Annotated in this window: 50 protein-coding genes (2 of these 50 running past the window's edge); 24 read left to right on the top strand and 26 right to left on the bottom strand. The window is 70.8% G+C overall.

The annotated features are described in order from the left end of the window. The 5 genes from OV208_RS03585 to OV208_RS03565 all read left to right on the top strand — a co-directional run. On the top strand, positions 1-349 hold the end of the coding sequence (locus tag OV208_RS03585; RefSeq protein ID WP_267572381.1) for a serine/threonine protein kinase. It extends 1,565 nt beyond the left edge of the window; the window shows 349 of its 1,914 coding nt (coding positions 1,566-1,914); the start codon falls outside the window, past its left edge; its stop codon occupies positions 347-349. 143 nt (positions 350-492) lie between these two features. Then, a complete protein-coding gene (locus OV208_RS03580; protein WP_267572380.1) occupies positions 493-1,653 on the top strand; it encodes a protein kinase domain-containing protein in 1,161 nt (386 codons plus the stop codon). Between the two features lie 37 nt (positions 1,654-1,690). Next, positions 1,691-2,260, top strand: coding sequence for a head protein (locus OV208_RS03575; protein WP_267572379.1), 570 nt, complete (start codon positions 1,691-1,693; stop codon positions 2,258-2,260). A 167-nt stretch (positions 2,261-2,427) separates the two neighbouring features. Beyond that, positions 2,428-3,045 carry a hypothetical protein gene (locus OV208_RS03570; protein WP_267572378.1) on the top strand — a complete coding sequence of 206 codons (618 nt, stop codon included), beginning with the start codon at positions 2,428-2,430 and terminating at the stop codon, positions 3,043-3,045. Next, on the top strand, positions 3,042-3,611 hold the full coding sequence (locus OV208_RS03565; RefSeq protein ID WP_120543006.1) for a head protein: 570 nt from the start codon (positions 3,042-3,044) through the stop codon (positions 3,609-3,611). Before OV208_RS03570 ends, OV208_RS03565 begins: the two co-directional genes overlap by 4 nt. Before the next feature lie 6 nt (positions 3,612-3,617). Here OV208_RS03565 and OV208_RS03560 read toward each other — a convergent pair whose 3' ends face one another. Next, positions 3,618-4,622, bottom strand: coding sequence for a glucose 1-dehydrogenase (locus OV208_RS03560; protein WP_267572377.1), 1,005 nt, complete (start codon positions 4,620-4,622; stop codon positions 3,618-3,620). A gap of 214 nt (positions 4,623-4,836) precedes the next feature. Beyond that, positions 4,837-6,789, bottom strand: a complete 1,953-nt coding sequence (locus OV208_RS03555; protein ID WP_267572376.1) for an ATP-binding protein — start codon at positions 6,787-6,789, stop codon at positions 4,837-4,839. A 182-nt stretch (positions 6,790-6,971) separates the two neighbouring features. Here OV208_RS03555 and OV208_RS03550 point away from each other — a divergent pair, with 182 nt between their 5' ends. After that, positions 6,972-7,346: a response regulator gene (locus OV208_RS03550; protein ID WP_267572375.1), complete on the top strand. Its 375-nt coding sequence runs from the start codon at positions 6,972-6,974 to the stop codon at positions 7,344-7,346. A gap of 21 nt (positions 7,347-7,367) precedes the next feature. On the opposite strand, the gene OV208_RS03545 is transcribed toward OV208_RS03550, so the two are convergent. Together OV208_RS03545 and OV208_RS03540 are read right to left on the bottom strand one after the other, a co-directional pair. Continuing rightward, entirely contained in the window at positions 7,368-7,748 is a 381-nt protein-coding gene (locus OV208_RS03545) for a response regulator (RefSeq protein WP_267572374.1), read from the bottom strand. Positions 7,749-7,873: 125 nt separating this feature from the next. Continuing rightward, complete coding sequence (locus OV208_RS03540; RefSeq protein ID WP_267572373.1) at positions 7,874-9,460, bottom strand: response regulator; 1,587 nt, start codon at positions 9,458-9,460, stop codon at positions 7,874-7,876. A 163-nt stretch (positions 9,461-9,623) separates the two neighbouring features. On the opposite strand from OV208_RS03540, the gene OV208_RS03535 reads away from it, so the two are divergent. From OV208_RS03535 to cheB (OV208_RS03505), 7 genes are read left to right on the top strand one after another with little or no spacing between them, the layout of a single operon-like run. After that, the gene (locus OV208_RS03535; RefSeq protein WP_267572372.1) at positions 9,624-10,016 is read left to right on the top strand and encodes a response regulator; all 393 of its coding nucleotides are present in this window, start codon (positions 9,624-9,626) and stop codon (positions 10,014-10,016) included. Next, positions 10,013-12,139, top strand: coding sequence for a chemotaxis protein CheA (locus OV208_RS03530; protein ID WP_267572371.1), 2,127 nt, complete (start codon positions 10,013-10,015; stop codon positions 12,137-12,139). Before OV208_RS03535 ends, OV208_RS03530 begins: the two co-directional genes overlap by 4 nt. Next, complete coding sequence (locus OV208_RS03525) at positions 12,136-12,582, top strand: chemotaxis protein CheW (protein WP_267572370.1); 447 nt, start codon at positions 12,136-12,138, stop codon at positions 12,580-12,582. The genes OV208_RS03530 and OV208_RS03525 overlap by 4 nt, the downstream gene beginning before the upstream one ends. Further along, positions 12,563-15,109, top strand: coding sequence for a methyl-accepting chemotaxis protein (locus OV208_RS03520; RefSeq protein WP_267572369.1), 2,547 nt, complete (start codon positions 12,563-12,565; stop codon positions 15,107-15,109). The genes OV208_RS03525 and OV208_RS03520 overlap by 20 nt, the downstream gene beginning before the upstream one ends. Continuing rightward, the gene (locus OV208_RS03515; RefSeq protein WP_267572368.1) at positions 15,106-17,478 is read left to right on the top strand and encodes a HEAT repeat domain-containing protein; all 2,373 of its coding nucleotides are present in this window, start codon (positions 15,106-15,108) and stop codon (positions 17,476-17,478) included. Before OV208_RS03520 ends, OV208_RS03515 begins: the two co-directional genes overlap by 4 nt. A gap of 13 nt (positions 17,479-17,491) precedes the next feature. Then, positions 17,492-18,313: a CheR family methyltransferase gene (locus OV208_RS03510; protein WP_267572367.1), complete on the top strand. Its 822-nt coding sequence runs from the start codon at positions 17,492-17,494 to the stop codon at positions 18,311-18,313. Next, positions 18,310-19,356 (top strand): chemotaxis-specific protein-glutamate methyltransferase CheB, encoded by a 1,047-nt coding sequence (gene cheB, locus OV208_RS03505; RefSeq protein WP_267572366.1) that lies wholly within the window; start codon positions 18,310-18,312, stop codon positions 19,354-19,356. Before OV208_RS03510 ends, cheB (OV208_RS03505) begins: the two co-directional genes overlap by 4 nt. A gap of 9 nt (positions 19,357-19,365) precedes the next feature. Here the strand turns inward: cheB (OV208_RS03505) and OV208_RS03500 are convergent, their stop codons facing one another. The 6 genes from OV208_RS03500 to OV208_RS03475 form a co-directional block, all read right to left on the bottom strand. Continuing rightward, positions 19,366-20,880 carry a PAS domain-containing sensor histidine kinase gene (locus tag OV208_RS03500; RefSeq protein ID WP_267572365.1) on the bottom strand — a complete coding sequence of 505 codons (1,515 nt, stop codon included), beginning with the start codon at positions 20,878-20,880 and terminating at the stop codon, positions 19,366-19,368. 423 nt (positions 20,881-21,303) lie between these two features. Beyond that, entirely contained in the window at positions 21,304-22,086 is a 783-nt protein-coding gene (locus OV208_RS03495) for a hypothetical protein (RefSeq protein ID WP_267572364.1), read from the bottom strand. A gap of 162 nt (positions 22,087-22,248) precedes the next feature. Further along, a complete protein-coding gene (locus OV208_RS03490; protein ID WP_267572363.1) occupies positions 22,249-22,710 on the bottom strand; it encodes a response regulator in 462 nt (153 codons plus the stop codon). A gap of 57 nt (positions 22,711-22,767) precedes the next feature. Then, positions 22,768-24,159 (bottom strand): sigma-54-dependent transcriptional regulator, encoded by a 1,392-nt coding sequence (locus OV208_RS03485; protein ID WP_267572362.1) that lies wholly within the window; start codon positions 24,157-24,159, stop codon positions 22,768-22,770. Beyond that, on the bottom strand, positions 24,141-25,619 hold the full coding sequence (locus tag OV208_RS03480) for a sensor histidine kinase (RefSeq protein ID WP_267572808.1): 1,479 nt from the start codon (positions 25,617-25,619) through the stop codon (positions 24,141-24,143). Before OV208_RS03480 ends, OV208_RS03485 begins: the two co-directional genes overlap by 19 nt. A gap of 99 nt (positions 25,620-25,718) precedes the next feature. Continuing rightward, positions 25,719-25,928 carry a hypothetical protein gene (locus OV208_RS03475; protein ID WP_267572361.1) on the bottom strand — a complete coding sequence of 70 codons (210 nt, stop codon included), beginning with the start codon at positions 25,926-25,928 and terminating at the stop codon, positions 25,719-25,721. Positions 25,929-26,182: 254 nt separating this feature from the next. On the opposite strand from OV208_RS03475, the gene OV208_RS03470 reads away from it, so the two are divergent. After that, positions 26,183-26,590, top strand: a complete 408-nt coding sequence (locus OV208_RS03470) for a response regulator (protein WP_267572360.1) — start codon at positions 26,183-26,185, stop codon at positions 26,588-26,590. On the opposite strand, the gene OV208_RS03465 is transcribed toward OV208_RS03470, so the two are convergent. The 3 genes from OV208_RS03465 to OV208_RS03455 all read right to left on the bottom strand — a co-directional run bounded on the left by OV208_RS03465 (position 26,591) and on the right by OV208_RS03455 (position 30,550). After that, positions 26,591-27,922, bottom strand: coding sequence for a dicarboxylate/amino acid:cation symporter (locus OV208_RS03465; protein WP_267572359.1), 1,332 nt, complete (start codon positions 27,920-27,922; stop codon positions 26,591-26,593). 8 nt (positions 27,923-27,930) lie between these two features. Further along, positions 27,931-29,712: a monovalent cation:proton antiporter-2 (CPA2) family protein gene (locus tag OV208_RS03460; RefSeq protein WP_267572358.1), complete on the bottom strand. Its 1,782-nt coding sequence runs from the start codon at positions 29,710-29,712 to the stop codon at positions 27,931-27,933. A 70-nt stretch (positions 29,713-29,782) separates the two neighbouring features. Continuing rightward, entirely contained in the window at positions 29,783-30,550 is a 768-nt protein-coding gene (locus tag OV208_RS03455) for an SDR family oxidoreductase (RefSeq protein WP_267572357.1), read from the bottom strand. A 126-nt stretch (positions 30,551-30,676) separates the two neighbouring features. Here OV208_RS03455 and OV208_RS03450 point away from each other — a divergent pair, with 126 nt between their 5' ends. Continuing rightward, a complete protein-coding gene (locus tag OV208_RS03450; RefSeq protein WP_267572356.1) occupies positions 30,677-31,603 on the top strand; it encodes a LysR family transcriptional regulator in 927 nt (308 codons plus the stop codon). 5 nt (positions 31,604-31,608) lie between these two features. Here the strand turns inward: OV208_RS03450 and OV208_RS03445 are convergent, their stop codons facing one another. The 7 genes from OV208_RS03445 to OV208_RS03415 all read right to left on the bottom strand — a co-directional run bounded on the left by OV208_RS03445 (position 31,609) and on the right by OV208_RS03415 (position 41,181). Continuing rightward, positions 31,609-33,339, bottom strand: a complete 1,731-nt coding sequence (locus tag OV208_RS03445) for an ATP-binding protein (RefSeq protein WP_267572355.1) — start codon at positions 33,337-33,339, stop codon at positions 31,609-31,611. A 118-nt stretch (positions 33,340-33,457) separates the two neighbouring features. After that, positions 33,458-34,522, bottom strand: coding sequence for a chemotaxis-specific protein-glutamate methyltransferase CheB (cheB, locus tag OV208_RS03440; protein WP_267572354.1), 1,065 nt, complete (start codon positions 34,520-34,522; stop codon positions 33,458-33,460). After that, positions 34,519-36,696 carry a hybrid sensor histidine kinase/response regulator gene (locus tag OV208_RS03435; protein WP_267572353.1) on the bottom strand — a complete coding sequence of 726 codons (2,178 nt, stop codon included), beginning with the start codon at positions 36,694-36,696 and terminating at the stop codon, positions 34,519-34,521. Before OV208_RS03435 ends, cheB (OV208_RS03440) begins: the two co-directional genes overlap by 4 nt. 3 nt (positions 36,697-36,699) lie before the next feature. Further along, a complete protein-coding gene (locus OV208_RS03430; RefSeq protein WP_267572352.1) occupies positions 36,700-38,343 on the bottom strand; it encodes a methyl-accepting chemotaxis protein in 1,644 nt (547 codons plus the stop codon). Next, positions 38,340-38,954: a chemotaxis protein CheW gene (locus OV208_RS03425; RefSeq protein WP_267572351.1), complete on the bottom strand. Its 615-nt coding sequence runs from the start codon at positions 38,952-38,954 to the stop codon at positions 38,340-38,342. The genes OV208_RS03430 and OV208_RS03425 overlap by 4 nt, the downstream gene beginning before the upstream one ends. Beyond that, entirely contained in the window at positions 38,954-40,699 is a 1,746-nt protein-coding gene (locus OV208_RS03420; protein ID WP_267572350.1) for a CheR family methyltransferase, read from the bottom strand. The genes OV208_RS03425 and OV208_RS03420 overlap by 1 nt, the downstream gene beginning before the upstream one ends. Beyond that, positions 40,696-41,181, bottom strand: coding sequence for a chemotaxis protein CheW (locus OV208_RS03415; RefSeq protein ID WP_267572349.1), 486 nt, complete (start codon positions 41,179-41,181; stop codon positions 40,696-40,698). The genes OV208_RS03420 and OV208_RS03415 overlap by 4 nt, the downstream gene beginning before the upstream one ends. Before the next feature lie 212 nt (positions 41,182-41,393). On the opposite strand from OV208_RS03415, the gene OV208_RS03410 reads away from it, so the two are divergent. After that, positions 41,394-42,977 carry a phytoene desaturase family protein gene (locus OV208_RS03410; RefSeq protein ID WP_267572807.1) on the top strand — a complete coding sequence of 528 codons (1,584 nt, stop codon included), beginning with the start codon at positions 41,394-41,396 and terminating at the stop codon, positions 42,975-42,977. Between the two features lie 33 nt (positions 42,978-43,010). Here the strand turns inward: OV208_RS03410 and OV208_RS03405 are convergent, their stop codons facing one another. After that, positions 43,011-43,376, bottom strand: coding sequence for a VOC family protein (locus OV208_RS03405; RefSeq protein ID WP_267572348.1), 366 nt, complete (start codon positions 43,374-43,376; stop codon positions 43,011-43,013). A gap of 174 nt (positions 43,377-43,550) precedes the next feature. Next, positions 43,551-45,338 carry a methyl-accepting chemotaxis protein gene (locus OV208_RS03400; protein ID WP_267572347.1) on the bottom strand — a complete coding sequence of 596 codons (1,788 nt, stop codon included), beginning with the start codon at positions 45,336-45,338 and terminating at the stop codon, positions 43,551-43,553. 311 nt (positions 45,339-45,649) lie between these two features. Here OV208_RS03400 and OV208_RS03395 point away from each other — a divergent pair, with 311 nt between their 5' ends. Beyond that, positions 45,650-45,859 carry a CsbD family protein gene (locus tag OV208_RS03395; protein ID WP_267572346.1) on the top strand — a complete coding sequence of 70 codons (210 nt, stop codon included), beginning with the start codon at positions 45,650-45,652 and terminating at the stop codon, positions 45,857-45,859. Between the two features lie 93 nt (positions 45,860-45,952). On the opposite strand, the gene OV208_RS03390 is transcribed toward OV208_RS03395, so the two are convergent. After that, a complete protein-coding gene (locus OV208_RS03390; protein ID WP_167508789.1) occupies positions 45,953-46,114 on the bottom strand; it encodes a hypothetical protein in 162 nt (53 codons plus the stop codon). A gap of 478 nt (positions 46,115-46,592) precedes the next feature. Here OV208_RS03390 and OV208_RS03385 point away from each other — a divergent pair, with 478 nt between their 5' ends. Together OV208_RS03385 and OV208_RS03380 are read left to right on the top strand one after the other, a co-directional pair. After that, a complete protein-coding gene (locus tag OV208_RS03385) occupies positions 46,593-47,573 on the top strand; it encodes a universal stress protein (protein WP_267572345.1) in 981 nt (326 codons plus the stop codon). 117 nt (positions 47,574-47,690) lie between these two features. Next, positions 47,691-49,553 carry an ABC transporter ATP-binding protein gene (locus tag OV208_RS03380; protein ID WP_267572344.1) on the top strand — a complete coding sequence of 621 codons (1,863 nt, stop codon included), beginning with the start codon at positions 47,691-47,693 and terminating at the stop codon, positions 49,551-49,553. 13 nt (positions 49,554-49,566) lie between these two features. Here OV208_RS03380 and OV208_RS03375 read toward each other — a convergent pair whose 3' ends face one another. After that, positions 49,567-49,932 carry a thioredoxin family protein gene (locus OV208_RS03375; protein ID WP_267572343.1) on the bottom strand — a complete coding sequence of 122 codons (366 nt, stop codon included), beginning with the start codon at positions 49,930-49,932 and terminating at the stop codon, positions 49,567-49,569. 261 nt (positions 49,933-50,193) lie between these two features. Here OV208_RS03375 and OV208_RS03370 point away from each other — a divergent pair, with 261 nt between their 5' ends. Further along, the gene (locus tag OV208_RS03370) at positions 50,194-51,378 is read left to right on the top strand and encodes an SMI1/KNR4 family protein (RefSeq protein ID WP_267572342.1); all 1,185 of its coding nucleotides are present in this window, start codon (positions 50,194-50,196) and stop codon (positions 51,376-51,378) included. Between the two features lie 109 nt (positions 51,379-51,487). Here the strand turns inward: OV208_RS03370 and OV208_RS03365 are convergent, their stop codons facing one another. Further along, on the bottom strand, positions 51,488-51,766 hold the full coding sequence (locus OV208_RS03365; RefSeq protein WP_120545553.1) for a hypothetical protein: 279 nt from the start codon (positions 51,764-51,766) through the stop codon (positions 51,488-51,490). 113 nt (positions 51,767-51,879) lie between these two features. Continuing rightward, a complete protein-coding gene (locus OV208_RS03360) occupies positions 51,880-52,527 on the bottom strand; it encodes a SanA/YdcF family protein (RefSeq protein ID WP_267572341.1) in 648 nt (215 codons plus the stop codon). Positions 52,528-52,814: 287 nt separating this feature from the next. On the opposite strand from OV208_RS03360, the gene atpG reads away from it, so the two are divergent. The 4 genes from atpG to OV208_RS03340 form a co-directional block, all read left to right on the top strand. Next, a complete protein-coding gene (gene atpG / locus OV208_RS03355) occupies positions 52,815-53,702 on the top strand; it encodes an ATP synthase F1 subunit gamma (RefSeq protein ID WP_267572340.1) in 888 nt (295 codons plus the stop codon). Positions 53,703-54,010: 308 nt separating this feature from the next. Continuing rightward, on the top strand, positions 54,011-55,456 hold the full coding sequence (atpD, locus tag OV208_RS03350) for a F0F1 ATP synthase subunit beta (RefSeq protein ID WP_267572339.1): 1,446 nt from the start codon (positions 54,011-54,013) through the stop codon (positions 55,454-55,456). A gap of 20 nt (positions 55,457-55,476) precedes the next feature. Beyond that, positions 55,477-56,025 carry a hypothetical protein gene (locus OV208_RS03345; protein ID WP_267572338.1) on the top strand — a complete coding sequence of 183 codons (549 nt, stop codon included), beginning with the start codon at positions 55,477-55,479 and terminating at the stop codon, positions 56,023-56,025. Between the two features lie 21 nt (positions 56,026-56,046). Further along, positions 56,047-56,111, top strand: the 5' end (the start) of a protein-coding gene (locus tag OV208_RS03340; protein ID WP_267572337.1) for a F0F1 ATP synthase subunit epsilon. It continues 340 nt past the right edge of the window; the window shows 65 of its 405 coding nt (coding positions 1-65); it begins with the start codon at positions 56,047-56,049; its stop codon lies beyond the right edge, outside the window.

The raw sequence follows: 56,111 nt of genomic DNA, 5'->3' as shown, positions 1-56,111 counted from the left end.
GCGCAAGCTTGAAATGTATGAGGGCGGCGGTGCCGGTATCCTCACGGACATCCATCAACCAGGCGACAGCTCGGAAGAGCTCGTCGTCCGCGATGGCCCCATCGTCAGCCTCACCGTCCAAAGCTTCGGGGACCTGCCCACGGGAACCCGTCTGTACGGGCAGCTCTGGACGGGCGGGGGGAGGGTGACCGGTCGCTACACCCGGGCGGAGCTGCCGGACCGGCGCGTCGTCCCGGTCTGCCTCGTCTATGGCAACCGCGATGGCGGAGAGTGGCTTCCGGGATCCAAGGCCGGCGCGGTCAGGATGCCCAAGACCTGGGCCTACACCATGGTGCATGCCTTCCCGTGAATCATGCTTCTGGAGATTCCGGGTTTTGAAATTATTCTAATGTTACTCCTTGGGTTCTCCCCTTCCAGGTGACTTGGAAGGTAGTTTGTCCTTGTTCTCCCCGGATGCCTGCGTCCGCGTGGATGACAAGGAGCCTGCACGGCATGAGTCCTTCCAGGACGGTGAATCCTCCTCCCGAAGTGCTGTTCAAGACGGGCTCCAAGGCCTTCGAGCTGACGCAGGTGCTGCGGCGAAGCAGTCACGGGGAGCAGCAGTTCATGGCCCTGCGACGGCAGCCCGGGCGTGAACCCGTGCCGGTGTTCATCCAGGGGCTGTCCCTGGGTGGGCGGACGGTGTCGCGACTGAGGGACCCCCGGGCTCGGATGCAGGAGATGGTCACGCTCGCGCGGCTCCTCCAGCATCCGCGCATCGCCCGGCTGAACGGCGTCCATGAATCGGCGGGCGTCCTGTACGTGGAATGGGAGCACGTCCCGGGTTACACGTTGGGCGACGTGTCGCTGCTGCCGCTGGTGTATGTGCATGCGTACTCCGAAGCCTTCCTGCTGCACGTGGGGCTCCAGTTGGCCTCGCTGCTCGCGTTCCTGCACGGGCAAGCGGATGAGCGCGGTCTGCCATTGGGTTTCGTGCACCGCGACCTGCATCCCCAGGGCATCCGGTTCGGGCCGGACGGACAACTGGCGTTGACGCACCTGGGGGATGCCTTCTCACGGCTGCCGGGCCGGGTGCCCTCCAGCATCACGCGTCCGCATGGACAGGCCTTCTATGGCGCTCCGGAGGTGTTGTTCGGCGAGGCCGCGGATGCGCGTTCGGACCTGTTCTCGCTGGGGCTCATCCTGCTGGAGCTGGCGACGAGCCTGCACCTGTACAGCCTGCCCCGTGTCCTCATGGGAGACCTGGATGCGCGACTGACGGACGCGGATGGGCAGCGGGTGCTCCAGGGGATGATGGTGGCGGAGCAGGCGGGGCGGTTCACGAGCGAATACATCCACATCGTCACGCACGCCGCCGCGTACCGGCCCGAGGACATCGAGTCGCTGATGCTCCGACTGTCACCCGCCCTGCGCGCCATCCTCCACCGCCTGCTCAAGCGCGACCGTGCGGAGCGCTACGCGACGGCGGAGGAGGTGGAGGCGGACCTGCGTGCCCGGGCCACGGAGCTGGGTGGGCAGTACGGCGGCGCGGAGGCAGCGGAGGAGTTCCAGAAGGCGCTCGCGGGCACGGCGCCGCTGATGAATGCGTTCCAGACGGACGTGGGGGCCTTCCCGCGTGGAAGTGTGCTGTACCTGCCGACGCCAGCATTTTGAACGACGACGCTGTGCCGATCGTGATGGGAGTCGTGCAATGAAAGGAGACAATATCTCCCTTGAAACACGGGAGTTGTTGGGGAAGCTTTGGACGGAATCTTCGTCCGAGGATGACAAGATGCGATTGGAGGTGGCGATGGATGCGCTCCAGTTCATCTACGACATGGGCCAATCCCAGCTCTTCCGGGTGTATCACCAAGCGATCGAGGAACAAGAGCCTCCGTTCGTGTTCTCTTCCTTCGATACCCGCGCGGAAGCGGATGCATGGCTGATGGCGCAGAATCCGGTTCCCGATCGGGCGGCCGTGTTGGTCGCAGGTGAATACTTCAAGGTGATGGACTTGCCGGAGTTGGGCAAGGGCACGCGCAGGCTGCTCTCCAGCCCGATCCTCAAGTTCTACCTGCAAGACATGTGGGAAAAGGCCAAGGCTCCGGTGGCCTCGTTCTCCACGCGCGAGGAAGCGGAGACCTGGCTCCGGGAGCAGCCCGAGCCTCCCCGTCAGGTCGCCATCCTGATCGACGGCAAGCCCTACCTCGCGGCCTGGCATCACCGGATCCAGCTCAGGACCCTCTACCCGCTCACCGCACCCGAAGCCGCTCCCACGTAGGCGCCCTCAGTTCCACGCCAGCCGCGCGACCTCCCTGATGCCCGTGCGGCAGTTGAATGCGTTCCAGACAGACGTAGGCCCTCCCCCGTGGGAGTGGGCCGCACCTGCTGACGCCGGTGGTGTGAAACGCCGTCGCACGTCATCCGATTGTGCTACGGGCTCCCGCCATGAAGAGGCTGTGGCTGGTCCTGATGGGAGTGCTGCTGTCCTCGTGTGGGGCGGGGCGACAGAAGATCTCACTCGGAGCTGAAGAGCTCCGGTCCCTTGTGCTCTTCATCCAGGAGCAGCCGGATGGGACAAGGGTCCACTCCTGGCGGTCCGTGGACGAGGTGGAGTTGGTCCGCTATCTGCTGAAGCCTGGAGCCGGAGGCGGCCGACGAATTGTGCTCACGGCGGCGGGAAGCCGGGACTGCGACGCGGAGAACCGGGAGTGTGTCCGGGCGTGCATGGCGCGGCCCGTGGCTCGGGGCTACGGTCACGTCACCACCTCAGACAGGGGGAAGGGGGGCAAGCAGTCACATTGTGAGGGGCTGTGCAACCAGCCTTATATGGACTGCTCAGAACTCCAGGAGCGGAAGCCAAGGCAGTTCTCGGCGGTCGACGCGGCGGTGGACTGGTTGGAGCGCAATCAGAGAGGCATCCTGGTCGGGAGCGTGGTTGTCATCGCGGGAGTTGCGTTCGTCGTTGTCTCCGCCGGGGCCGGGCTGATCATCCTCGCGCCCGCGGCGCTTCTGGCGAGCGGAGACAGCAATGTGGCGCCTGTGGTGATGGGAGCCATGCCATGAAGCAGGACGATATGCCCCTTGAAGCGCGGGAGTTGTTAGGGCGGCTCTGGTCGGAATCTCAATCCCAGGATGACAAGTTGCGACTGGAGGTGGCGATCGACGCGCTCCATTTCATCTATGCCATGGGGCTATCCCAGCCATTCCGGGCGTATCGCCAGAGCGTCGATGAGCACGAGCCCCCGCTCGTGTTCGCTTCCTTCGATACCCGAGCGGAAGCGGATGCGTGGTTGATGGCGCAGACCTCGGTTCCCGACCGAGCGTCCGTGTTGGTCGCGGGCGACTACTTCTCCGTGAGGGACCTGCCAGAGTTGGGCAAGGGCACGCGCAGGCTGCTCTCCAGCCCGATCCTCGAGTTCTACCTGCAAGACATGTGGGAAAAGGCCAAGACGCCGGTGGCCTCGTTCTCCACGCGCGAGGAGGCGGAAACCTGGCTCCAGGAGCAGCCCGAACCTCCCCGTCAGGTCGCCATCCTGATCGACGGCAAGCCCTACCTCGCGGCCTGGCATCACCGGATCCAGCTCAGGACCCTCTACCCGCTCACCGCACCCGAAGCCGCTCCCACGTAGGCGCCGTCAGTTCCAGGCCAGCCGCACGACCTCCTTGATGCCCGTGCGGTGCAGCAGCAGCCCCGGCGCTTCGTCGATGCTCCGGTGCGCGGTGATGAGCCTCCTCACGCTCTCCGGGAACAACGACATGCACTGCCCCAGCAGGCGCAGCGCCAGGGCGTAAGCGCTGCGGCTCGCGTTCACCGTGCCGAACACCAACTGGTTCTCCAACACGATGTCGCGCATCAGCTGATCCGCCGGGAGCTTCGTGGGCGCGCCCAGGGGCGGAATGCCGGTGAAGATGAAGAGCCCGTTCGGCCCCAACGCCTCCAGCGCCGTGAACGCCAGCTGCGCGTTGCCCACTGCCTCGTAGAACAGGTCGATGTTGCCCAGCTTCCTGCCCAGGTCCTCCGGCGCCGTTTCCTCCCCGGAGACGTAGCCCGCGCCGAACGAGCGCACCAGGTCCGCCCGGTCGCTGTCCTGGCCCTCCCTCGAATACACATACGTTTCGAAGTTGTGCGCCACCATCGTCATCGCGCCCAACAGGCCCACCGGCCCCGCGCCCAATATCACCGCCCGCTGCCGCGACGGCTCCCACGGCAGCCGCTGCTGCAATGTCTTCACCTGCTGCACCGCCTTCGCCGCGATGGTCAGAGGCTCCGTCAGCACCGCCACCTCCGCCAGGTCCGGCGGCACCACGGTGAGGTTCGACTCCTCCTCCACCGTCATCTCCGTGAGGAAGCCGTGCGTCTGCTTGATGCCGCGCTCCCGGAAGTCCCCCGTGACGCAGAAGTCCTGTCGCCCCGCGCGGCATGCCAGACATTCCGCGTGCAGGCACGGCCGGCGCACCGACGGAATCACCAGGTCCCCCGGCCGCAGCTTCGTCACCCCCGGCCCCACCGCCGCCACCTCGCCCAGGGCCTCATGGCCGATGACCAGAGGGTCCTCCCCCGGCGGCGGGTCTCCGTACTGGAAGGACGCGATCTCCCGGTCCGTGCCGCAGATGCCCACCTCCCGCATCCGCAGCAGCACCTCCGTGTGGGCTCACACCTGGATGGGCGGGTTGTCTGGCCAGTGCACCATCCCGTCGCGCACCGGCACCGTCACGTCCACCCAGGACGGGCTGGCTGTGGTGTCTTCCAGCGTCGAATGCGTGGGCATGCTCCAAGCGTAGGCACGCGGTCCGCGCTGAAGGCGCGGCCAGCGACGGCGTGCTCCACCGGCTGCCCCGGTCTCCAGGGCTGCCCTATCCCCTGGTCGCCTGCCTCGCCCCGTCGCGCGGCAGCTTCACCGTGAAGGTCGTCCCCGCCTCCTTCATGGACATCACGTCGATGGTGCCGCCGTGCGCCTGCACGATGTGCTGCACGATGTAGAGCCCCAGCCCCACGCTGCGCGTCGTCAGGTCCATGCCCGGCACCCCCCGCTGCATCGGCTGGAAGAGGCGGCGCAGCAGGTCGGGGGGAATCGGGTCGCCCGCGTTGTGCACCTCCAGGAGGACCTCCCGCTCCGTGCCCTGGACGCGCACCGTCACCGGCGTGCTTTCCGGCGAATACTTCAGTGCGTTGCCCAGCAGGTTGGTGAGCACCTGCGCCATGCGGTCCGGATCCCAGCAGCCCCACGCCTCGTGGCCCGGCATGGAGGTCTGGAGGACGCGCTCGGGGAAGTTCATCTGCACCTCCTCCATCACCTGCCGCACCACCGTGGCCAGGTCCAGGTCCAGGTCCTGGCACTGCACGGGAATCCCTCCGCCCAGGCGCGCCTGGGTGAAGTCGAGCAGGTCGCGGATCATCCGCAACGCCCGCTCCGCGGAGGCCTGGACGCGCGCCGTCTGGGCCTCCTGGAGGAACTGCTCGCGACCGGCCTCCGTCTTCCTCCGGGCGGTGATGTCCTGCATGGCGCCCACCATCCGCATGCCCCGGCCCTGCGCGTCGCGCGTGATGACGCCCGTGTCCAGCACCCGCACGGGGTCGCCCTGGCGGGTGAGGAAGCGGTACTCGTCCTGCCAGCGGGACTGCGTGCCCTGGATGGCCGCGTGGATGCCGTGCTTCACGCGCTCGCGGTCCTCGGGGTGGATGCGGCCCACCCACCAGTCCGCGGTGGGTCCCGTCTCCTCCGGCGTGAAGCCGAGCAGGTCCTGCACGCCTCCGCTCCAGGTCACCTCCTGCGTGGTCAGGTCCCAATCCCAGACGGAATCGGAGGCCGCCTGGGTCGCCAGCCGGTAGCGCGTCTCCGACCTCGCCAGCTGCGCGTGGGTCTCGTGGAGCTTTCCCTTTCCCTTTCCCATGAGCAGGGCGCGGTCGAGGATGCTGGAGAGGTAGTCCACCAGCGTCTCCAGGAAGCGCTTGGTCTGGGGCGTCACCGGCCGGGCCTGCGCGAAGCCCACGCAGAGCACGCCCATCAGCTTGCCGTGGGGCCACAGCCGCAGGCCCAGCAGCGTGCTCCAGCCTTCGTTGCCCAGCCCCTCGCGTTCGGAGTCCGGCAGGCCGTGCGCCTGGGTCAGCACCAGCGGCTCCTCCGAGCGGGTCACCCTGCCCAGGAAGGAGGGCCCCCGCGCATCCACCCGGCGGCGCCTCGCGTGCGGGACGTCCCGCCCCGAGTTCGCGACGGCCACCATCACCGTGCTTCCCGGCTCCATCAGGAACAGCTCCGCGCCAGCGGCCTCCAGCGCTCGGATGACGGTGTCGACGAGCGGCTGGAGCCGGGCCTGCGCGTCCTCGTGCGCCTCCAGCGCCTGGGGCGCGAGCGCGTCCAACTGGCGCAGGAAGCGCTTCTCCCGCTGGCGGTCCTCCAGCGAGTAGCCGGAGAAGAGGACCACCACGTGGTCCATGGCGTCCTCCAGTTGCTGGAAGAGGCACTGGAGGTCGGAGGCGGCGGGCTTGTGCTCGGGCCCCACGTCGTCCCAGAGCCGGGGGATGAGCCGGCCCATGAGCGTGTACTCATCCGTCGCGTCCTCCTGCGTGGCGCCCACCCGCAGGCGCAGGTTGATGTGGACCTCCTCCAGGCGCTTGCGCGTCTCCAGGCGCTCCGGCGTGGGGCCGTGCCGGCAGATGAGCGCCACCATGCGCAGGTACTCCGGCAGCGTGGTGATGATCTCCGACGCCTTCAGGCCCTGGCTGCTCTCCCGGCCGCGCGTCTCCTCGACGAAGCGCCGCACCAGGACTTCCAGGTTCGCTTCGATGAGGTCGGCGATGAGGTTCATGGCTCAAGGGGACGGGTAGGGCTGCCGCCCCCGGGTGCAACGCCGGGACGTCTGTTTTCCCGGAAGATGAAACGTCTGGCCGGCAGCGGAGGGGCGCGCGGGAGGGCTTGCGCGAGACGGAAGGGATACACAACGCGGCGTCATTGCTGGCGATGCCGGTGCGACCTGCGTAGGCTGTCCAGGTGTTGAGAACGACGCCCCGCTCCACCATCCTCATCGTCGACGACGAACCGGACCTGCGCGAAGTGGTGGCGGAGCTGCTGGAGATGGAGGACTACGCGGTGGTGCAGGCGGCCAACGGGCAACTGGCCCTGGACGCGCTCGCCCACGTGCCCCGCCCGTGTCTGGTGCTGCTGGACCTGATGATGCCGGTGATGGACGGACACGAGTTCCTCCACCGCGTGCGCGACGACGCCCGCTACCAGGACCTGCCGGTGCTGATGCTCACCGCGCACCCGACGGCCAAGGCGCCTCCGGGCACGGTGGGCCTCTTGCGAAAGCCCGTGGACATCACGGAGCTGCTCGCGCTGGTGGCCCGGCACTGCCAGTCCGCCTGACGGCTCGCGCGGGCCGCCCGCTCACGCCGCGGGAGCTGCGTGCACGGCGATGGCGTCCAGCAGCTCTTCCAGCCGCACCGGTTTGCCCAACCGTCCGGAGACCCCGTGCGGCAGCGGCAGCGTGGGGTGCGCCGTCAGCACCAGCACCCGCGTCAGCGCCAGCGCGCCCGTGCGGCGCAGGTGTTCGATGAAGGCGTGCCCGTCCATCACCGGCATCACCAGGTCCAGCAGGATGAGGCCCGGGATGCGCTCCTGGCGCGCCAGCACGTTCAGCGCGTCCTGGCCATTCACCGCCGGGAGCACCCGGTAGCCTTCCGACTCCAGGATCTCCTTCAGCGCCTCGCGGACGTCCCGGTTGTTTTCGACGAGCAGCAGGGTGGTGGAGTGTTGCGTGGTGGACACGCGTCCACGGTAGGGCAGGGGACCGGGAAATTCCAACCCGCGTGGCAGGTCGGGCGGGGTGGGGGCGGGCAGGCGCGTGACGCCAGAAGGCCTCCAGGCCCCGGTGCCGGAGCAGCTTCGGAGCTTCAGGGGGCGCGCGGCAGGGTCATGGTGAAGACCGTCCGCTCCGGGCCCGACTCCACGACCAGGGTCCCCCGGTGGCTGCGGACGATCTGGTCGGAGATGAAGAGGCCCAGGCCCAGGCCGGAGGGCACGTGGGCGCCCGTCTGCGCGCGCTGGAAGGGGTGGAAGAGGATGCTCAGCTCCTCTTTGGGGATGGGGTTGCCCCGGTTGCTCACCCGCGCGACGGCCAGCTCCGGTCCGCCCTGGAGGGACAGCTCCACGGTGGACTCCGGCGGGCTGTACTGGAGGGCGTTGCCCAGGAGGTTGCTCAGGACCTGCGCCAGCCGGTCCGCGTCCCACCGGCCGCCCAGCGGTCCGGTGGACTCCACCCGCACGGTGCGGTTCGGGTGCACCAGCTCCAACTCCTCCACCACCTGGCGCACCACCAGCCCCAGGTCCGTCGCCCCCGGCGTCAGGGGGATGCCGCCGCCCAGCCGGCTGCGGGTGAAGTCCAGCAGTTCGGTGATCATCCGCGTCATCCGGTCCGTGCTGCTGATGATGCGCCCCACGGTGCGCACCAGCGCGGGAGGTACCTGTTCGCTGGCGATGAGGAAGCTGGCTGCCATGCGGATGGCATTGAGGGGGTTGCGCAGGTCGTGACCGACGATGCCCAGGAAGCGCTCGCGGAACTCCGCCGCCGCTCTCAGCTCCCCTTCGGACTGCTTGTGCCGGGTGACATCCACCACCACGGACCCCACGCCCAGCACCTCGCCCCCGGGCGTGCGCACCGGGTGGAAGCCCACCATCAGGTGCATGTCGCCGTCGGCCGCGTCGGGCCCCGCCCGCTTCAGTGACACGGACAGCTCCTCCGCGGGCTCTCCCGTCTCCAGCACGCGGCGGATGACGGGCTCCAACTGAGGCGCCAGGGAGGGCAGGACCTCCGCGAAGGTCCTCCCCGCGTGGGAATCCAGGGGCAGCCCGTCCAGCTTCGCCATCCGCGCGTTGACGTGCACGAACCTCAGCTCCCGGTCCAGCAGCGACAGGCCCACCGGCGAGGAGGTGAGCAGCGAGTCCAGTTGCGCGAGTGCCTCCGCCTTCTCGCGGTCCGCGCGCCGCACGGCGTCCACCATCCGCTTGCCGCGCACCAGCGCGTTCACCCGTGCGCGCACCTCCTCCGTGCGGAAGGGCTTGGCCACGTAGTCGTTGGCGCCCGCGCGCAGGCCCTGCACCAGGTCCTCCGGCCGGCCGTGCGCGGTGAGCATCAACACCGGCAGGGCCTCCGTTTCGGACTGGCCGCGCAGGAACTGGCAGACCTCCGGACCGGACATCCCCGGCATCTCCCAGTCCAGCACCACCACGTCCGGGGCCCGCCCGGAGTGCAGGCGTTCGAGCATCGCGGCGCCATCCGGGAAGGTCTCCACCTGGAAGCCCGTGCCCAGCGCGCTCTTGATGAAGCGCGCCTCGCTGGCGCTGTCGTCCACCACCCAGACGCACGGTGTGGGCTCTCCTGCCGTGGAGGTGTCTCCAGGGGGCAGGGGGAAGAAGGCGTCGGGGGGCGGCGGTGGTGGGGGCATGGTGCGGAAGTCGATCCGGGCGGGGAGGGCGGGCATGGGGGCTGGATGGTGTACGCGCGCCGCGTGCTGTCGCCGGGGCTTCGTGACATACCGGCGCGCGGGTGCGTGGAGAAGCCAACGCTCGGCCCGCGCGCGATGACTCATTTCTTTCAGCAGTCCGGAATCGATCTAGCTTGGTCGGTCGTTTCCAGAGGACGCCATGCCCGAGGTACTCGTCGTCGATGACAGCAAGGTGATGCGCGAGATGGTGGTCGCCTGCCTGCGCCCCTATCCCGACAGCCGCTTCACGCAGGCGTCCAGCGGGCTGGAGGCCATCGAGCAGTTGTCGCTCAAGGCCTACGACCTGCTCGTGCTGGACCTCAACATGCCGGACATCGGCGGCATCGAGGTGGTGGAGTTCGTGCGGGGGCAGGATCAACTTCGCGCGCTGCCCATCATCATCGTCACGACCCGCGGGGACGAAGCCTCGCGCGAGCGTGCACTGGGTGCTGGCGCCAGCCTCTTCATGACCAAGCCCTTCACCCCGGACTCCCTCCAGGGCGCGGCCCGGTCCCTGCTGGAGAAGGCTTCGGACGAGGCGCCGCGCGGGTGACGACACCCGGGGAGTTCGCGGAGTTCCTCCCCGCCTACCTGGCGGAGGTGGACGAGCTGCTGGCCTCCGCGCAGCGCGACCTGCTCGCCGTGGAGGAGGCCGTCCGCCGGGGTGCCGCCCAGCCGCGCGCCGTGCGGGAGCTGTTTCGCGCCCTGCACACCATCAAGGGCCTGTCCGCCATGGTGGACGTGGAGCCCATCGTCTCCGTGGCGCACTGGATGGAGGCGTCCCTGCGGGTGGCGGATCAGGCGGGCGGCCGCCTGCCTGAATCCAGCGTGGAGCCCCTGGTGGAGGGCCTGCGCGCCATCGAACAGCGCGTGCGGCAGTTGGGCGCCGGAAAGCCGGCCTCGCCCGCGCCCGCGAACCTGCTGGAGCGGCTGGAGGCGCTGGGGCCCCAGATGCTGGAGGCAGCGCCCCGGGGGCCGAGGGCCGTCGTGCTGGACGCGGAGGCCGCGTTCGCTTCCAGGCTGGCGCCCTCGGAGCGTGAACAACTGGAGGGCGGGCTCGCGGGAGGCCAGCGCGCGGTGCGGCTGGACTTCGTGCCTTCCTCCGAGCGAGCCGCGAAGGGCCTCAACATCAACACCGTGCGCGAGCGCGTGGCGAAGCACGGCGACATCGTGAAGGTGCTGCCCCTGTCCGGCGCCGCGGCGGGCGGAGCGTCGCTGGCGTTCGCGCTGCTGCTGCTCACCCACTCGGAGGACGCGGCGCTGCTGGAGGCCGTGGGCGGCGCTCCCGCCACGGTGCGCTCGCTGGCGGTGGCCGCGCCCCTGGCGCCCCCGGCGGCTGGCCCGGCTTCGTCGACCCCGGCGGCCGGACCGTCCCCAGCGCTGCTCCCCCCGGTGTCCGGAGTCCCCGGCGCGCTTGGAGTCCCCGGTCCCGAGGACGAGCTGGACGAGCCGGAGGTGCGCCGGGGCGGCGGCCTGCTGCGCGTGGAGGTGTCGCGACTGGACGAGGCCATGGAGTGGCTGGCGGCGCTCGTGGTCAACCGCTCCCGGCTGACGCGCGCGGTGGCGGCGCTCACGGCGGCGGGGGCGCCCACGCGCGAACTGGCGGCCATCCTCCAGGAGAACGGCCGGCAGCTGCGCGACCTGCGCTCGGCCATCCTGCGGCTGCGCATGGTGCGCGTGGGGGACGTGCTGGAGCGGCTGCCCCTCTTGGTGCGCGGGCTGCGGCGCACCACCGGCAAGGCGGTGCGGCTGGAGCTGGACGTGGGCGACGCGGAGCTGGACAAGGCCGTGGCGGACCGGCTGATGCCCGCGCTGGTGCACCTGGTGCGCAACGCGGTGGACCACGCGCTGGAGCTGCCCGACGAGCGGCTTTCCGCGGGCAAGCCCCCGGAAGGGCTGGTGCGCCTGGGTTGTCATGCGCGCTCCAGCGGTCAGTTGGAGATCACCCTGCGCGACGACGGCCGGGGCGTGGATGCGAGGGCGGTGGCGAAGGCCGCGAACGCGCCCGTGCCGGAGTCGGTGGACGGCCTGCTGGACCTGCTGTGCCGGCCCGGGCTGTCCACGCGCCAGGAGGCCACGAGCACCAGTGGCCGGGGCATGGGGATGGACATCGTGCGGCGCATCGTCGTGGAGCAACTGGGCGGCGAGCTGCGCATGGAGACGCGCAAGAGCGCGGGCACCACCTTCACCCTGCGCGTGCCGCTCACGGTGACGCTGGTGGACGCCATCGTCTTTGAATGCGCGGGCCTCAAGTACGCGGTGGCGGTGGGCACGGTGGAGGAGCTCATCGACGTGGACGCGCTGAAGGTGGTGCGGCCCGCGGGCGCGGACGGCCTGGGGCTGGTGGAGCGGCGCGGCGCGGCCGTGCCGCTGGTGTCACTGGAGCGCCTGCTGGAGCGGACGGCGCCAGGGGACGCGGACGGCGTTCGGGGCACCAAGGCGCTCATCGTGCGGCAGCGCGGGGAGCCGGTGGCGTTCGCGGTGGACCGGCTCCTGGGACAGCAGGAGATCGTCCTGCGCCCGCTGGAGGATCCGCTGGTGCGCGTGGCGGGCGTGGCGGGCGCCACGGACCTGGGCGACGGAAAGCCTACGCTGGTGCTGGACCTGGGCGCGCTCGGCGCGGCGCGCGTGGGCCGCCGGATGGGCGCCGCGCGCTCGGGAGGGTGGGCGTCATGACCGTGCTGCACGTGTTGTTCAAGGTGGACGGGACGGAGTACGCGATGCCCGCGGCGGACGTGGTGCAGATGGAGTCCTTCACCGGCGCCACGCCAGTGCCAGGGGCTCCCGCGCACGTGGCGGGGCTGGTGCAGGTTCGGGGCCGGGTCATCCCGGTGGTGGACGCGCGGGCCCGCTTCGGGCTGCCGCCGAGCACGCCCACCCTGGATTCAAGGGTGGTGGTGGGGCAGTTGGGCGAGCGCACGGTGGGGCTGCTCGTGGACAGCGCGCGCGAAGTCCTGAAGTTGGACCCGCGCACCATCCAGCCGCCTCCGCCCATGGTGGTGGAGCGCGCGAAGGGTTTCGTGAAGGCCGTGGCGCAGGTGGGCCCGCGGCTGGTGATGCTCATCGATTTTCCCCGGGTGATGGGGGAGGAGACCGCGGATGTCGACGGACAACGGTAGCAGCAGCGCCCCCCGGGTGGAGGATGCGCGCGCGGTGGCGGAGCGCACCGCGCTCAAGGTGGAGGAGAGCGCGGGCCTGGTGCAGTCCACGGAGCTGCTCGCGGCGCGGCTGGCCTCCGCGGGCAACGAACAGGCGGCGTCGGGCGAACAGGTGCGCATCGCCATCGAATCCGTGGCCGCGCAGGTGGAGCAGACGAGCGCCGCGGTGCAGTCGCTGGTGCGCAGCCAGCGCGCGATGAGCGAATCCGCCCGGGGCGTGCAGCAGGAGGCGGAGGCCACCGCGGGCGCGATGCAGGAGGTGACCGCGTCGGTGGCCAGCGTGCGCAAGGACGCCGTGCTGCTCGCCGCGTCGTCGGATGCGACGGCCTCCACCGTGGAGGAGGTGGCGCGTTCGGTGAAGGGCGTGAGCGCCAACGCGGAGGAGCTGGCCGCCTCCAGCGAGGAGCTGCTCGCGAGCGTGCAGGAGATGAACGCCACCGTGGAGGACCTGGTGGCGCGCAACCAGACGAGCGCCGCCACCACGGAAGAGGTGGCCGCCACCATCGAGGAGATGTCCAAGGGCATCAGCCGGCTGTCCACGGACACGCAGGGCGTGGGCGAGCGCATGGCGCAGGTGTCCGGCGCCGTGGTGTCGCTGGGCAGGACGCTCCACGAGGTGTCGCGCGACGCGGCCTCCATGGCCTCCAGCGTGGAGGAGACGGCCTCCACCACCGAACAGGTGGCGCGCAGCGTGCGCGGCGTGGCCGACCACGCACGCACCCTGGAAGCGCACACCTCCGCCACCGCGTCCACCGTGGAGGAGGTGGCCGCCAGCGTGGAGGAGGTCGCCGCCACCGCGGAGAAGAACGCGGCCGTGGTGGACACCAACGCGGCCACCATCGAACAGCTTGCGCGCTCCGCGCAGGCGGTGGCCCGCGCCGCGGACAGCATCAACGGCCTGGCGTCCACCAGCGCCACCGCGTCCGCGCAACTGGAGACGTCCACGCGCCGCGCGGCGCAGATGACGGAGGAGGCGCGGCTGGCCGCTGAACGCGTGGGCGTGAGCGCGCGCGAGGGCGGCGTCACGGTGGCGCGCTCCATCGCTGGCTTCGGCCGCATCCGGCAGTCCATCGTGGAGTCGTCCGGGGTGATGAAGGAGATGGGCCGGCGCGCCGAGGAGATTGGCGACATCGTGCAGACCATCAACCTCATCGCGGACCGCACGAACCTCCTGTCGCTCAACGCCAGCATCGAGGCGGCGCGGGCGGGGGAGCACGGCCGGGGCTTCGCGGTGGTGGCGGAGGAGATCCGCGCCCTGGCGGACCGGGCGGCGGCGGCCAGCGCGGACGTGGCGAAGATCGTCCGGGGCCTCCAGACGACGGCGCGCGAGGCGGCCACGGCCACCGGTGAAGGCGTGCGCGCGGCGGACGAGGGCGCGGCGCTGGCAGGGGACGCGGAGAAGGCGCTGGGCACCATCCTCAAGGGCGTGGAGGACCTGGGCCAGAACGTGCGCGAGGCGTCGCGCGCGTCGGCGGAGCAGGTGCAGGCGGTGCAGTCGCTGGCCTTGTCCACCGCGAAGGTGAGCGAACAGGGGCGCGTCATCGCGGCGTCCGCGACGGAGCAGGCGCAGGCCGCGCAGGCGCTGGCCCAGGGCGGCACGGAGATGCGGCGCATGGCGCGGCAGACCACGCAGGCCACCGCGGACCAGGCCAAGGCGCTGCGCGAAGCGGTGCGCTCCAACACCCAGTTGTCGGAGGTGGCGCAGAAGGTGTCGCGCGCGATGCAGGAGCAGGCCGCGGCGGCCACGGACCTGGCCAAGGGCGCGGTGCAGATGCGGCAGTTGGTGCAGGGCGTGAGCGGCGCGGTGGCGGCGCAGGGACAGCAGGTGACCGCCCTGGGCACGGTGGCGCAGGAGGTGGCGTCCGCCACCCAGCGCGCCATCACCGGCATCGCCGAACAGGCCAAGGCCGCGCAGGAGGTGGCCCGGGCCATGGACGCCACGCGCAAGGAGGTGGCCCAGTCCACGCGCGCGATGGTGGAGCAGGGCCGCGCCCTCAAGCAGGGCGAAGTGGCCACCCGCCAGGTGGCGAAGCTCGCGCAGGAGGTGACGCGCGCCACGGAGGAGCAGGCCCAGGCGCTGTCCTCGCTGGTGCGCGGCGCGGAGGAGGTGCGCCGGGTGGCCAGGACGACGGCGCGGGCGCTGGATGAGCAGACGGATGCGCTGTCGGTGTTGACCACGTCGGCCACGAAGCAGGCCTCTGGCGTGGCCTCCGTGGCGAAGGCCGCGCAGGAGCAGGCCACGGTGGCCGAACAACTGGGCAGGTCCGTGGAGGAGATGCGGGGCCGCTCGCGGGAGATCGCCGTCACCACGGCCCAGCAGGCGCGCACCACGGCCATCACCGCCCAGGAGGTGAAGGAGGTGGCGGGCCGGCTGGGGCAGCTCGCGAAGCTCCAGGGTGAACAGGTGGAGGGGTTGGCCCACCTGAATGGACTTTTGGGAGGCAAGGACGCGGCCGTGTCCCGGGCTCCCCGGGAGCAGAAGGCGTGACGACGAATTCGACCGTGCGGCAACACCCGCTCTCGCTGTCCGCGGACGACCGCGCGCGGGTGGAAGAAGTAGACCAACTGGCCCGCAAGGGGGCCTCCAGCCTGCCGACGCTGCTGGCCGGGCTGGACGCGCCGTCCTGGGCGGTGCGCCGCGCCGTGGTGTCGGCGCTCGCGCGCCTGGGCACCCCCGCGGTGCAGCCCCTGTGCGACGTGCTCATCCACCAGCGGGACAACGAAGCGCGCATCGCCGCGGCGGTGGACGCGCTGGTGGCCGCCACCGGTGAAGTGGACGGGCCGGTGGAGGTGCTGGGGGATGACGCCAACCCGGCCATCGTCTGCGACGCCGCCCAGGTGCTGGGCCGCCGCCGCAGCCGCCAGTCGGTGCCGCTGCTGGCGCGGCTGACCGTGCACGCGGATGACAACGTGGCGGTGGCCGCCATCGAGGCGCTGGGCCGCATTGGCGGCGGCGCGGCGGTGGACGCGCTGCTGGCCTCGTTGGGCAGCGGCAACTTCTTCCGCATCTTCCCCGCCATCGACGTGCTGGGCCGCTCGGGCGACCCCACGGTGGTGCCGGCGCTGATGGCGCTGCTGTCGGATCCGTTCTACTCGCTGGAGGCCTGCCGGGCCCTGGGCCGCACCGGTCAGGAGGCCGCGGTGCCCGCGCTCGTGGGCCTGCTGCAACGGGGCAACGACGCGGTGGTGCGCGTGGCGGCGGTGGCGCTGGTGGAGATCCACGACGCGCAGGTGGCGCGCTTCGGCGGCGCGCGCATGGTGCCGTCGGTGCTGCGCTCCAACTCGGCGGAGCCGCACCCCACCGGACGCAGGCTTGCCCAGGTCATCTCCGGCGCGGACGCGGCGGAGAAGACCGCGGTGGCGCGGCTCCTGGGCTGGGCAGGGGGCGCGGACGCGGCGTCGGGCCTGCTGAAGCTCCTGGACTCGCAGGACCTGGGCGTGTCGCGCGCGGCCGCGGCGGGGCTGGGCGAGCTGGGCGCGGACGCGGACGCTCAAATCCTCCAGGCGCTGCGCGAGGGCGACAGCTCCCGGCGCCGGGTGCTGCTGCCGCTTGTCGGCAAGCGGTCCGCGGCGGTGCCGGACGTGCTGCTGTGCCTGGAGGACCGGGACGCGATGGTGCGCGCGCTGGCGGCGGAGACGCTGTCGCGCATTGGTGACACGTCCGCGGTGCAGGCCCTCTTCGTGCGGCTGTCGGACGAGGACCCGCGCGTGGTGCAGGCGGTGGTGGGCGCCATCCAGTCCCTGGGCAGCGAGACGACGGAGACGCTGGCGCTGGAAGCGGCGCGTTCGGCGGACACGCGCCAGCGCCGCGCGGCGCTGCGCATCGTGGCCTACTTCGGCTATCCGCGCGGCCTGGACGCGCTGCTGTTGGCCATGCGGGACCCGGACGAGCGGCTGCGCGACGCGGCCATCTACGGCCTGCCCTTCATCGACGACCCCCGGGCGGTGGACGCGCTGCTGGCCGCGGCGAGCCACGAATCCGAACGCACGCGCGCCACGGCGATGCGCGCGCTGGGCCAGACGGACAAGCAGGCCCGCATCACCTCCACGCTGCTGGGCGGGTTGAACGACCGCGACCCGTGGGTGCGCTACTACGCGTGCCAGTCGCTGGGGAAGTTGAACGAGGAAGCGGCCGCGGACGCCATCGTCGCGCTGGCCAACGACGACGCGGGTCAGGTGCGCGTGGCGGTGGTGGACGCGCTGGCGCACCTGCACACGGAGAGCGCCATGGCGGCGCTGCGGCGGGCGGCCTCGTCCACGGACGCGGACGTGCGCCGCGCGGCGCTGCTGGGCCTGGGCGTGGCCCGGCGCCCGGACGCGCTGCCGGTGCTGCTGGAGGCGGTGCACTCGGACGACCCGGCCACGCGGCTGGTCGCCCTGTCGGCGGTGGCGGAGTACGACGCGCCGGAGACGCTGCCCGCGCTCTTGAGGGCGGCGGGGGACCGGGACGACAGCGTGCGCAGCGCGGCGGTGGGCTTCCTGGCCACGCGCACCGGGCAGCACGCCACGCAGGCGCTGGTGTCGCTCTTGGGCGACGTGATGCTGCGCGAGCAGGTGGTGGGCGCGCTGGCGCTGCCGGTGGACGGGCGCCTCGCCGGGCTGCTGTCGGCGCTGGAGGTGGCGGACGACGCGACGGCGCCCCTGCTGGTGGCGGCGCTCGCGCGGATGCGGCGGGCGGATGCGCGGGCGGCGCTGATGCAGGCGCTGGCCGGAGCAAGCCCCGCGGGACGGCGCGCGTCCGCGCCGGCGGTGGCGGCGTTGGGCACCGTGGAGTCGCGCGAGGCGCTGGACCGCGCGGCCCACCGAGACGAGGACGCCGACGTGCGGCGGGCCTGCCTGCTGGCGCTGGGGCGTTGAGAGTCCCCTGCCCATGACCTCGCTGCCGTTGTCCCCGCAGGTCTTCACCATCCTCGCGATGCTCATCGAGCAGCGCGCGGGGCTGCACTACGGCCCGGAAGACCGGGAGCTGATGGCGGAGAAGGTGTCGTCGCGGGCGCTGGACGCGGGCTTCGACTCGTTGCTCGACTACTACTACTTCCTTCGTTACGACCCGAAGGGGAGCGCGGCGCTGGACGCGCTGGTGGACTCGCTGCTCGTCCACGAGACGTACTTCTTCCGCGAGCCCCAGGCGCTGCAGGTGCTGGTGGACGAAGTCCTGGTGCCCGCCGCCCGCGCCGGCCAGCAGCCGCGCGTGTGGTGCGCGGCGTGCGCCACCGGCGAGGAGCCCCTCACGCTGGCCATGATGCTGGACGCGAAGGGCGTGCTGGGGGACGTGTCGCTCCTGGCCACGGACCTGAGCGTCCGGGCCCTGGAGCGGGCGCGGGCGGGTGAGTACAACCTGCGCTGCCTGCGCGCGCTGCCCAAGGGAGTAGAGGGCCGCTGGCTGGACGTCGTGGACGGCCGTCCGCGCGTGCGGCCGGAGCTGGTGGCGAAGGTGGAGTGGAAGCAGCTCAACCTGATGGACACCGCGAACTTCCCGCAGCCGGGAAGCTTTGACGCCGTCCTGTGCCGAAACGTGCTCATCTACTTCCAGGACGACACCGCGCGCCGCGTGGTGGACGGCCTCACCCGGGTGCTCAAGCCCGGTGGGCAACTGGTGGTGGGTACGTCGGAGTCCCTGATGCGTTTCGGCACGGCGCTGCACTGCGAGGAACGGCGCGGTTCGTTCTTCTACCGCAAGGCGGAGTCATGACGCCTCCGACTCCGTTGCGCGTGCTGGTGGTGGACGACTCGGCGTTCGCGCGCAAGGTGCTGCGCAAGGTGCTGTCGGACGCGGAGGGCCTGGAGGTGGTGGGCACCGCGCGCGACGGGCTGGACGCGCTGGAGCGGGTGGCGGAGTTCAAGCCGGACGTCATCACCCTGGACCTGGTGATGCCGGCCCTGGACGGGCTGGGCCTGCTCAAGGCGCTGGCGGGCATGCCGGACGCGCCGCGCGTGGTGGTGGTGAGCAGCACCGACGCCGACAGCGAGCTGGTGGTGTCCGCGCTCCAGGCGGGCGCGGTGGACATGGTGCACAAGCCCACGGCGCTCGCCACCGAGCGGCTCTACGAGCTGGGCGCGGAGCTGGTGGAGAAGGTGCGCGTCGCGGGCCGGGCGATGCCGCGCTACCTGCAGGAGGCGGAGCGTGGCGCCTCCATCCGCGCCGCGCGCGTGGGCACCGGGGCGTCCCCGAAGCTGCTGGCGGTGGGCACGTCCACGGGCGGGCCGCAGGCGCTGACGCGGTTGTTGTCGGCGCTGCCCCGGGACTTCCCGGCGCCGGTGGTGCTCGCGCTGCACATCCCCGCGGGCTACACGGAAGCGGTGGCGAAGCGGCTGGACACGCAGAGCGCGCTGGAGGTGGTGGAGGCGCGCGACGGCCTGGAACTGGTGCCGGGCCGCGCGGTGCTGGCGAAGGCGGGCATGCACCTGAAGGTGGAGCGCCGGGGGGCCCTGGACCTGGTGCGCCTGGACCGCCATCCGCTGGGCACCCCGCATCACCCTTCGGTGGACGTGCTCTTCCAGAGCGTGGCGGCGGGGTGGGCGGAGCACGCGGTGGCGCTGGTGCTCACCGGCATGGGCGAGGACGGGCTCGTGGGCGCCCGGGCGGTGCGGGCCGCGGGCGGCGTGGTGCTCACGGAGGCGGAGTCGTCCTGCGTGGTGTACGGCATGCCGCGCGTGGTGGACGAAGCGGGCCTGTCCCAGGGCAGCGCGCCCCTGGATGCGCTGGTGCCGCTCCTGGAGCGCTTCATCCCCTGAAGGCCGGCCTCAGGGCTGGTGCGCGGGAGGCGGCGGGGGCGGCTCGGGAGGCGGGCCCTTCTTGGGGGGCGCGCGGCGCGGCAGCGTCACGGTGAAGGTGGTGCCGTCCTTCTCGGTGGAGGCGACCTCGATGGTGCCCCCGTGCGCGTGGACGATCTCCCGCACGATGTAGAGCCCCAGGCCGTAGCTCATCTTCAGGGTGCGCGTCGTCTGCGGGCCCTGGCGGAAGGGCTCGAAGAGGTGGGGCAGCAGGGCCTCCGGGATGGGGCGGCCCTCGTTGTGGACCTCGATGATGACCTTGGTGCGCAGGCCGCGAGTGGTCAGGCGCACGGGCGCTTCGGGCGGGCCGTACTTGAGGGCGTTCTCCACCAGGTTGGACACCACCTGGGCCAGCCGGTCCGGGTCCCACTGGCCCTGCGTGTTGCCCTTGTGCTCCAGGACGATGTGGCGCTTGGGGAAGGCCACGCGGAACTCGTGCGCCACCTTGCCCAAGAGCTCCTGGCTGTCGGTGCCGCGCGGTTCAATGACGACGCCGCCCACCAACCGCGCGCGGGTGAAGTCCAGCAGCAGGCGCGTCAGCCGCTCGATGCGCACGGCGGCGGTGGCGATGCGCTGGCTGGTGCGCGCCGTCTCCTCCGCGGGGCCGCCGGCCGCGAGCACGCGCGACCAGTTCATGATGGCGCCCAGCGGGCTGCGGATGTCGTGGCTGATGATGCCCATCAGGTGCTCCTGGAACTCGGAGTGCCTGCGCACCTCTTCCTCGGCCCACTTGCGCTGGGTGATGTCGCGGCTGATGCCGAAGAAGCCGAACACCCGGCCTTCGGGGTCGTGCAGCGTGCCCTTGGTGGTCAGCCACACGCGCTCACCGTCGGGGCCCTGCTGGGCGTCCTCGTAGGTGAGGGGGTGGCCCGCCTCCAGCACGTCCCGGTCGTGCTTGCGGTTGACGGCGGCCTCGTTGGCGGGGAACAGCTCCGCGTCGGAGTGGTCGCGCACCTGTGCCACGGTGCGGCCCAGCGCGTGCGCACCCGCGGTGTTCATGATCTGGTAACGGCCCTCCAGGTCCTTGATGTAGATGGCGTCGGTGGTGCCCTCCAGCACGGCCTGGAAGAGCTGGGCGGCGCGCTGCAATTCACCGCGGGCCCGGTACTCGTGGGTGATGTCGCGGCAGTGGACCAGGAGGGCGCCTTCGACGGGGCGGATGCTCACGTCGAAGCAGAGGTCGCCTTCGGGCCAGCGGTGCTCGTAGCGCACGGAGGACTGCTCGGTGGCGGGGGCATCCAGGCGGAGGTGCTCTCCCAGGGCGAGCAGCTTCGCCACCTTCTTGCGCGCGTCATCGCCGGGCTGGGCGCGGTCCCCGAGCAACTCGCGCATGCGGGAGCTCAGGTAGGTGACGCGCCAGCCGGCGTCCACGGCGAGGAAGGCCTCGGGCAGTCCATCCAGCAGCGCGAGCAGGCCCAGGCCAGACGCACCCGGCGCGGACGGGGCGGGAGGGCGGGAACGCGGGCTGGCGGGGACGTGGGCCATCGTCGTTTCGGTGTGGGGGACGGGTGTTCCTTCTAGGGATGGAACACGAAAGGGTGCCGGAGGGTGTCCCGACAGGCCCCTCCGGGGAATCCGGCGGGGTGGATCTCCATGAAGCAGGAGCATCCTTCGGGAGGAAACGGGTCAGGGAGATTCCCGTCGCCCTCATTCCGCGCGAGGTCGTCCGCGAGACATCCGGCGTGGGGCTGGAAGGAAGAGAGGCGCATCCGTCCAGAACCATACTCCGCCGGCGGTAAAGCGGGTGGCCCTGGACCGAGGGGAAACCCTGCTTCCGCACCGCTCGCCCCTCCCTGTGCCTCCAGCCGTGCGCTGATGGTGGATGGTTGTGACGAGAGCGGATGAATTCTCCGACACTCGCGAAAGAGAGAGGTCGCGCGAGCCGGGTGTGGGTCGAGAAGACCCGGGTCAGGGGTGCCGCTGGAACCGCCTGCCGATGGAGAGCAGCCGTTGGGTCCGGATGTCCACGGCGTAGAGCACGACTTCCTGGAGGGGCTTGCCCGAGGTGGCCTCCACCGACTCGCTGGGATCTGGAGGACAGCGCTGATCATCGACGACGAGTTGGACCAGCACGACGCCTTCGGGGCCGGGGGCAGCGGTCACGTCGTAGGAGTCGCGCCGGTCGAGACACGCGGGCTGCCTGGAGGGTGGCGCCTCCCACGGAAGGAAGTGGTCCAGGGCGAGCTGGATGGCTGCGGCCGTGTTGCCATCGATGTGGATCAGTCCCTGGAGCGGCAGCTCCATGGGGAAGGTGAAGCTCGCCGCTTCGGCGGGAGGTGTGCCGGGCTGGACCGCGACGATGCGTTCTCGTCGCGGATCCACGGCATAGGTGGAGCCCATGTCCATGACCGGGCCCTCTTCGATGCATGCGCCGGGGCTCAGGGAGAAGCGGACCAGCACGATGTCCTCCACCGATGGCGTTGCCTCCACGTCGAACGACTGACGTTGATACAGGCACGCTTCGACCGGATCGCTCCCACGGTGGGGTTTCGTGTCGCGCGGTCGGAAGTCCTCCATCGCGAACTGGATGGCTGCGGCGACCGTCGCGGGCACCACGACCTGTTCCGACGCATCGAGGCTGGCGGGGAACTTGAACCAGGCCGCCTCTTCGGCGGGGACCCGCAGGGGCAGCGGTGGTCGTGAGGCGCAGCCTCCGAGAAACGCACAGAGCAGAAGGAGCGAGTGCCTCAAGACACGGTCTCTCGGTCGGAACACGGGGCCTCATGGCTCATCCATCGCGGTGATCTGTCCCGCAGTCGCCGTGGAAGACGCATCACGATGTTCATTTCCGCGAGCCTCAAATGCGCGGAAGCATAGCAAGAGGTCCGCTGTGCCCGTCTCCCGCGTGGAGGCTCAGTCCTCCCCGATGAGGCCCCGCACCGCTTCGCACAGCACGTCCAGATCGAACGGCTTGTCGAAGACGAACGCGGCGCCCAGGCGGTGGGCTTCAGCGTGGGTGGCGGCGTCGCCGAAGGCGGTGATGAGGATGACGGGCGTGGCCCAGTCCACGCGGCGCAGGCGCGCCAGGGCCTCCAGACCGGTGACGCCCGGCATGCGCACGTCCGTGATGAGGATGTCCGGCGCCGCGCCCTCCACGCCCGCGAGTCCCCGCGTCAGCGTGTCCAGCAGCTCGCGCCCGTTCGGCACATCGTGCACGTCACAGCCGCGCCGGGCCAGCGCTCGCACCAGCATGCGGCGCATCTCCCGGTCGTCCTCGGCCAGCAACACCTGGGGCCGCGTGACCGGGGCTTCATGGCCCGGCGCCCACGGGGCTTCTTCCCACTGCACATCCTGCGTCGTGTCCTGGAAGACCATGGGGTGCTCCTCCTCGTTCGCGCTGTCCGAAGAGAAGGAGCATCCGGCGTGCCAGGGTCAGGGCTTCTTCGCGTCGCGCGCCGCGTCCTTGCCGTCCCCGTCGCCGCGCTCCAGCTTGCGGTAGAGCGTCTTCCTGTCCACACCCAGGATGCGCGCCGCGAGCGTCCGGCTTCCACCCACCGCCTCCAGCACGCGGTGGATGTACCGGCGCTCCAATTCCTCCAGCGTCACCAGCTCGGAGGCGTCCGTGTTCTCCGGCACCACGCGCGGCGTGCTGTAATTGCGCACCCGCTCCGGCAGATCATCCACCGTGAGCTGTTCAAAGGACGTGAGCGCCACCGCGCGCTCGATGCAGTTCTGCAATTCACGCACGTTGCCCGGCCACCCGTACGCCAGCAGCCGCTGCGCCGCGGCCGGTGACAATCCGTCCACCCGCTTGCCCGTGCGCGAGGCGAATTGTTCCACGAAGCGCTGCGACAACAGCAGCACGTCGTTGCCGCGCGCCCGCAGCGGCGGCAGCTCGATGCCGATGACGTTGAGCCGGTAGTACAGGTCCTCGCGGAAGCGGTCCTCCTCTACCGCCAACTCCAAATCGCGGTTCGTCGCCGCCACGATGCGCGCGTCGAACGGCATCTCCGTGTCCCCGCCCACCGGACGCACCACGCGCTCCTGCAACGCGCGCAGCAGCTTCGGCTGGAGCGTGAGGGGCATCTCCCCCACCTCGTCCAGGAACAGCGTGCCGCCATTCGCCTTCACGAACAGGCCCGTGCGCGCCGCCTTCGCGTCGGTGAAGGCGCCCTTCGCATGGCCGAACAACTCACTCTCCAGCAACTGCTCCGGCATCGCCGCGCAGTTGATGGCCACGAACGGCCCTTCCTTGCGCCGGCCCCGGGCATGCAACGCCCGCGCGGCCACTTCCTTGCCGGTGCCGCTCTCGCCTGTAATCAGCACCGTGGCGTCCACGTCCGCCACGCGGTCGATGAGCGCGTACGCCTGCTTGAGCGCGGGGCTCTCTCCCACCAGCGCGCCGTCATCCTCGCGCTCGCCCAGGGCCTGCCGCAGCCTGCGCACCTCCGCGCGCAGGGCGCGGTGTTGCACGGCGCGCTCCAGCACCAGCACCAACGCGTCCAGGTCGATGGGCTTGGTGATGAAGTCGTAGGCGCCCGCGCGGATGGCGGCCACCGCCGTCTCCAGGCTTCCGAACGCCGTCACCACCACCACGGGGATGTCCGGCCGGTTGAGCACGATGCGCTCGCACAGCGCCAGGCCGTCCATGCCGGGCATGCGCAGGTCGGTGAGCACCGTGTCGAAGTCCTCGGCGGAGATGCGCTGGAGGGCCTCGTCCGCGGCGGCCACGGCCACGGGCTGGAAGCCCCGGCGCTGGAGGCCCTTCTCCACCAGCACGCGCATCTCTCGTTCGTCTTCGACAATCAGGATGCGGCCTGGCATGCGTTGCCTCCCGGCGGCAGGTAGATGGAGAAACAACTCCCACGGCCTTGCTCGCTTTTCACGTCAATCCAGCCGCCGTGGTCCCGCACCATCCCATAGGAGACGGACAGGCCCAGCCCCGTTCCCTCGCCCACGTCCTTGGTGGTGAAGAACGGTTCGAACACGTGGGGCAGCACGTCCGCCGGGATGCCGGAGCCTTCGTCCTCCACGTCCAGCCGCACCCATTCCTGTTCCGGCCCCCCCACATCCACGGGAGGCTTCACGCGCAAGACCTGCGAGCGCACGCGCAAGGTACCGGGCTGGTTCATCGCGTGCAGCCCGTTCATCACCAAGTTGGTGAGCACCTGCTGGAACTGCCCGGCGTCCACCTCCACCGTGAAGCCCGAGGGCACCTCCTGCGACAGCGTGGCGCCGCGCTTGGTGGCCATGGGCTTGAGTAGCGACAGCGTGCGCTCGGCCAGCAGGGACAGGTCCTCCGGCGCGCGCGACGGGGCCCGCCGCCGCGCGAAGTCCAGGAGCTGGCGGATGATGCCGGTCATGTGCTGCGCCTGCTGGAAGATGATGCGCGCGCACTCGCCCACCTCCTCGCCCTCCGCTTCACCGGAGGACACCATCTTCGCGCGGCCCATGACGACGTTGAGCGGCGTGCCCAGCTCGTGCGCCACGCCGGAGGCCAGCTTCCCCACCGTGGTGAGCCGGTCCGCGTGGCGCAGGTGCTCCACCGTCGCCAGCCGCGCCGCCGTCTCCTCCGCGAGCCTGGCCCGCGTCTCCTCCAGTTGCTCACCCATCCGGTTCATCGCCACCGCCAGTGTCGTCAGTTCGTCGCCGCTCGCACGCCGCAGCGGCACGCGCGCGGTGAGGTCGCCCTCGCCAATGCGTCCGGCCAGATGCACGAGCTGCTCCACGGGCTGGCCCACCAGCTTGCGGCCCATGGCCATCGCGGCCAGCAGGAAGAACACGCTCAGCGTCGCGGTGGCGATGGAGGTGCCCAGCACGGTGGTGCGCACGTGCTGCTGCTGTTCGGAGAGGGACTCGGTGATTTCGATGGCGCCCGCGCGCCGACCCAGGAACACCGGCGTATACGAGCGCAGCACGCCGGGCGTGGTCGTGGTGTCGGTCAGCCAGCCGTCATGGCCCGCGCGCAGGCTGCGCAGCAGTTGGGGAGGCAGCGCGGGCGCGAAGCCGGAGCCAGGCCCGCCATCCAGCCACACCCACCGCAGGCGCACCTGCTCCTGGAATCGGTTGGCCTGGTTGAGGAGCGTGAGGGCTTCCGCCTCGCCCGCCAGCTGCCACGCCTTGCCAATGGAGCCGGCGAGCGTGTGACCGAGCAGTCGGTGGTCATGCTGCATGTCGATTTCGGACCGGGACAGCTCCCGGTTGACCTGGAACACCTGGAGCCCGGCCATCACCGCGACGGCGAGCAACACAAGGGCCAGGGTGAATTTGCGCGCGAGCTTCACGATGAAAGGCAACCCCCGGTTCGTGCGTGAGGGGGAAGGAACACACGGACCGGGGAGGTACGCTATGGGTACCGCGGGTGCGGCGTCACGACACTCTGACTAGTTCGCGCCGGTGGTGGACTCGGTACCAGAAGCGGCGGGGGCGGCGGCGGGCTTCTGGCTGGCCGGCTGCTTCGCCTTCTTCGCCTTCACGGCGGACTTCGCCTGGGTGGCGGTGGTGCCCTTGGCGGCCTTGGGCGCGGCGGCGAAGGCGCCCATGGAGGCGAGAGACAGGGACAGACCCAGGACGATGGCGGAAGTGCGCTTCATGGAAGTGCTCCGTTTCAGGCCCGCGCGAGAAGTGGGTGCGGGGCTGACGGGGACAAGAGCATCGGCCGTGCCAGCACCCTCTTCCGAGGGAGGTCCGGCCCCCCGAGACGTGAGGTCCCCCAAAGGCCCTGGGGCACATTGCCCCGACGGGGGCAGGATGCCCCGGAGCGTGTGGGGCAGGACGTCCAGCCGCCCTGGAGGGCGGAATGGCATGGGCCGTGCTCCTCCGCCTCTGGATGATGAATGATCCACCCATGAGCGAAGAGACGCCGCGCGCCGCGCGCATCTTGGTGGCCGAGGACGACGACGCGATGCGCGCGCTGCTGGTGCGCACGTTGATGCGCGCGGGCTACGTGGTGGTGGAGGTGGAGGACGGCTTCGAGTTGGGCGACTACCTGGCGATGATGCGAGGGCAAGGTGGCACGCTGGAGCCGCCCGACCTCATCGTCAGCGACGTGCGCATGCCGGGGCGCACCGGCCTGGAGGCCTTGAAGCGGCTGCGCGAGCAGGGCGTGTCCTGCCCGGTGCTGTTGCTCAGCGCCTTCGCGGACGCGGAGACCCACGAGGAGGCCCGCCTGCTGGGCGCGAAGCAGCTGTTGGACAAGCCGGTGGACCTGGACGTGCTGAAGGCTGCGGTGCGCGAAGCCGTCCAACCCCATTGATTACGACGGCGTGCCCGGGTCCACCTGGGGCGCGGCGGGCAGCGGTTGACCGCTCAACTCGGCGCGCAGCCGCTCGCGGTCCAGCTCGTTCTCCCAACGGGAGACGACGATGGTGGCGACGCCGTTGCCAATGAAGTTGGTGAGCGCGCGCGCCTCGCTCATGAACCGGTCGATGCCCAGGATGAGCGCCAGTCCCGCCACCGGCACCGATGGCACCACCGCGAGCGTGGCGGCCAGGGTGATGAAGCCCGCGCCCGTGACGCCGGACGCGCCCTTGGACGTGAGCATCGCCACGCCCAGCAGCGTGGCCGTCTGGGTGAAGGTGAGCTCCACGTTGAGCGCCTGGGCCACGAACAGCGCCGCCATGGTCAGGTAGATGTTGGTGCCGTCCAGATTGAACGAATAGCCGCTGGGCACCACCAGCCCCACCACCGACTTGGAGCAGCCCAGCCGCTCCAGCTTCTGCATCAGCGGCACCAGCGCGGACTCGGAGGAGGACGTGCCCAGCACCAGGAGCAGCTCCGCGCGGATGTAGCGCAGGAAGCGCAGGATGGAGAACCCGGTCAGCCGCGCGATGGGGCCCAGCACCGCCAGCACGAAGACGACGCACGCCAGATAGAAGCAGCCCATCAGCCGCATGAGCGGGCCCAGGCTGTCCACGCCGTAGGCCCCCAGCGTGAAGGCCATGGAGGCGCCCGCGCCAATCGGGGCCAGCTTCATCACCATGCCAATCATGTGGAAGAAGGCCTTCGACAGCGCTTCGAACAGGACGACCACCGGCTTCGCCGCGGAGCCAATCGCCGTCAGCGAGAACCCGAAGAGCAGCGCCAGCAGCAGCACCTGGAGCAGGTCCCCGTTGCCGGTGAACGCGTCCACGAAGGTGTGCGGGATGAGGTGCAGCAGGAAGCCGATGGTGGACTGGTCATGCGCCTGCTGGGCGTAGCGCGCCACGGCGCCGGCATCCAGCGTGCTCGGATCCGCGTTGAAGCCCGCACCCGGCTTGAGCACCGTCACCACCACCGCGCCGATGACGAGCGCGAACGTGGAGACGACCTCGAAGTAGAGCAGCGCCTTGCCGCCCACGCGCCCCACCTTCTTCATGTCCGACACGTTGGCGACGCCCAGCACCACGGTCAGGAAGATGACCGGGGCGATGAGCATCTTCACCAGCGAGATGAACCCGTCCCCCAGCGGCTTGAGCTTCACCGCCGTGGCGGGCGCGAAGTGGCCCAGCAGGCCGCCGACGAAGATGGCCGCCAGCACCCACAGGTAGAGGCGGGAGGAGGACTTCGGGTGTCCAGCGTCGGAGGTGGCGGAGGTGTCGGAAGCCATGGGGGTCCTCAGGCCGACTTCTGCTCGGCTTCGTCCTTCTCGAAGAGCAGCTCCAGCTCCCGGCGGCCTCGGGCGATGACTTCCATCATCTTCTTCTCGTCCTTGAAGACCTTGGAGGTCTCCACCATCAGCGACTCGTCGTGTTCGCGGAAGCGCTCCACCGTGCGGCGCGCCTCCGTGAAGGTGAGGCCCATGGCCTGGAGCACGTCGCTGGACATGACGAGGCTCGCGTCGAACGTCTCACGCACCATGTTCGTGATGCCCAGCTCCATGAGCTTGTAGGCGTGCTCGCGGTTGCGGGCCCGGGCATAGATTTTCAGGTGCGGGAAGTGCTCCTTCACCATCTGCGCGGTGCGCAGGGACGCGGCCATGTCGTCGATGGCGAGCACGAACACCTGGGCCTTGTCCGCGCGGGCGGCGCGAAGGAGGTCCAGCCGGGACGCGTCGCCGTAGAACACCTGGTTGCCGAAGCGCCGGATGAAGTCGATGTGCTCCGCGCTCGCGTCGATGGCGGTGAACCCGATGCGGCGCGCGACAAGCAGCCGGGCCACCACCTGCCCCACGCGGCCCATGCCCGCGATGATGACCGGGTGGTCCTGGTCCGGGGACACGTCGTACTCGCGCTGCGGGCCCTTCTGCTTGAAGCGCGGCGCCACCCAGCGCTCGTGCACGACGGACAGGAACGGCGTCACCGCCATGGACATGCCCACCACCAGCACCAGCAGGTCCGCCTGCGGGCGGTCCATCACGTGGAAGGACACCGCCAGCGAGAACAGGACGAAGGCGAACTCACCGCCCTGCGAAATCACCACCGCGAGGCTCAGCGCGGAGCCCGGCTTCTTCAGCCCCACGCGTCCCAGGCAGTACAGCACCAGGGCCTTGAGGAAGGTGAGGCCCAGCACCAGCGCCAGCACGCGCAAGGGCTCGCGCGCGAGCAGCGCCAGGTTCACCGACATGCCCACTGCGATGAAGAACAGGCCCAGCAGCAGGCCCTTGAAGGGTTCGATGTCCGCCTCCAGTTCGTGGCGGTACTCGGACTCCGACAGCAGCACGCCGGCGAGGAACGCGCCCAGCGCCATGGACAGGCCCACCGCGCTGACCAGCGCCGCGGTGCCCACGACCACCAGCAGCGCCGTCGCGGTGAACAGCTCCTGGCTGTGCACGGAGGCCACCGCGCGGAACACCGGACGCAGCAGGTAGCGGCCCGCCAGCACCACGAGGAGCACCACGCCCACGGCCTTCAGCGTCATGAGCCAGCCGGGCTCCGTGGACGGCATGTCGGACCGGCCCAGCAGGGGCAGCGCGGCCAGCAGCGGAATCACCGCCAGGTCCTGGAACAGGAGGATGCCGAAGGCGAGCTGGCCGTGCTCGGCGGTGAGCTGGTTCTTCTCCGCCAGCAGTTGCAGCGCGAACGCGGTGGAGGACAGCGACAGGCCGAAGCCCGCGATGATGGCGGCGCCCCAGGACAGGCCCAGCCCCCGGCCCATGCCCGCGAGCAGCAGGCCCGTCAGCACCACCTGCGCGCCGCCCATGCCGAACACCGACCGGCGCAGGTTCCACAGGCGCGAGGGCTGCAACTCCAGCCCGATGACGAACAGCAGCAGCACCACGCCCAGCTCCGCGATGTGGAGGATGTTCTCCACGTCGGAGATGAGGCCCGCGCCATACGGCCCGATGGCCGCGCCCGCCGCCAGGTAGCCCAGCACGGAGCCCAGCCCCAGCTTCTTGAAGAGGGGGACGGCGACGACGGTGGCGGCCAGGAACACCAGCGCCTGATGCATGAAGGACATAAGGCGCACTGCATGGCACGGCTTGACCGGCGGCGGCAACAGGGGGGCGACCGACCCGGTCCGGGTCTGCTCAGGCCTGCTGGGTCGGCATGAGGGTGAGCTGCTGGAAGTTGATGTGCCGGGGCAGGGCGGTGGCGAAGGCGATGATGCCCGCGACCTCCTCCGGGGACAGCCAGGTGAGGGTCTCCCGGGCGGACTTCAGCCACGCGCTGGCGCCCGGGTCGTCGTTGCCGTCATGCAGGGGCGTCGTCACGAGGCCCGGCTCCAGGGCCATCACCCGCACGAACCGGGGGCCCAGCTCCGCGCGCAGGTGGCGGGACAGGTGGGTGATGGCGGCCTTGGTGGCGCTGTAGACGTTGAAGTTCGGGAATACCGACTGCGCGGCGACGGAGGAGATGTTGATGAGGTCCGCCGCCCCGCCGGCCTTCGCGGCGGCCAGCAGCGGATCCACGAAGGTCTCCACGATGCGCACCGCGCCCTTCACGTTGAGGTCGATCATCTCCTCCCAGTCCCGCGTGCGGTGCTCGTCCATGCGCGAGGGCCGCATGACACCGGCGCCGTTGAGCACCAGGTCCACGACGCCCAGCTCGCCCGCGATGACCTTCGCGGCCTCGGCCACGGACTTCGCGTCCTGCACGTCCACGCCCAGGGCGAGCGCCCGGCCGCCCCCTTGCGTGATGCTGGAGACCAGCGTGTCCAGGCGCTCCTTGCGGCGGGCGAGCAGCGCGACCTTCGCGCCGTCCCGGGACAGGCGCAGCGCGGTGGCGGCGCCAATGCCACTGGAGGCGCCGGTGATGACGGCGATGCGGCCCGACAGCGGAAGGGTGGGGGATGCCATGACAGGACTCCTGCTCGCGGGAAGGAAGAAGGGAGTGCGTCGTCGCGAGACACGAGGAGAGATACGGGGCGGTGTGCCTCTAAAGAAGGTGTGGAATCCGGATGAACTCTTGAAGAAAACTTGGGAATGGCCGTCACGCCCCTCAACGCCCTGCACCAGTTCCTCACCGTCGCCCGGCACCGCGGGTTCGCGCCCGCCGCCGCGGAGCTGGGGGTGTCCGCGTCCGCGCTGAGCCAGACGGTGCGCCAGTTGGAGGAGCGGCTGGGGGTGCCGCTGTTGTCGCGCACGACGCGCAGCGTGGCGGTGACGGCGGCGGGCCGGAAGCTGATGGAACAGGCGGGACCAGGGGTCGCGCAGGCGTTGGGGGCCCTCAAGGATGCGTCGGCGCAGCCGGGAGAGGTGACGGGCACGCTGCGGCTGACGCTGCCGTCCGGCGCGCTGCCGTTCCTGCTCGCGCCGTTGGTGCCTTCCTTCTGCCAGCGCTACCCGAAGGTGGAGCTGGACCTGGTGGTGGACAACCGCAAGGCGGACATCGTCGCGGAGGGCTTCGACGCGGGCGTCCGGATGGAGGAGTACCTGGAGCGGGACATGGTGGCGGTGCGGATGTCCGCGCCGTTCCGCTTCGTCGTGGTGGCCTCGCCCGCGTACCTGAAGCGCCACGGCACGCCGAAGAAGCCGAAGGACCTGCTGCTGCACAATTGCTTCGCCTACCGCTCGTCGAACACCGGCGCGCTCCTTCCGTGGGACCTGGAGAAGGGCTCGCGCACGTGGCGCCTGCCGGTGCGGGGCGCCGTCACCACCAACGACGAGCGCGTCTGGGTGGGGCTCGCGGAGGCCGGCCTGGGGCTCTGCTACGTGCCGGAGTCACAGGTGGCTGCGCGGTTGAAGGAGGGCACGCTGCGGCTCGTGCTGGAGGAGTACGCCGCGTCGGTGCCGGGGCTCTTCCTCTACTTCCCCAGCCGCGCGCGGGTGTCACCCGCGTTCCGGGCGTTCCTGGAGCACACGCGCCAGGTGCTCAATCCGCCCGCGCGCACGCGGACAAAGGAGCGCTGAAGGCGTCAGTGCTCGTAGGTATCGCGTGGGCGTGACAGCGGCATGCCCGCCGGGGGCGTGATGGAGACAGGCACGCCCAGGTGCGCCACGGGCAGCGTGAAGGTGAAGATGCTGCCGGTGCCCAGGGTGCTCTCCGCGCGGATGCTGCCGCCGTGCGCCTCGACGAGTCCTTTGGCGATGGCCAATCCCAGCCCCGTGCCGCGGCTGGCCGCGTCGCGCGCCTGCCAGTAGCGGTCGAAGATGTGCGGCAGCGCGTCCGGGGCGATGCCGTTGCCGGTGTCGCGCACGTCGAAGGACACCTCCGCGCCACGCGTCGCCGCGCGCACCGCGAGCGTGCCGCCCGGCGGGGTGAACTTCACCGCGTTGCCCAGCAAGTTGCCCATCACCTGGAGCACGCGGCTGCGGTCGCACTTCACGCGCAGCGCCTCCGGCGGCAGGTCCGCTTCCAGGTGCAGCCCCTTGGCCTCCGCCAGCGGCCGGATGGCCTCCAGCGCCTCGGTGGCCAGCGACATGGCGGGGTGTTCGCCCAGCTCCAGCGGCAGGTGCCCCGCTTCCAGGCGGCCCCAGTCCAGCAGGTCGGAGATGAGACGCGACATGCGCTCGGCCGCGTCGTTGATGCGGTTGGCCTGCTTCGCCACCGCCTCGCCGCCCGGCTTGCCCGCCGTGCCGCGCAGGAGCAGCGCCGCGCCCAACTGCACCACGCCCAGCGGGTTCTTCAGGTCGTGCGACACCACCGCGAGCAGGTCCTCGCGAGCGCGGGCCGCCCGGCGCGACTCACCCACCAGCCGAGCGTTGTCGATGGCGAGGCTGGCGCGCAGGCACAGGTCCTCCGCCAGCGCCAGGTCGTCCGGGCCGTAGCGCCGTCCGGAGCCGGAGCTCACGAACGTCACCGCGCCCAACGTGTGACCGCGCGCGCGCAGCGGGATGATCATGTACGAGCGCGCCTGGAGCGCTTCCAGCAGCGCCGGGTGCGCGGGCTCCGCCGCCGCCGCGCGCAACAGCGAATCCGTCACCGCGGGCACCAGCTCCGGCTCTCCGGTGCGCAGTACGCGCAACAGGCCCACCGGCGCGTCGTCGCGCAATTCCGTGCGCAGGGGCAGGTACTTCGCGCGCTCCTGCTGCGTCGGGTCCAGGCACGCCACCGCCGCGCGGCCCACCCACGGGCCCTGCTCCAGCGCGTCCACCAAACACCAGTCCGCGAGGTCCGGCACCGCCAGGTGCGCGAGCAGCGTGTACATGCCCTGCGGATCCGGCGGGTGGGTGAACAGCGTCGTCATCGCCTGGTAGAGGAACGAGCGGCGGCGCTCGGCGGTCTCCACCTCAGCTCGCGCGGCCTGCTCCAGCTCCAGGGCGCGCGAATAGACGGCCTCGGCTTCCGTGAGCGCCCGCGCCGTCACCAGCACGGAGGGCAGCACGTCCGCGGCCGACGCCAGCGGCGTGAGCACCAGCGCGTGCGGACGCACGCCATGCGCTCCCGGCCAGGGCGCCTCCACGGTGACGGACTCGCGCCGCGTCACCACGCGGACGCGCGCGGACTCCAGCGCGTTCAAGGCCTCGGACGGCAGGCCCAGCTCGCTCCAGTGGCTTCCCGGAAGCTCCGTGGCCTCACGCCCGAGGGCTCTCGCTCCGGATGCGCTGCACGACACCAGCCGGCCCGTGCCATCCAGCAGGTAGGCAGGATCGGGGATGGCGGCGAAGACCGCTTCGTAGGCCAGACCAGTCGTGGGAGCACTCATCGAGAAGAAGGGAGACGCCAGGGAGGGGGGCCTGATTGGAACCCGATATTGACACTCCGCACCAGGGCCGCCATTCCGCCCCCCGCAGAACTCCGATGAATTTCGCTAAGGCGACACTTCAGGGAATGGCTTTTCCGCCTGGTTGGATGAGGGCCTGGACGCGGCGTGCAATTTGCCCCAGCGGCAGGACCTCATGGGCCAGGTTGGCCCCCACGACGACGGCCGGCATCCCGTAGACGACGGACGTCGCCTCGTCCTGGGCAATCACCCGCCCGCCTGCCTGGTGGACGTCCCGGATGCCATCCAGCCCGTCCTGCCCCATGCCGGTGAGCACCACGGACAGGGACGCCTGCCCGTACGCTCGCGCCACGGAGCGGAACAGCCAGTTGGCGGAGGGGCGGAAGCCCTGGATGGGGGCGGCGCCGGACACCTGGGCCCGGTGGTCCGTCGTCACACCCAGGTGCTTGTCGTCCGGGGCCAGGTAGACGGTGCCCGCCATGAGCGGCTCGCCGTCCTCGGCCACCTTCACCCGCAGCTTCGTGGCCGTGCCCAGCCACGTGGCCAGGCCTGAACCGAACCCCAGCGCGATGTGCTGCACCACCAGGATGGGCGGGGGTAGGTCCTTGCCCTCCAGGTCGGACAGGATGCGGTACAGCGCGGCGGGCCCTCCGGTGGAGGCCGCCAGGGCCAGCACGGCCGGGCGGGAGCCCGCAGATGTGGGCGCCTCCACCGGCGTGGGCGGCGCGGCGGTGCGGTCCGGCCAGCGGCGCACCACCTTCACCTGGGCCATGGCCTTGAGCGTGTCGCGCAGGCGGCGGCTGTCCGCCTCGAAGTCCGGCGACTCCGGGCCCACCGGCTTCTGGAGCACCGCGAGCGCCCCGGCGCGCAGCGCGGCCATGGACGTCTGGATGTCGCGCTCCACCAGCGTGGACACCACCACCACGGGCGTGGGTACCTCCGTCATGATGCGGCGCGTGGCGTCCAGGCCGTCCATGCGCGGCATCTGGATGTCCATGGTCACCAGGCTCGGCTGGAGCCGCTGGCACAGCTCCACCGCCTCCAGCCCGTCCTTGGCCTCGCCCACCACGGTGAGCGCCGGGTCGGTGCGCAGGATTTCCACCAGCAGCCGGCGGGCGGTGGGGGAGTCCTCCGCCACCAGGATGCGCAACGGTTCGTTCTTCATAGCAGTCGCCTCAGCGTCTCCAGCAGGCTGGTCGGATCAAAAGCGCTCTTCACGATGTACGCACTCGCACCGGCTTGCAGCCCGCGCGCCTTGTCCTCGGGCTTCTCCCGCGATGTCACCAGCACCACCGGCACCCGGTTGAAGCGGGGCGAATTGCGCACGGCTTCGGTGACGGAGAAGCCATCCATGCGCGGCATCTCCACGTCCAGCACCAGCGCGTCCGCGCCGCCCGCCTGGAGCCGCTCCCACGCCTCCGCCCCGTCCGCGCACGCGGTGACGTCGTAGCCGGCGCCTTCCAGGATGCTCTGCTCCAGCATGCGCGTCGTGGGCGAGTCGTCCGCCAGCACCACGCGCCGGCGCACCACCTGCTCCTTGGGCGTGGGGAAGAAGTGCGCGGAGGGCCGCCCACCCGCCGCCCGCACGAGCGAGGCCGGGTTGAGCAGCAGCGCCATGCGTCCATCCGGCAGCACCGCCGCGGCGGCCACGTGCCGGGCCCGCTTCACGCGCGAGCCCAGCGAGCGCACCAGCACCTCCTGTTCGGCGATGACCTCGTCCACCACCAGCGCCGCCCGCGCGGTGCCCGCCGACAGCACCACCGCCGAGGGCCGCGCGCGCGGCGGAGCGGAGGGCAGGCCCAGCACGTCCGCCAGCGACGCCAGCGGCACCAGCGCGTCCGGCGTCACCCAGGACATGCGGCCCTCCACCTCGCGCACGTCGGAGGGGGACAGGCGCAACAGCCGGTCCACGCCCTCGCTGGCCAGCGCCAGGACCTGCCCGCCCACGTCCACCAGCAGCACGCGCAGGGTGCTCAGCGTCAGGGGCACGTCCAGCGTGAAGCGGGTGCCCTGGCCTGCCTTGAAGGCCACCTCCACGCTGCCGCGCAGCGACTCCACCTGGGCGCGCACCACGTCCAGGCCCACGCCCCGGCCGGACACCGCCGTCACCTTCGCCGCGGTGGACAGCCCCGGCAGGAAGACGAGCCGGGCGGCCTCCACGTCGTCCTCGGGGACTTCCAGGCCCCGGACCCGCGCGCGCTCGCGCAGCGCCTCCAGGTCCAGGCCGCGCCCGTCATCCTCCACCGCCACCTCCACGCGGCTGCCGCGAAGTCGCGCGGACAGCACCACGCGGCCCTCCTCGGGCTTGCCGTGGCGCACGCGCTCCTCGGGCGCCTCCAGGCCGTGCGCCACCGCGTTGCGCACCAGGTGCAGCAGGGGTTCGCGCAGGGACTGGAGCAGCGAGCGGTCCAGGTCCAGGCCACCGCCGTGGATCTCCATCCTCACGCGCCGGCCCATGCCGTGCGCCACGTCGCGCGCGGCGCGCTCCAGGCCCGTGCAGCCCTCCTCGAAGGGGAGCATGCGGGAGCGGCGCACTTCATCGTCCAGGCCCGTGGAGGACTGGAACAGCGCGCGGCGGTCCTGCGCCAGCACGCGCGCCACCCGCGCCAATTCCAGCTCCACCCGCCGCAGCGTCGTTTCGGAGGACGTGCCGCGCACCGCCTCTCGCAGGCTGCCCACGTCGTCGCGCAGGGACTCCAGCGATTCGGCGTGGCCTTCCAGACGCAGCATCGCCACGCGCAGCTCGCCGCTGCGGCCCAGGAGCGCGTCCAGCTTCTGCCCGGACACGCGCACCGGTAGCGCTTCGCCGCTGAGCACCGCGGGGACGGGGAGCTCCGGCTCCGGGGGGTGCGGTTCAGCGACCTTCTTCGGGGACTTCGGGGGCTGCGGCGTGGCCCGCGCGATTTCGGGCGGGGGCTCCGGGGACGCGGGCGTCGGGGGAAGCACGCCCTGCGCGGCCTGCTCCAACTGCGGCAGCAGGGACTCCAGGGGCGAACCGGCCAGGTCCTGGCGCGAGGCCAGCCGGCGGCCCGCGTCGTCCAGCGCGTCCACCGTGGCGAAGCACAGCTCGAACAGGTCCGGCGACGTGACGCGCCCGTGGATGAGCGGCTCCAGCACCTCTTCCAGCCGGTGGCAGGCGGTCTCCACCAGACTGGCGCTGGCTGCGCGCGACGCGCCCTTCACGCTGTGCAGCGTGCGCAACAGACCGGGGATGAACTCCCGCGCGCGCGCCGGGGCCTGCTCCAGCGCGAGCAGGTCCCGGTTGAGGGACACGACGTGCCCCTCCAGCTCCTCCAGGAACGAATCCAGCAGTGCCTGCGCCAGCCGGTCGCGATCCATGCGTTAGCGCCCGAACTCCCCGAGCAGCCCCTTCAGCTTCTGGCCCATGGAGTTGATGTCCTGCATCGCCCGCTCCGTCTGGCGCGACGAGATGAGGCCCTGCTGCGTGGCCTGGTTCACGTCATGCATCGCCTGACGGATCTGCCCGATGCCGGTGGCCTGCTGGTTGGCGGACGCGGCGATCTGCGCGGCGGTGAGCGACGCCTGCGTGAGCAGGTCCGCGAGCTGCTGGATGGTGGTGCCCGCCTCGGTGACGACGCGCGTGGCGGACGACACGCTCTTGGTGCCCTCCTCCGTGGTCATCACCGCGCCGTGCGTGGCCTTTTGAATCTGTCCGAGAATCTGACGCACCTGCGCGGTGGCCTTCTTGGACTGATCCGCCAGGGCCTTCACCTCGGAGGCGACGACGGCGAAGCCGCGGCCGTGCTCGCCCGCGCGGCTCGCCTCGATGGAGGCGTTGAGCGCCAGCATGTGCGTCTGTTCGGAGATGTCGTTGACGGTGGTGATGATGTCGCCAATGGCCTGGGCCTGCTCGGCCAGGGCGAGGATGCGCGAGGCGATGGACTCCACCTGGTCGCGCACGGCGCCCATCGCGGACACGGCCTCCTCCACGGCGCGGCGGCCGGAGCGGCCCACCTCCTCCGAGTGACGCGCGGACTCGCTCACCGCGCGGGCGCGGCCGGCGGCCTCCTCCGACGTCTTGGTGATCTCCTCGATGGTGCTCACCGTCTCCGTGACGGCGCTGCCCTGCTCCTGGGCGCCGGCCACCTGTTCGGTGGTGCTGGCGAGGATTTCAGAGGACGCACCGGCCAGCTGGTTGACGAACTCCGCCACCGTCTTGAGCGTGTGCTCGCGCTGCTCGGCCTGCTTGGCGAGCTGCACCTCGGCCTGCTGTCGGCGGTCGGCCATGGCGTTGAATGCGCCCGCCAGGTCCGCCATCTCGTCGCGGCCCTTCACGTCGATGCGGTGGGACAGCTCTCCCCGGCCCAGCTGCTCCGCGCCGACGGTGAGCTTGCGCAGGGGGCCGGTGATGCCCCGGGTGATGACGAAGCTGCCCACGCCGACGATGGCCAGGCCCAGCAGGGTGCCCAGGCCCAGCACCCACAGGCTGCGCTGCGCGGCCTGTCGGGCTTCTTCGGCGTCGCGCTCCCAGCGCTGCTGCTCTATGTCGAGCATCTCGCCGATGTTGTCGCGCACCTGATCCATCAGCTCCAGGCCCCGGCCGTTTTGGACGACGGTCGCCGCGGCCTCCAGGCCCTTCTCGCGACGCAGGCGGATGCCCTCCTGCAGCCGCTCCAGTCGGGCCTTGATGATGGGCTCCAGCCGGTTCAGCCGCGCGCGCTGCTCGGGATACGCGGCCATGGCCGTCCGCAGGTTGCTCAGGTCCTCCTGGAGGTTGCTGAGCGCGGCGTTGTAGGGCCCCAGGTAGCGGTCCTCGCCGGTGATGATGAAGCCGCGCTGCCCCGTCTCCGCGTCCACCAGCAGCGCGCGCACCTCGCGCAGGACGCGGAAGTTCTCATGGGCCCTCAGCAGCCCCTCCGTCGTGCTGGTGAGCTGCTTCGCGCCCTGGAAGGCGACGCCAGCAATCACCAGCAGGACCAGCAGGGACAGTCCGAATCCCAGCGCGATACGATTCCCGATGCTCATGCGACTCCTTCTTCGGACAGCTCGAACACGAGACGGCTGTCACCCAGGAGGGACTCTCCCTCCAGGACGAGCGTGCCGTCGGGGCTGACGCCAGACACCAGCGCGCCCTCTTCCTCTTCCAGGGAGGGGGGCGCGGGCAACAGCTCCGTGCCCGTCAGCACCGCCACCTCCGACACTTCATCCGTGCGCAGCCCCAGCTCCGGCCGCGTCGTTCCCACCACCAGCACCGGCCCGTTGGCGTTGGCGGCGGGCCGGCCGAACAGCGGCGCCAGCTCCACCACGGGCAGCACCTCGCCGCGCAGGAGCGTCAGGCCACGCAGCAGCGGCGGCGCGCCCGGCAGTGGCGTCAGCTCCGGGGCGCGCATCACCTCCAGGATGAAGCGCGACTCCAGCGCGTAGGACTGGCCCGCGGCGCGAAAGCGCACCACCTCGCGCTGGCTGCCGGGCACCACCGGAATCTCGGGCGGGCGGGCCAGGGCGCGTGCGCGCGCGTCGAGCTGTTCGCTCGCCGCTTCGTCGGAGAACGCCTCGCGCGCCTCGGTGGCGCGCTCCAACTCCTCCAGCCGGGCCCGGGCCTTCTCCCAGTCGATGACTCCCTCGCGCTTCGGCATCAGCTGGCCCCTCCGCCTTCAAGCTCCAGGCGCCGCCACTCCGCGCGCGCCACGTCCGCCAGGGCTCCCGCCCGTTCACCCTCCGCCAGCGGCACCAGCGCCTCCGGCGGCAACTTCCGACACAGCCCTTCCGCCTCCCGGTACGCCCGCGCGGCGGCGGAGGTTTGGTCCTGCCGGCGCAGCACATGGCCCAGCAGCATGTGGCCCACGGCGAGCCCCGGCTCCAGGTAGAGCGCCTGCCGGGCGGACTTCTCCGCGTCGGGCAGCCGCGCCTGTCCCAGCAGCAACAGCGCCTCCAGATACCGCAGACCGGCGACCAGCGGGTGACGAACCAGGGCCTCTCCGCACGCGAACACCGCCGCGCGGGGCTCCAGGTTGGCCAGCGAACGCACTGCTTCCAAAGCCTGCTCCGGATCGACCGCTTGAGCGCCCGCCCGCTTGGAGGCCTCGCGCCAGTCGCCGCGAGCCAGGGCCTGCTGCACGCCCTCCCGCGCCTCCACGCTCAACGCGAAACGGGCGGCGGTTTTCGGCGCGGAGGCAACCGGCCGGGGCGGGACCGCGGCCGGCGTGGCGCGTGCCTCGAAGGCGTTGGAGACCGGGAAGGACCCGGATGCCTCGCCCGAATCGAAGCGCGCACCCTCGAAGGAACCCGCCGCCTGATCCGGAGCGAAGCGCGCACCCTCGAACGACCCCGAGGCATCCCCCGAAACCGCACCCGAAGCGAAGCGGGACGCGTCGAAGGCGCCCGATGCCTCACCCGAAGCGAAGCGGGACGCGTCGAAGGAACCCGACGATTGTCGCGATGCCGAAGCGACGCGTGCGGCGTCAGCCGAAGTGCCCGGGCGTCCCGGGGTGAAGGGCGTGCCGTCCGCGCGCAGGGGCGCCAGGGGCTGGAGGGGAACGAAGTGCGTGGCGTGCTGTCCGGCGAGCGGCTTGCGGTACAGCACGCCCCAGTCGGTGAGCACGGCCTCGAAGGGAGCGTAGTCGCCCAGCGGCGGGTCGGAGGGGCCGGAGAACAGATAGCCCCCGTCGTCCAGGGCCGCGAACAGGCGGCGCGCCACGCCTTCGATGGTGGCGTGGTTGAAGTAGATGAGGACGTTGCGACAGAAGATGACATCCAACTGCCAGATGCCGCTCTCCGCGGAGGGCCACGTCTCCAGGGCGAGGTTGAGATAACCCAGCCGCACGTGGCGCTTCACGTCCGGGTTGAGCAGGTAGTGACGGCCCTCCTGCTTGAGGTGGGCGCGCATGCGGTCCGCGGAAGGGCCGCGCAGGGACCAGTCGGTGTAGCGGCCCTCGCGGGCGCGGGCGAGCGCCGTGCGCGACACGTCCGTGGCGTGCACGGTCATGTGCTCTTCCCAGCCCTCGGCCATCAGCAGCGCGGTGAGGGAGTAGGGCTCCTCGCCGGAGGAGCAGGCCGCGCTCCACGCGCGCAGCAGATGGTCCGGGCCCCGGCGTTCGCGCAGTTCGGGCAGCACCACGCGGCGCAGGTGATCGAAATGCTCGTGGGTGCGGAAGAAGTACGTCTCACCGATGGTGAGCTCGGTGAGCAGGTCGTCCAGCAGCGCGTTGTTCACGGCCAGCTGGTGTCGGTAGACCTCCACGTTCGTCAGGTTCGCGCGGGCCATGGCGCGCTGGATGCCTTCCTCGGCGGCGGCCAGGCAGCTGGGCGCGGCGAGCCCCGCGCGCTCCTCCACCAGGGCGAGTACTTCCCTGAAGCCATACGACAGGATGCCGCCAATCAAGCGGTCTCCGGCCGGGCTCCGAGCGCGGTGTCCAGTTGCAGCGTCTCCGCTTCGGACAGGAAGGAGCGCAGGTCGTGCACGAGCACCAGCCCGTCGGGCAGCTTCGCGGCGCCGGCCACGTACCCCACGCCGGGCAGCTCCCCGGGGGACGCGTCCCATTCATCGGGGGCGATGACGCGCAGGCCTTCCGCGCGGTCCACCCGCAGCGCCACCGGGCGCTGGCCAGTGGTGGCGATGATGAAGTGGTCCATGGGGGACAGGGGGTGCGCGGGGTGGCGGAACCTGCGTCGCAGGTCCAGCACGGCGATGAGCTCCCCGCGCAGGTTGAGCAGTCCCTCCACCACGTCAGGCGCCTGGGGCAGGTGCGTGAGGCGGGCGGCTCGCACCAGCTCGCGCACGTCCTGCACCGGCAGGCCGTAGCGTTGCCGCTCCAGGGTGAACAGCAGGACTTCCTGTGGGCGGGCCTCCGAGGTGGGATTCATGGATGCGCGTCGCACGCTACAGGACGAGGGGCCCCCTGGGGATTCAGGATGTTGCCCCGTCTTCTAGAAAACGCTCCGGGTGAAGGGAGCGCTCCGTCCCCGGAGGAACGCCCGGCGAGCGGCCATGAATCCCGCAAGGGAAACTCTTTTTCGGCTGAACCGTACCGTCGGAGCAGTCGCCAGCCGGCGCGAGGCCGGGCATCGTGAGGACCATGGTTCGGCACGTCATCGTCGTGGGCGCAGGGCCGGGAGGGCTGTCGGTCGCCATCAACCTGGCGGGGCAGGGCTTCCAGGTCACCGTGGTGGAGAAGGACGCGGTGCCGGGCGGCCGGATGAAGGGCCTCACGCTGGGCGAGGACGGCGAGTACGCGGTGGACACCGGCCCGTCCATCCTCCAGTTGCCCGGCGTGCTGGAGCAGATCTTCCGGCGCTCGGGCAAGCGGCTGGAGGACTACGTCACGCTCAGCCCGGTGGATCCGAACACGCGCGTGCACTTCTGGGACGGCACGCACCTGGACACGCGGCGCGACGTGGAGCGCATGGGCGCGGAGCTGGAGAAGTTCGGCGCGGGCAAGGGTGAATCGCTGAAGGGATGGATGGAGGACGGGCGGGAGAAGTACGCGCTCGCGTACGAGAAGTTCATCTGCACGAACGCGGGGAGCCTGGGCTACTACGCGCCCTGGCGGCTGGCGCCCACGCTGCGCTTCAAGCCGTGGCAGACGCTCTACAATCAGTTGGATTCGTTCTTCCACGACGACCGGATGACGTACGCGCTGGCGTATCCGTCCAAGTACCTGGGCCTGCACCCGACGACGTGCTCGTCGGTGTTCAGCGTGATTCCCTTCATCGAGCTGGCCTTCGGCGTGTGGCACGTGCAGGGCGGCTTCCGGGCGCTGGCGCGCGGGATGATGAAGTGTGCCCAGGACCTGGGCGTCACCTTCCGCATGGGCACGCCGGTGGAGCGCGTGCGCGTGGAGACGGGGCGCGCGGTGGGCGTGAAGCTTGCGGGCGGCGAGGTGCTGGACGCGGACGCGGTGGTGGTGAACGCGGACCTGGCGTACGCGGCGCAGAAGCTGCTGGCCCCGGAGGCGCGTGAAGGTGGAAGGCTGACGGACGCGGCGCTGGAGCGGGCGAAGTATTCGTGCAGCACGTTCATGGCGTACTACGGGCTGGACACGACGTACGCGGACCTGCCGCACCACCTCATCTACCTGTCGGAGAGCGCGCGGCGCACGGACCGGGACGCGCTGGAGGACCGGTCGGTGGACGTGGACGACCCGCCCTTCTACGTGTGCAACCCGGGCGTGTCGGACACGACGGGGACGGGGGCGCCCAAGGGACACTCGACATTGTACGTGCTCGTGCCCACGCCCAACACGGCGCGGCCGGTGGACTGGGCGAAGACGGAAGCGACGTTGCGCGAGCGCATCCCGAAGATGCTGGAGAAGGTGGGCATCAAGAACGTGCGCGAGCACGTGAAGGCGGAGCGCTACTTCACGGCGGAGACGTGGCGGGACGATTTCAACGTGTTCCGGGGCGCGGTGTTCAACCTGTCGCACACGTGGCTGCAACTGGGCCCGCTGCGGCCCCGCGTGAAGAACGCACAGGTGGAGGGCCTGTACTTCGTGGGCGGCGGCACGCACCCGGGAAGCGGGCTGCTCACCATCATGGAGAGCGCGAACATCGCGGCGGACTACCTCACGCGCGAGGCGGGGAAGGGCGCGCTGCCGGGCTGGCCGTACGTTCCGCCGCTGGAGGATGACGCGAAGCCGGCGCCCCAGGCCCTCGCGGGCTGAAGCGCCGGGTGTCTGTCTTTGCTCCGGCGTGCGTCAGGCGCCGGGACGGCAGCTGACCTCGACGAGGATGCCGCCCGGGGCACGGCAGTAGACGAGGGTGCCCCGGTTGTTGCGGATGACGTCGGAGACCTCCAGGCCGTCGGCCTTCACGCGCTCCTGGAAGGCGAGCACGGGGGCTTCGGAGTCCTGGAGGAAGCCGACGTGGAAGTCCTCCGGGAAGGTGTCCGTGTCGCGCTTGCGGCGCTGGAGGATGAGCACGAAGCCATCCGTTCCGCCGAGCATGGCGATGGCCGGGGAGTCGTGGTTCTTCGCGTGCGACGTGAAGCCGCAGTAGCGCGTGAAGAAGCGGGCGGTGGCCTGGACGTCGGGGACCTGAAGGTCGAGGTGATTCAGTTTCATGGCGAGCCTCGCGAAGGCACACGTGTGCCGTCAGAGGGCCGAGGGTTCTTCCTCCCGAAGGAGGTCGAACAAGTGCTTCCACCATGGAAGTGACCGGGGCTCACCGAACCGGTCCGCCGTTTTTCGACCGACGCGAAATCTAGGAGCGGCCCCTGGCGTGGCGCAAGGCCCCGCTCAGGACACGTACCGTGTCGCCAACTGCGACACCTGCCCCGTGGCCTGCTCCACCGCGGTCGCCGCTTCCTGCGTGGTGCCCAGTTGGCGCAGCGTGGCGGCCATCAGCTCGTCCATCTCACTGACCGCGCTGAAGAGCTGATCCACGCCCGCGTGCTGCTGGGCCACGGCTTCGGCGATCTGCCGCACCGCCGCCGCGGACTCCTGGGACAGCGAGATGAGTTCGCGCAGCCGCTCGCCGCTCTTGCGCAGCGGCACCAGCGCGGCCTCCACGCCCTGGGCGCTCTTGTCCGCCGTCGCCACCGCCTCGCCCGTGGCCGCCTCCATGCCCTCCAGCAGTCCGCGCACCTGGCCCGTCGCCTTGATGGACTGGTCCGCCAGCTCACGCATCTGCCGCGCCACCACCGCGAAGCCCCGGCCCTGTTCGCCCGCGCGGCTCGCTTCGATGGCCGCGTTGATGGCCAGCATGTGCGACTGGTCCCCCAGCGACTTCACCACCTCCGACACCCGGCCCACCTCGCGCGCCCGCGTGCCCAGGTCGCTCACCTGCTGGTGCAGGCCGTTCGTGAGGTCCAGGATGTCCGCGAGCCCCTTCTCCGTGCCCGCCAGTGACTCCTCGCCCAGCCGGCCCATCGCCGCCGCGCGCTCCGCCACTTCCAGGATGTTCCCCGCGCGGCTCGCCGCGAGCTTCGACGTCTGTTGAATCTCCTGCGCCGTGGTGCGCGCCTGGTGGATGGCCACCGCCTGCCGCGACATCGTGCGGTTCTGCTGGTCGCTCGCCTCGGTGAGCCGCGTGCCCGCCTGCGCCAGGTGCCCCGCCGACGAGCGCAGCGACCGGGGCAGCTCCTGCAACTGTTCGTAGAGCAGCCACGTGCGCGCGGACAGGTCGCCCAGCTCGTCCGTGGACACCCACTGCGGCGGCGACGCGCGGCCCTCCACCAGCGCATCCAGGGACGCGCCAATCGCCTTCGCCCCCTGCGCCAGCCGGCGCGCCGCCCAGGCCGCGGTGAAGATGGCGCCCAGCGCCGCGAACCCACCCAGCAGCGCCACCGGCGTCGTCAGGTCCTCCTGCAACGGCACGATGCGCGCACGCACCCGCGCCGCGCCCCGGTAGTCGCCCGACAGCTCCAGGTCATCCGCCAACCCGTTGAGGTTCTTCTCTAGCCGCAACTGCAACGTGGCGATGCTGGTGATGCAGGTGATGAGCAGCGCGGACACGACGATGGCCGGCAGGAACCAGCTCTGCCGGGGCAGGAACATCCCCACCCCGGCGGGGCGTTCGTGCGGCGCGCGGCGGAACGCCTCCAGCGTCACCGCCGCCAGCGTCCGCTCATAGAGCATGTACATGAGCGGCGCGCTGAAGAGGCCCGCGCTCATCGCCACCGCCACGCCCACCAGGATGACGCGCGGCGGACGGTCCAACGCCAGACCGATGGCACCGTTGAAGAAGATGCCGCCCAGGAACCAGCCCGCCTGCGCCTCCACGAACGTCAGGATGCCCGGCAGCCGCAACAGTCGACGCAGCCGCTGCGGCGCGTTGCCCGGCTCTTCATGCAGCGCATGCCGCAGCAGCGCACCCACCGCGCCAATGGGCACCACCAGCGCCAGCCCGCCAATGACGATGGGCGTGACGACCCCCAGCACGAAGCCCAGCGAACTCGAATCCACGTCCAACAACTGCATGTCGACGTAGATGGCCGGCGCCACCGCCACGGTCACGACGAGCGTTCGCAGCATCAGCAGCTTGAAGAGCAGCGCTTCCGCGGTCGGGGTCGTGGGTTGATTCATCGGGAGGATGATCTAGAGGAATCAGCAGCCTGAGGGCGAAGAGCGGGGTCGTCAACGACACTGCTTCTTCTTGTGCCAGAGACTCCCGGGTCTCCGGGGAACACAGGGACGCGACGGGTAGGCTGGGCGGGGAGCGTGTCGGTGCTCGTCCTTGAGGGCTGCCGGTTGCTCGGCATCGCTGCCTGCTCCCGCCGGGCGGATCACCGCGAGGAGGGCAGCCGGGCGGACGGGCCATCGACGCCTGCCGGCCGCCTGCGTCATGCACACGTTGTCTTCACCAACGATTCACACCACGAAGTCAGGAGGACGCCATGGGCGAGTGGACCGACAAGGCCAAGGGCAAGGTGAAGGAAACCGTGGGTGTCGCGACCGGCGACCGTTCGCTGGAGGCCGAAGGCAAGGCCGACACGATCAAGGGCAAGGTGAAGGGCGTGATCGAGGACATCAAGCACGCCATCAAGGACAAGAAGGAAGAGCGCGAGGAAGTGCGTCGCGGTGACGCGGATCCGTATCAGCGCTAGTTCCCGGTGAAGTCAGGCGTCGAATCGTTCGGGCCGCGAAAAGCCATCGTGCTTCTTCGCGGCCCGAGCTGTTTCAGGTGACGGGCTGCTGCTTCAGTTGCGCATCTTCTCGCAGGGACACGCGACTTCGAGAAAGGTGGTGGACTTGCCGCTGACCATCACCCAGAGGCAGCGCAGCACACAGGCTGTGCCGAACTCCCGGTAGATGAGCCCCAGGTTGGCAACCACCTCACGACCCGTGATGACCCCGCGCATGTCCCGCTCCCTTGCTTCCTGCCGTCCAACCCGCCGCCCGTGGCAAGGCGTCTTGCCGAACGGAGGTCTTTGCAAAGGGCTGGCCGCGCGCCGCGAGGTGCTTCCCCGCGACAGTGTTCAGCACTGGACGTTCCAAGGGTTTGAATCCGCGACCTCGGTCGCACGCCTGCCCGCGTCACGGTGCACGAAACGGATCGGCGCCCTGAAAACGTTACAGCGGACAGCGTCGGGCGGGTGACGCGCGCGTCGTCCTATTGCCTGGGACGGCCGGGCGCCGGGGCCCTGTTGCCTGGTCGCGGGAGTGGCGTCCCTGGGATACAGGTGGCACATCCACCGACCGGCCTGAATGTATGTGCATGAGGCTGCGCGTGAGGCGGAGCCCGTGACGCCGTGCACTGACGTCCTGCCCGAGCGCGTGAGTGGAGCGCCGCCCCGCCCCGGAGTCCGCGCCGCGAGGTCGTGGAAGGAGGGAGCCGAGATGAGACCGACTGTGACTTCCAGACGGGGTCTGCCCTTGTTGCCGGAGGGCCTGCCCCGGCCCCTGCGGGGGTTGAAGCGGGTGGTGGTGGGGATGGACTTCTCCCTGCAGTCGGAGTTCGCGCTGGCCCGCGCGCTGAGGCTTCCGCTGGCGCAGGGGGCTGCCGTCAGCGTGCTGCACGTGAGCCCGCCGTTGGATGGCCACAACGGCCCCGACGGCACGGTGGCCGGGGAGCGCTGTCTGCGCCGGTCGGTGGCGTCCGCGTGTCGCCGGCTGCGACAGCGGCCGGACGTGGATGTGCGCGAGGAGCTGCGCGTCGGGGATGTGCCGAACGTGGCGGCGGAGCTGGCGAAGGACCAGGGCGCGGAGGTGCTGGTGGTGGGCCGGCCGCCCCCGAAGTACCCCGTGGTGCCGTTGCCCGACACGTCCACGGTGCTGCGCCTGGTGCGCGAGGTGGACGCCTCCGTGCTGGTGGTGGCGCCGCACCCGGGCCGCGTGTACCACCGGCCCCTCGTCGCGGTGAGCTTCTCGCGTGAGTCGCGGCGGGCGCTGGAGCTGACCATGCGCCTGTGCCCGGCCTCGACGCCCATCGAAGTGCTGCACGTGATGGACACGCGCGAGGAGGAAGCCTCGCTGCGGCGCCAGGACGCGCCGCTGGAGCAGTGGCTGCGGTTGCGTCAGGAGCGTGAGAACACGGCACGGGAGGCCCTCTGGCGCTTCCTCGCGCCGTACCGGGAGACCGGCCGTGAGCTGGGCATCCGCGTGCGCACCGGCGACCCGGAGGAGGGCATCCTGGCGGAGTCCCTTGAGCGCGACTCCGACCTGCTGACCCTGGGCATGTCCTCGGCGCGGCCGAGCTCGCCGCTGACGGAAGGGGTGCTGGGACACTCGCGCTGCGACGTGCTCATCTCCAGGCACGTCGCCCCGCCCGCCACCCTGCCTGTCGGCGAAGCCCCGCCCCGCCCCTTGGCCCACGACTGAAGCGCAGCCGCCCGTGTCCAGGAGCGGGGGGCGCGGCCATGAAGAGGCCAGCGTCCTGGCGCGCGGGCGTTCGCGGAAGTGAGGTGGGGAGGCCAGCGCGGCGGGCGCCAGCGCGTTATGAGGGGCGGCATCTTGGCTCCTCCCGTCACGCAACCCCCCGCGTCGCTCCGCGCCCGCCTGAAGAACGCGGGCGTCCTCTTCAAGCAGCTCCCCGGCACCTTCCACCTCTTCTGGCGGGCGAGCCCCCGGGGCGCGGTGGTGCTGGGCATCCTCACGCTGGTGGCGGCGGTGCTGCCGGCGGGCATCGCGTGGGTGGGCAAGCTCATCGTGGATACGGTGGTGGCCGCCGCGCAGGGCGACACCACGGCGCATTCGCGGGTGCTGGGGCTGGTGGCGATGGAGTTCGGCCTGATGGTGGGCTCCGCGGTGGTGGACCGCGGCCTGACGCTCACACGGGACCTGTTGCGCGCGCACCTGGGCAACCTGCTCAACGAACGCATCCTCCAGAAGGCGCTGGAGCTGGAGCTCAAGCACTTCGAGGACTCGGACACCTACGACAAGATGCAGAACGCGCGGCGCGAGGCGAACGCGCGGCCGCTGTCGCTGGTGATGCAGGCCTTCAGCATCGTGCGCAACGTCATCACCCTGTCCACCTACGCGGTGCTGCTCGTGGCGCTGTCGCCGTGGAGCGTGCTGGTGCTGCTGGCCGCGTCCATCCCCGCCTTCATCGCGGAGGCGCGGCTGGCGGCGGAGGGCTTCCGGCTCTATTCGTGGCGGGCTCCGGAGGGCCGCAAGCTCAACTACCTGGAGTGGATCCTCACGCGCGACAGCACCGTGAAGGAAGTGAAGCTCTTCGGCCTGGGGCCGCTGGTGTTGGGCAGGTACCGCACGCTGTTCCAGAAGTTCTTCGCGGAGGACCGCGCGCTCGCGCGCAAGCGCATGGCGTGGGGCCTGGGCCTGGGCCTGGTGTCGTTGGCGGCCTTCTACGGCTGCTACCTCTTCGTGGCGAGCCGCGCGGCGGCGGGCGGCATCTCCGTGGGCGACATGGTGCTGTACCTGGCCGTGTTCCGGCAGGGGCAGGCCGCGTTCCAGGGCATCCTCACCAGCGTGGGCTCCATGTACGAGGACGCGCTCTTCATGAGCAACCTCTTCGCCTACCTGGACATCCCCACCACGGGTGAGACGCCGAACGTGCTGCCGGCCCTCCACCCGCCGCGAGGCCGCACCAACGCCATCGAGCTGCGCGACGTGTCCTTCCGCTACGCGGGCAAGGACGCGTGGGCGCTGCGCAACGTGAACCTGACGCTCAAGCCCGGCCAGAAGCTGGCGCTGGTGGGGGAGAACGGCGCGGGCAAGAGCACGTTGGTGAAGCTGCTGCTGCGCATGTACGAGCCGACGGAAGGCGCCATCCACTACGGCGGCGTGGACACCGCGGCGATGGACGTGGGGGATTTGCGCAGCCGCTTCGGGGCGGTGTTCCAGGACTTCGTGCGCTACCAGTTCAGTGTGGCGGAGAACATCGGCCTGGGGCACGTGGACGCGCTGGAGGACCGGCCGCGCATCGAGCGCGCGGCGGAGCAGGGCGGGGCGAACTCGGTCATCGCGGCGCTGCCCGGTCAGTACGACACGATGCTCGGCGGCTGGTTCGAGAAGGGCCAGGAGCTGTCCAGCGGCCAGTGGCAGAAGCTGGCGGTGTCCCGGGCCTTCATGCGCGACGACGCGGAGGTGCTCATCCTGGATGAGCCCACCGCCAGCATCGACGCGGAGGCGGAGCACGCGCTGTTCGAGCGCTTCCAGGCGCTGGCCGCGGACCGCATCGCCATCGTGATTTCACACCGCTTCTCCACGGTGCGCATGGCGGATCAGATCGCCGTGCTGCACAACGGCACGGTGCAGGAGCTGGGCAGCCACGACGAGCTGATGGCGCTCGAAGGGCGGTACGCGCACCTGTTCCGGTTGCAGGCGCGCGGCTACCAGTGAGCCGGGGCCCGGCTCAGGACGCGCTGGCCGGGGCCGGGGCCTTGGGCAGGTGGTCGCGGATGACGCCCAGCCAGTACGGCTTGCCGTAGTACTGGCTCATCTTCCCCAGCCGTTCCCCGTTGAGGAACAGGAGGAAGGTGGGAATGCCGTGCAGGCCGAAGCGGGTGGCCAGGGCCTCGTGTTCGTAGGCGTTGACCTTGACGACGCGCATGGGCGCGCCCTCCAGCTCCGACAGGAGGCCCGGTTCGGCCGCCGCGTAGACGTCACAATTCGGGCAGCCGGGGCCCCAGAAGTCCACCACCACCAGCTCGTCGCGGGGTTCCAGGACGAGCGAGTCGAAGGTCTCGGTCGTCGCCTCGTAGCTCACGGGATGCGCCATGGCGTCCTTCCTAACCCCGGTAGGACGGTGCTTCCACCCGGCCTGGCAGGACCCGGAGCAGGCGGGCGGCGGGGGTGGGGGGCCCCGGGGAGGGGTGGTGGGGAAGAGGGGGATGCGGGGATGGAGGGCCGGGGCGTGTCAGGTTCTCCAGATATGTCTGGTGGGGCGTCGGGTGGACGAAACCCGACATGCACACTGCGCACGGAGGCCCAGGCGCCGTAAGGTGCGAGCCTCGGTGGCTGTCGATGTCGTGGAGGGGTCATGCACGAGTGGTTGGAGGCACTGCGCAAGTCGGCGAAGGCGACCTCGGAGGGTGTGCTGGCGGAGGAGATCCGCCGCGCCGAGACGGAGTGCGGCGTCCCGTTTCCGGGGGAGCTCACGGACCTGTACCTGGAGCTCAACGGCGGTGAGTTCGAGGGCGAGGTGCGCCTGTACCCGTTGAAGGGTTCGGAAGGGGCGCCCAGCATCCTGGAGAAGAGCCGGCTGATGCTGGAGGGCCTGCCCGCCGCCGGCGTGTGGCGCTTCGGGTTGAAGGGGCCGCACCGCCACCTGTTCGTCGCGCGCAAGTCCGCGATGGAGGAGCAGGGGGATGGAGGCGGGCCGCTGCCCGGATGGATGGACGCGCTCGAGGGGGACGACTGGGTCTTCGGCACCTGGGAGAACGAGAAGCGGGAGATGCGGCTGTACCGCACGCTCAAGGACATGCTCGAGGTGCTGGTTCCGCCCGTCGAGGTGGAGAGCTTCGGAGAGCGCACCTTCGCGCGAGCCTTGAACGCCGTGTTGCAGGGAGCGCTGTCCGGCGCCGCGGCCGAGGAGGACGAAGCGTCGCCCCCCAACGAGCGCAACCGCGACTATTCGGGTGACCTGGCCGCCCTGGCCCGCGAGGTCGAGGAAGCCGAAGCGGCGGAAGACGAGGACGAGGACGAGGCGTCCGGTGACGAGGACCGCGGAACCGGAGCCGATGAGGAGGACTCGGAGGCTGAGGAAGTTGAGCAGGAAGAGCTGTTCACGGAGTCCAAGCCAGCGCGTCCCGCCGCCAAGAAGGCGTCCACCGCGCGCAAGGCCGCCGCGAAGAAGGGCGCCGTGAAGAAGACGGCTCCTGCTCGGGGCGCCGCGAAGAAGGCCATGGGCAAGGCCGCCGCGAAGAGGACAGCTCCTGCTCGCGGCGCCTCGAAGAAGGTTACGGGCAAGGCCGCCGCGAAGAAGGCAGCTCCTGCTCGCGGTGCCGCGAAGAAGGCCACGGGCAAGACCGCGAAGAAGGGCGCTGCCCAGAAGCGCGGCGGCAACACCGCGAAGAAGGCCACCGGCAAGGCCGCTGGGAAGAAGGGCGCTGCCCAGAAGCGGGGCGCGGCCACCGCGAAGAAGTCCGTCGCGAAGAAGGGCGCTGGCAGGTCGGCGGGGGCCCGCAAGCCCACGGCGAAGAAGTCCGCGCGTCGTCGGTCCTGAGCCACACCGCGACGGTCGGAGGGGCCCCTCGGGGCTCCTCTTGAAACAAAGGGCGCGTCTCCCTCCCGGGGACGCGCCCTTCCTTCAATCGCCACCGGCCTGAGGCCGTCTACCCCTCGGGAAGCAGGTCGGGGGTCTGCGCACGCGGGCCCGGGTCATCTGGCTGCGCGGTCAGCTCACGCTCCTCCTCTTCCTCCTCGTCTCCCCGGCGGAACTCGTGGATCTGATCCGGAAGGATGTCCCGGGCCTCCGCCTCCTCCTCCATCGGGGGGGACAGGGCCATGTCCTGGTCCGAGATGTTGATTTCCTCCTCCCCGGTCATCGGGTTGCGATGGCGCAGCGAGGTGGACTCGCCCACATCCTCGTCTCCGAGCTTGTTGAATCGCATGGGGTCTCCTCGACAGGGAGGGTTGAGAAAGCTTCCGTGTCCCCAGGAAAATGAGCCCCCCGGACGGGGCCGGCAATCCGAGCCGGCCGCCTGCCTGCCGGGCCCGTCCCGCGTCAGCGAGGGGCTGCCGGTGGCCGGCTGTTGAGGCTGCCGGGCTCCACTTCCAGCACCACCATCGCCAGCGCGAGCACCCGGGAGAGCGTCTCACGCAGCGTGTAGCGCCAGGGGGTCGCGCGGCCCTCGTCCGCCGCCACGCCCCACGCGTCGATGCCCACCGAATTGGCGATGAACAGCGCCCGCGACAGGTGGAATCGCTGGGTGACGAGCACCGCCCGGTTCGCGCCGAACACCGTGTGCGCCCGCAGGCAACTGTCGTAGGTGGACAGCCCCGCCTCGTCGCCCAGCACCACCGCGTCCGGCACGCCGCGCTCCACCAGGTAGCGCCGCATGGCCCGCGTCTCGTCGTGGAAGGGCGCGGAGTTGTCCCCGCTCACCAGGAGCGCCCGCACCTTGCCCTGCCGCCAGAGCGCGATGGCCGCGTCCAGCCGCTGCGCCAGCACCGGCGAGGGCACCGCGCCCGGCGCCAGCCCCGCCCCGAACACCAGCGCCAGGGGCGCCTCGGGGGCCCCGGCCAGCGGCACGATGCGGCCCTGGTAGCGCAGGCGCACGAAGTGGGACAGGCCCAGCACCACGGCGAGGCCCAGCCCGAGCACCCCCAGGCCCCTGCGCACCCACACCCTGGTCGTGCCGCCAGCCTTCATGGACCTCGCAAAACGGTCGGAAGGCTCCATTCTCTTCCGGCGGGCCGTTCGCGGAAAGCGAACCTTGCATCCGCGTCCCCGGAACTGTTCACGCCCGCCCGTCCCCCCGGCGACCGGCGGCCGGGTTCCCACCCTGCAAGAGGGGCGCCCCAGGCCCGACTCCGGGCACCCCGCCGTTGACCGGCCCCCGCCCCGCCTATATAGGGGGCCCGCCGCCCCCATTCCGGCCAGCCCGGGCCGTCCACGAGGGTGCGCGCCGCACGTCGTCCCAGAGGAGTTTCCGGTCCATGGCGTCCCTTCGAGACATCCGCAAGCGCATCCGCTCGGTGAAGAACACGCGGCAGATCACCAAGGCGATGAAGATGGTCTCCGCCGCGAAGCTGCGTAAGGCGCAGGAAGCCATCCTCGCCGCGCGCCCCTACGCGCAGACGCTGGACCAGATCATCTCCGAGCTGGCCGTGCGCTCCGCCGACCAGGAGCTGGCGCACCCGCTGCTGGCCTCCCGCCCGGTGCGCCGCGTGGAGCTGCTGCTGCTCACGTCCGACCGTGGCCTCGCTGGCGGCTTCAACTCCAACATCATCCGTCGCGCCAACCGCTTCCTGTACGAGCACAGCAACCTCCAGGTGCGCGTCTCGACGGTGGGCCGCAAGGGCAACGACTTCTTCCGCAACCGCGGCCAGTCCATCCGCAAGGACTTCGCCGGCCTGTACGCGGGGCTGAACTACCGCTCCGCCGCCAACGTCGCCGAGGAGCTGACGGCCGCGTTCCTCAATGACGAAGTGGACGCCGTCTACGTCGTCTACAACGAGTTCGTCTCGGCCATTGCCCAGAACGTCACCGTGGCCCAGCTGCTGCCCCTGCAGCCCGCCACGACGAAGGCCCCCACGCCGGAGACGGTCGCCGCGGCGCCCGCCCTGGTGGACTTCAAGTACGAGCCCTCCCGTCAGGCCGTGCTGGACCGGCTGGTGCCCCAGGCCGTCAACATCAAGGTCTACCGGGCGCTGCTGGAGAGCGTGGCCAGCGAACAGGGCGCGCGCATGAGCGCCATGGAGAACGCGACCAACAACGCCACGGACATGATCTCCAGCTACACCCTGCTCTACAACCGCACCCGTCAGGCGGTCATCACCAAGGAGCTGATGGAGATCGTCTCCGGCGCCGAGGCCCTCAAGTAGTCCGCCTCCCGCTCCGTTGGACCCCCAGGGGCCCGCTCGCGCTTCCATGGCGCGGGTCGGGCCCTTCGTCGTTCGTCGTTCGTCGTTCCTCCTGGCCGGAAGGCAGGCGGGGAAGAAGGTTTCGACGGGGGACTGGCGCTGGGGACACCGCTCCGCTAAGCGGGACTTACGCGCGCGGACCCGGGAGGCTTGACCCTGCCGGGGGGCCCCCGGTAAAGGGGGCGCGCCCACCCCTTTTGTTGGGGTCGATTTCCTGATGGGCGGCGGCGTCCCGGCCGCTCGCCATACGAGACAAGGCAGAGGATTCCATGAGCGCTCAAGTTCCGACGACTGGCAAGGTCACGCAGGTTCTCGGCCCCGTGGTCGACGTGGAGTTCCCGCCCGGCGGGCTCCCGGAAATCTACGCGGCCCTGAAGATCACCAACCCCAACCTGAGCGCCGAGCAGGACAACCTGACGGTGGAAGTCGCGCAGCACCTGGGCGAGAACACCGTCCGCTGCATCGCGATGGACTCCACGGAGGGCCTGGGCCGCGGCATGCAGGTGCGCAACACGGGCGCCCCCATCCAGGTGCCGGTGGGCAAGGCCACCCTGGGCCGCATCATGAACGTCACCGGCGATCCGGTGGACGAGATGGGCCCCGTGAAGGCCACCGAGTACTGGCCCATCCACCGCGCGCCCCCGACGTTCACGGACATGGACGTGCGCGTGCAGATGTTCGAGACCGGCATCAAGGTCATCGACCTGCTCGCCCCCTACACCCGAGGCGGGAAGATCGGCCTGTTCGGCGGCGCCGGCGTGGGCAAGACGGTGCTCCTGCAGGAGCTCATCCGCAACGTGGCCGTGGAGCGCGGTGGCTTCTCCGTGTTCGCCGGCGTCGGTGAGCGCACCCGTGAGGGCAACGACCTGTACCACGAGATGCAGGAGACGAACGTCATCCAGACCGCGAACCTGGAGGCCAGCCAGGCCGTCCTCGTCTACGGCCAGATGAACGAGCCGCCCGGCGCCCGCGCCCGCGTCGCCCTCTCCGCGCTCACCATGGCCGAGTACTTCCGCGACGTGGAGGGCCGTGACGTGCTCCTCTTCGTGGACAACATCTTCCGCTTCACCCAGGCCGGCTCGGAAGTGTCCGCCCTCCTGGGCCGCATCCCCAGCGCCGTGGGTTACCAGCCCACGCTCGCCACGGAGATGGGTGGCCTGCAGGAGCGCATCACCTCCACCAACAAGGGCTCCATCACGTCCGTGCAGGCCATCTACGTGCCCGCCGACGACCTGACGGATCCCGCGCCCGCCACCGCGTTCGCCCACCTGGACGCGACCACGGTGCTCAACCGCTCCATCGCGGAGCTCGCCATCTTCCCGGCCGTGGATCCGCTGGACTCCACCAGCCGCATCCTGTCCGCGGACGTGCTCGGCGCGGAGCACTACGCCGTCGCCCGCCGCGTCCAGGGCATCCTGCAGCGCTACAAGGAACTCCAGGACATCATCGCCATCCTCGGCATGGACGAGCTGTCGGAAGAGGACAAGCTGTCCGTGGCGCGCGCCCGGAAGATCCAGCGCTTCCTGTCCCAGCCGTTCTTCGTCGCCAAGGTCTTCACGGGCAAGGACGGCCGCTACGTGAAGCTGGCGGACACCATCCGCGGCTTCAAGGAGATCGCGGACGGCAAGCACGACGACATCCCGGAGAGCGCCTTCTACATGACGGGCGACATCAACGAGGTCATCGAGAACGCTCGCAAGCTGGCGGCGGCTTAAGCGCCGTCCCGAGCCACCCCATGCGCCTGACCGCCGCGCTCGCCCTGATGCTCTACTGTGTCGCGCCCTCCGCCCTGGCGGAGGAGCGTGGCAGCCGGGCGCGGGTGAGCGCGAACGGGCTCTACAGCGTGCGCATGGTGGACACGGGCGTGGGCACGTGCCGGCTGGAGATGCTCAAGGAGAACGGGCCCCTCTGGTCGGCGGACGTGTGCGTGGGGACGGTGGATGACCTGTACTTCGCGTCCAACGACGGGGAGAAGGTCTGGGTGCTCTACCCGCTGGTGGAGAAGGGCAAGCCGTCCGCCGGGAAGCAGAAGCGGGGAAGCGGCCTGTCCTGGGCGCGGGTGATGGTGGCGGCCCAGTTCGACCGCGCCGGTCAGAAGCTCCAGGAGAAGCGGCTGACGGAGCTGATGACGACGAAGCAGCTCTCCGAGGTGCGGCAGATGACGCACCACCTGAAGTGGATGGAAGGCACGCTGGGCATCCCGGGCAAGGGCCCCCGCCTGACGGACGCCGGGGTGTTGGAGTTCGAGCCGGTGGGCGTGAAGACCCAGCGGCTGACTTTCTGATGCGGTAGCACGAGGACGTTCATGGCCAAGCTGACTGTCGAGATCGTCACCCCCGAGAAGCGCATCCTGACCGTGCAGGCCGACGA

The organism is Corallococcus sp. bb12-1 (genome assembly GCF_026626765.1).
Taxonomy (GTDB): Bacteria; Myxococcota; Myxococcia; order Myxococcales; family Myxococcaceae; genus Corallococcus; species Corallococcus terminator.
The sequence above is the reverse complement of the archived record's forward strand: the minus strand, read 5'-3'. Positions and strand labels throughout refer to the sequence as shown.

Excerpts from the sequence above, each read along its gene's own strand:
- OV208_RS03580 (WP_267572380.1), top strand. The coding sequence starts at position 493 with ATGAGTCCTTCCAGGACGGTGAATCCTCCTCCCGAAGTGCTGTTCAAG.
- OV208_RS03575 (WP_267572379.1), top strand. The coding sequence starts at position 1,691 with ATGAAAGGAGACAATATCTCCCTTGAAACACGGGAGTTGTTGGGGAAG.
- OV208_RS03570 (WP_267572378.1), top strand. The coding sequence starts at position 2,428 with ATGAAGAGGCTGTGGCTGGTCCTGATGGGAGTGCTGCTGTCCTCGTGT.
- OV208_RS03565 (WP_120543006.1), top strand. The coding sequence starts at position 3,042 with ATGAAGCAGGACGATATGCCCCTTGAAGCGCGGGAGTTGTTAGGGCGG.
- OV208_RS03555 (WP_267572376.1), bottom strand. The coding sequence starts at position 6,789 with ATGAACCTCATCGCCGACCTCATCGAAGCGAACCTGGAAGTCCTGGTG.
- OV208_RS03540 (WP_267572373.1), bottom strand. The coding sequence starts at position 9,460 with ATGCCCGCCCTCCCCGCCCGGATCGACTTCCGCACCATGCCCCCACCA.
- OV208_RS03535 (WP_267572372.1), top strand. The coding sequence starts at position 9,624 with ATGCCCGAGGTACTCGTCGTCGATGACAGCAAGGTGATGCGCGAGATG.
- OV208_RS03525 (WP_267572370.1), top strand. The coding sequence starts at position 12,136 with ATGACCGTGCTGCACGTGTTGTTCAAGGTGGACGGGACGGAGTACGCG.
- OV208_RS03520 (WP_267572369.1), top strand. The coding sequence starts at position 12,563 with ATGTCGACGGACAACGGTAGCAGCAGCGCCCCCCGGGTGGAGGATGCG.
- OV208_RS03510 (WP_267572367.1), top strand. The coding sequence starts at position 17,492 with ATGACCTCGCTGCCGTTGTCCCCGCAGGTCTTCACCATCCTCGCGATG.
- cheB (WP_267572366.1), top strand. The coding sequence starts at position 18,310 with ATGACGCCTCCGACTCCGTTGCGCGTGCTGGTGGTGGACGACTCGGCG.
- OV208_RS03500 (WP_267572365.1), bottom strand. The coding sequence starts at position 20,880 with ATGGCCCACGTCCCCGCCAGCCCGCGTTCCCGCCCTCCCGCCCCGTCC.
- OV208_RS03490 (WP_267572363.1), bottom strand. The coding sequence starts at position 22,710 with ATGGTCTTCCAGGACACGACGCAGGATGTGCAGTGGGAAGAAGCCCCG.
- OV208_RS03485 (WP_267572362.1), bottom strand. The coding sequence starts at position 24,159 with ATGCCAGGCCGCATCCTGATTGTCGAAGACGAACGAGAGATGCGCGTG.
- OV208_RS03475 (WP_267572361.1), bottom strand. The coding sequence starts at position 25,928 with ATGAAGCGCACTTCCGCCATCGTCCTGGGTCTGTCCCTGTCTCTCGCC.
- OV208_RS03470 (WP_267572360.1), top strand. The coding sequence starts at position 26,183 with ATGAGCGAAGAGACGCCGCGCGCCGCGCGCATCTTGGTGGCCGAGGAC.
- OV208_RS03465 (WP_267572359.1), bottom strand. The coding sequence starts at position 27,922 with ATGGCTTCCGACACCTCCGCCACCTCCGACGCTGGACACCCGAAGTCC.
- OV208_RS03460 (WP_267572358.1), bottom strand. The coding sequence starts at position 29,712 with ATGTCCTTCATGCATCAGGCGCTGGTGTTCCTGGCCGCCACCGTCGTC.
- OV208_RS03455 (WP_267572357.1), bottom strand. The coding sequence starts at position 30,550 with ATGGCATCCCCCACCCTTCCGCTGTCGGGCCGCATCGCCGTCATCACC.
- OV208_RS03450 (WP_267572356.1), top strand. The coding sequence starts at position 30,677 with ATGGCCGTCACGCCCCTCAACGCCCTGCACCAGTTCCTCACCGTCGCC.
- OV208_RS03445 (WP_267572355.1), bottom strand. The coding sequence starts at position 33,339 with ATGAGTGCTCCCACGACTGGTCTGGCCTACGAAGCGGTCTTCGCCGCC.
- cheB (WP_267572354.1), bottom strand. The coding sequence starts at position 34,522 with ATGAAGAACGAACCGTTGCGCATCCTGGTGGCGGAGGACTCCCCCACC.
- OV208_RS03435 (WP_267572353.1), bottom strand. The coding sequence starts at position 36,696 with ATGGATCGCGACCGGCTGGCGCAGGCACTGCTGGATTCGTTCCTGGAG.
- OV208_RS03430 (WP_267572352.1), bottom strand. The coding sequence starts at position 38,343 with ATGAGCATCGGGAATCGTATCGCGCTGGGATTCGGACTGTCCCTGCTG.
- OV208_RS03425 (WP_267572351.1), bottom strand. The coding sequence starts at position 38,954 with ATGCCGAAGCGCGAGGGAGTCATCGACTGGGAGAAGGCCCGGGCCCGG.
- OV208_RS03415 (WP_267572349.1), bottom strand. The coding sequence starts at position 41,181 with ATGAATCCCACCTCGGAGGCCCGCCCACAGGAAGTCCTGCTGTTCACC.
- OV208_RS03410 (WP_267572807.1), top strand. The coding sequence starts at position 41,394 with ATGGTTCGGCACGTCATCGTCGTGGGCGCAGGGCCGGGAGGGCTGTCG.
- OV208_RS03405 (WP_267572348.1), bottom strand. The coding sequence starts at position 43,376 with ATGAAACTGAATCACCTCGACCTTCAGGTCCCCGACGTCCAGGCCACC.
- OV208_RS03400 (WP_267572347.1), bottom strand. The coding sequence starts at position 45,338 with ATGAATCAACCCACGACCCCGACCGCGGAAGCGCTGCTCTTCAAGCTG.
- OV208_RS03395 (WP_267572346.1), top strand. The coding sequence starts at position 45,650 with ATGGGCGAGTGGACCGACAAGGCCAAGGGCAAGGTGAAGGAAACCGTG.
- OV208_RS03390 (WP_167508789.1), bottom strand. The coding sequence starts at position 46,114 with ATGCGCGGGGTCATCACGGGTCGTGAGGTGGTTGCCAACCTGGGGCTC.
- OV208_RS03385 (WP_267572345.1), top strand. The coding sequence starts at position 46,593 with ATGAGACCGACTGTGACTTCCAGACGGGGTCTGCCCTTGTTGCCGGAG.
- OV208_RS03380 (WP_267572344.1), top strand. The coding sequence starts at position 47,691 with ATGAGGGGCGGCATCTTGGCTCCTCCCGTCACGCAACCCCCCGCGTCG.
- OV208_RS03375 (WP_267572343.1), bottom strand. The coding sequence starts at position 49,932 with ATGGCGCATCCCGTGAGCTACGAGGCGACGACCGAGACCTTCGACTCG.
- OV208_RS03370 (WP_267572342.1), top strand. The coding sequence starts at position 50,194 with ATGCACGAGTGGTTGGAGGCACTGCGCAAGTCGGCGAAGGCGACCTCG.
- OV208_RS03365 (WP_120545553.1), bottom strand. The coding sequence starts at position 51,766 with ATGCGATTCAACAAGCTCGGAGACGAGGATGTGGGCGAGTCCACCTCG.
- OV208_RS03360 (WP_267572341.1), bottom strand. The coding sequence starts at position 52,527 with ATGAAGGCTGGCGGCACGACCAGGGTGTGGGTGCGCAGGGGCCTGGGG.
- atpG (WP_267572340.1), top strand. The coding sequence starts at position 52,815 with ATGGCGTCCCTTCGAGACATCCGCAAGCGCATCCGCTCGGTGAAGAAC.
- atpD (WP_267572339.1), top strand. The coding sequence starts at position 54,011 with ATGAGCGCTCAAGTTCCGACGACTGGCAAGGTCACGCAGGTTCTCGGC.
- OV208_RS03345 (WP_267572338.1), top strand. The coding sequence starts at position 55,477 with ATGCGCCTGACCGCCGCGCTCGCCCTGATGCTCTACTGTGTCGCGCCC.